Origin of the sequence: Mycetohabitans endofungorum (genome assembly GCF_002927045.1) — a bacterium.
GTDB classification, from domain to species: Bacteria; Pseudomonadota; Gammaproteobacteria; order Burkholderiales; family Burkholderiaceae; genus Mycetohabitans; species Mycetohabitans endofungorum.
Genome location: NZ_PRDW01000010.1, coordinates 1 through 56,619, shown reverse-complemented (window position 1 = coordinate 56,619; position 56,619 = coordinate 1). Strand labels below are relative to the sequence as shown.

At 62.3% G+C, this 56,619-nt stretch carries 56 protein-coding genes, 2 tRNA genes and 3 pseudogenes (1 of these 61 only partly in view); 23 read left to right on the top strand and 38 right to left on the bottom strand.

The window, feature by feature from the left end:
- Positions 1-7 carry the 5' portion of a Pvc16 family protein gene (locus tag B0O95_RS10830; RefSeq protein ID WP_269845329.1) on the bottom strand. It extends 218 nt beyond the left edge of the window, so 7 of the gene's 225 nt are visible here — the first part of the coding sequence; it begins with the start codon at positions 5-7; the stop codon falls past the left edge of the window.
- A 239-nt stretch (positions 8-246) separates the two neighbouring features.
- On the opposite strand from B0O95_RS10830, the pseudogene B0O95_RS10825 reads away from it, so the two are divergent.
- Positions 247-444: pseudogene (locus B0O95_RS10825) on the top strand (IS3 family transposase); the annotation flags it as partial.
- Between the two features lie 236 nt (positions 445-680).
- Here the strand turns inward: B0O95_RS10825 and B0O95_RS10820 are convergent.
- The 23 genes from B0O95_RS10820 to B0O95_RS10710 all read right to left on the bottom strand — a co-directional run bounded on the left by B0O95_RS10820 (position 681) and on the right by B0O95_RS10710 (position 23,521).
- A complete protein-coding gene (locus B0O95_RS10820; protein WP_104077904.1) occupies positions 681-1,271 on the bottom strand; it encodes an NUDIX domain-containing protein in 591 nt (196 codons plus the stop codon).
- 27 nt (positions 1,272-1,298) lie between these two features.
- The gene (locus B0O95_RS10815) at positions 1,299-1,613 is read right to left on the bottom strand and encodes a DUF2818 family protein (RefSeq protein ID WP_104077903.1); all 315 of its coding nucleotides are present in this window, start codon (positions 1,611-1,613) and stop codon (positions 1,299-1,301) included.
- 14 nt (positions 1,614-1,627) lie between these two features.
- Positions 1,628-3,100: an NADH-quinone oxidoreductase subunit NuoN gene (gene nuoN, locus B0O95_RS10810; RefSeq protein ID WP_076786446.1), complete on the bottom strand. Its 1,473-nt coding sequence runs from the start codon at positions 3,098-3,100 to the stop codon at positions 1,628-1,630.
- Between the two features lie 18 nt (positions 3,101-3,118).
- Positions 3,119-4,615 carry an NADH-quinone oxidoreductase subunit M gene (locus B0O95_RS10805; RefSeq protein ID WP_104077902.1) on the bottom strand — a complete coding sequence of 499 codons (1,497 nt, stop codon included), beginning with the start codon at positions 4,613-4,615 and terminating at the stop codon, positions 3,119-3,121.
- A 13-nt stretch (positions 4,616-4,628) separates the two neighbouring features.
- Positions 4,629-6,671: an NADH-quinone oxidoreductase subunit L gene (nuoL, locus tag B0O95_RS10800; RefSeq protein ID WP_104077901.1), complete on the bottom strand. Its 2,043-nt coding sequence runs from the start codon at positions 6,669-6,671 to the stop codon at positions 4,629-4,631.
- A gap of 20 nt (positions 6,672-6,691) precedes the next feature.
- Positions 6,692-6,997 carry an NADH-quinone oxidoreductase subunit NuoK gene (nuoK, locus tag B0O95_RS10795; protein WP_041753724.1) on the bottom strand — a complete coding sequence of 102 codons (306 nt, stop codon included), beginning with the start codon at positions 6,995-6,997 and terminating at the stop codon, positions 6,692-6,694.
- 22 nt (positions 6,998-7,019) lie between these two features.
- Positions 7,020-7,712 carry an NADH-quinone oxidoreductase subunit J gene (locus B0O95_RS10790; RefSeq protein ID WP_104077900.1) on the bottom strand — a complete coding sequence of 231 codons (693 nt, stop codon included), beginning with the start codon at positions 7,710-7,712 and terminating at the stop codon, positions 7,020-7,022.
- A gap of 67 nt (positions 7,713-7,779) precedes the next feature.
- Positions 7,780-8,268 (bottom strand): NADH-quinone oxidoreductase subunit NuoI, encoded by a 489-nt coding sequence (nuoI, locus tag B0O95_RS10785; protein WP_104077899.1) that lies wholly within the window; start codon positions 8,266-8,268, stop codon positions 7,780-7,782.
- 9 nt (positions 8,269-8,277) lie between these two features.
- Positions 8,278-9,342: an NADH-quinone oxidoreductase subunit NuoH gene (nuoH, locus tag B0O95_RS10780; RefSeq protein WP_104077898.1), complete on the bottom strand. Its 1,065-nt coding sequence runs from the start codon at positions 9,340-9,342 to the stop codon at positions 8,278-8,280.
- A complete protein-coding gene (nuoG, locus tag B0O95_RS10775) occupies positions 9,343-11,673 on the bottom strand; it encodes an NADH-quinone oxidoreductase subunit NuoG (protein WP_104077897.1) in 2,331 nt (776 codons plus the stop codon).
- Between the two features lie 71 nt (positions 11,674-11,744).
- Positions 11,745-13,070 (bottom strand): NADH-quinone oxidoreductase subunit NuoF, encoded by a 1,326-nt coding sequence (gene nuoF, locus B0O95_RS10770; RefSeq protein WP_104077896.1) that lies wholly within the window; start codon positions 13,068-13,070, stop codon positions 11,745-11,747.
- Positions 13,067-13,543, bottom strand: coding sequence for an NADH-quinone oxidoreductase subunit NuoE (nuoE, locus tag B0O95_RS10765; protein WP_104077895.1), 477 nt, complete (start codon positions 13,541-13,543; stop codon positions 13,067-13,069). The genes nuoF and nuoE overlap by 4 nt, the downstream gene beginning before the upstream one ends.
- A 121-nt stretch (positions 13,544-13,664) precedes the next feature.
- On the bottom strand, positions 13,665-14,918 hold the full coding sequence (locus tag B0O95_RS10760; protein ID WP_104077894.1) for an NADH-quinone oxidoreductase subunit D: 1,254 nt from the start codon (positions 14,916-14,918) through the stop codon (positions 13,665-13,667).
- An 83-nt stretch (positions 14,919-15,001) separates the two neighbouring features.
- Complete coding sequence (locus tag B0O95_RS10755) at positions 15,002-15,604, bottom strand: NADH-quinone oxidoreductase subunit C (RefSeq protein WP_104077893.1); 603 nt, start codon at positions 15,602-15,604, stop codon at positions 15,002-15,004.
- Between the two features lie 15 nt (positions 15,605-15,619).
- Positions 15,620-16,099, bottom strand: a complete 480-nt coding sequence (locus tag B0O95_RS10750) for a NuoB/complex I 20 kDa subunit family protein (protein ID WP_076786425.1) — start codon at positions 16,097-16,099, stop codon at positions 15,620-15,622.
- A 59-nt stretch (positions 16,100-16,158) separates the two neighbouring features.
- The gene (locus tag B0O95_RS10745) at positions 16,159-16,518 is read right to left on the bottom strand and encodes an NADH-quinone oxidoreductase subunit A (RefSeq protein ID WP_076786423.1); all 360 of its coding nucleotides are present in this window, start codon (positions 16,516-16,518) and stop codon (positions 16,159-16,161) included.
- A 165-nt stretch (positions 16,519-16,683) separates the two neighbouring features.
- Positions 16,684-16,768, bottom strand: a tRNA-Leu gene (locus B0O95_RS10740).
- Between the two features lie 164 nt (positions 16,769-16,932).
- Positions 16,933-17,325, bottom strand: coding sequence for a preprotein translocase subunit SecG (secG, locus tag B0O95_RS10735; RefSeq protein ID WP_104077965.1), 393 nt, complete (start codon positions 17,323-17,325; stop codon positions 16,933-16,935).
- Between the two features lie 5 nt (positions 17,326-17,330).
- Positions 17,331-18,122: a triose-phosphate isomerase gene (tpiA, locus tag B0O95_RS10730; RefSeq protein WP_104077892.1), complete on the bottom strand. Its 792-nt coding sequence runs from the start codon at positions 18,120-18,122 to the stop codon at positions 17,331-17,333.
- 105 nt (positions 18,123-18,227) lie between these two features.
- Positions 18,228-19,232, bottom strand: a complete 1,005-nt coding sequence (locus tag B0O95_RS10725) for an NAD(P)H-quinone oxidoreductase (protein WP_104077891.1) — start codon at positions 19,230-19,232, stop codon at positions 18,228-18,230.
- Between the two features lie 155 nt (positions 19,233-19,387).
- A complete protein-coding gene (gene pnp / locus B0O95_RS10720; protein ID WP_104077890.1) occupies positions 19,388-21,571 on the bottom strand; it encodes a polyribonucleotide nucleotidyltransferase in 2,184 nt (727 codons plus the stop codon).
- A gap of 275 nt (positions 21,572-21,846) precedes the next feature.
- Positions 21,847-22,116, bottom strand: a complete 270-nt coding sequence (gene rpsO, locus B0O95_RS10715) for a 30S ribosomal protein S15 (protein ID WP_076786415.1) — start codon at positions 22,114-22,116, stop codon at positions 21,847-21,849.
- A 97-nt stretch (positions 22,117-22,213) separates the two neighbouring features.
- Entirely contained in the window at positions 22,214-23,521 is a 1,308-nt protein-coding gene (locus tag B0O95_RS10710) for a branched-chain amino acid ABC transporter substrate-binding protein (protein ID WP_233203301.1), read from the bottom strand.
- Between the two features lie 284 nt (positions 23,522-23,805).
- Between B0O95_RS10710 and B0O95_RS10705 the strand changes: the two genes are divergently transcribed.
- A complete protein-coding gene (locus B0O95_RS10705) occupies positions 23,806-24,348 on the top strand; it encodes a hypothetical protein (RefSeq protein ID WP_104077964.1) in 543 nt (180 codons plus the stop codon).
- 232 nt (positions 24,349-24,580) lie between these two features.
- Here the strand turns inward: B0O95_RS10705 and B0O95_RS10700 are convergent, their stop codons facing one another.
- The 6 genes from B0O95_RS10700 to B0O95_RS10675 all read right to left on the bottom strand — a co-directional run bounded on the left by B0O95_RS10700 (position 24,581) and on the right by B0O95_RS10675 (position 31,637).
- Positions 24,581-26,125, bottom strand: a complete 1,545-nt coding sequence (locus B0O95_RS10700) for a 2-isopropylmalate synthase (protein ID WP_104077889.1) — start codon at positions 26,123-26,125, stop codon at positions 24,581-24,583.
- Positions 26,126-26,363: 238 nt separating this feature from the next.
- Complete coding sequence (gene pssA, locus B0O95_RS10695) at positions 26,364-27,350, bottom strand: CDP-diacylglycerol--serine O-phosphatidyltransferase (RefSeq protein ID WP_104077888.1); 987 nt, start codon at positions 27,348-27,350, stop codon at positions 26,364-26,366.
- A gap of 19 nt (positions 27,351-27,369) precedes the next feature.
- A complete protein-coding gene (locus tag B0O95_RS10690; RefSeq protein ID WP_104077887.1) occupies positions 27,370-28,008 on the bottom strand; it encodes a phosphatidylserine decarboxylase in 639 nt (212 codons plus the stop codon).
- A 153-nt stretch (positions 28,009-28,161) separates the two neighbouring features.
- Entirely contained in the window at positions 28,162-29,178 is a 1,017-nt protein-coding gene (gene ilvC, locus B0O95_RS10685; protein WP_104077886.1) for a ketol-acid reductoisomerase, read from the bottom strand.
- A gap of 82 nt (positions 29,179-29,260) precedes the next feature.
- Entirely contained in the window at positions 29,261-29,752 is a 492-nt protein-coding gene (ilvN, locus tag B0O95_RS10680; RefSeq protein WP_104077885.1) for an acetolactate synthase small subunit, read from the bottom strand.
- Positions 29,753-29,867: 115 nt separating this feature from the next.
- Positions 29,868-31,637 carry an acetolactate synthase 3 catalytic subunit gene (locus B0O95_RS10675; RefSeq protein ID WP_104077884.1) on the bottom strand — a complete coding sequence of 590 codons (1,770 nt, stop codon included), beginning with the start codon at positions 31,635-31,637 and terminating at the stop codon, positions 29,868-29,870.
- A gap of 331 nt (positions 31,638-31,968) precedes the next feature.
- On the opposite strand from B0O95_RS10675, the gene B0O95_RS10670 reads away from it, so the two are divergent.
- The 7 genes and pseudogenes from B0O95_RS10670 to B0O95_RS16555 all read left to right on the top strand — a co-directional run.
- A complete protein-coding gene (locus B0O95_RS10670) occupies positions 31,969-32,532 on the top strand; it encodes an RNA polymerase sigma factor (protein ID WP_104077883.1) in 564 nt (187 codons plus the stop codon).
- Positions 32,529-32,951 carry a DUF3619 family protein gene (locus tag B0O95_RS10665; protein WP_104077882.1) on the top strand — a complete coding sequence of 141 codons (423 nt, stop codon included), beginning with the start codon at positions 32,529-32,531 and terminating at the stop codon, positions 32,949-32,951. The genes B0O95_RS10670 and B0O95_RS10665 overlap by 4 nt, the downstream gene beginning before the upstream one ends.
- A gap of 24 nt (positions 32,952-32,975) precedes the next feature.
- A complete protein-coding gene (locus tag B0O95_RS10660) occupies positions 32,976-33,788 on the top strand; it encodes a DUF3106 domain-containing protein (RefSeq protein ID WP_104077881.1) in 813 nt (270 codons plus the stop codon).
- Positions 33,785-34,288 (top strand): RDD family protein, encoded by a 504-nt coding sequence (locus B0O95_RS10655; RefSeq protein WP_233203293.1) that lies wholly within the window; start codon positions 33,785-33,787, stop codon positions 34,286-34,288. The genes B0O95_RS10660 and B0O95_RS10655 overlap by 4 nt, the downstream gene beginning before the upstream one ends.
- Before the next feature lie 197 nt (positions 34,289-34,485).
- Complete coding sequence (locus tag B0O95_RS10650; protein ID WP_104077879.1) at positions 34,486-35,241, top strand: TetR/AcrR family transcriptional regulator; 756 nt, start codon at positions 34,486-34,488, stop codon at positions 35,239-35,241.
- Complete coding sequence (locus tag B0O95_RS10645; RefSeq protein WP_104077962.1) at positions 35,241-35,825, top strand: LOG family protein; 585 nt, start codon at positions 35,241-35,243, stop codon at positions 35,823-35,825. The genes B0O95_RS10650 and B0O95_RS10645 overlap by 1 nt, the downstream gene beginning before the upstream one ends.
- Positions 35,826-35,829: 4 nt before the next feature.
- Positions 35,830-36,206, top strand: a pseudogene (locus tag B0O95_RS16555) (SDR family oxidoreductase); the annotation flags it as partial.
- 21 nt (positions 36,207-36,227) lie between these two features.
- On the opposite strand, the gene B0O95_RS10635 reads toward B0O95_RS16555, so the two are convergent.
- From B0O95_RS10635 to B0O95_RS10610, 6 genes and pseudogenes are all read right to left on the bottom strand, one after another.
- Positions 36,228-36,701, bottom strand: a complete 474-nt coding sequence (locus B0O95_RS10635; protein WP_104077877.1) for a group II truncated hemoglobin — start codon at positions 36,699-36,701, stop codon at positions 36,228-36,230.
- Positions 36,702-36,723: 22 nt separating this feature from the next.
- Positions 36,724-36,963, bottom strand: a pseudogene (locus tag B0O95_RS10630) (hypothetical protein); the annotation flags it as partial.
- Positions 36,959-37,606, bottom strand: coding sequence for a DUF4126 domain-containing protein (locus tag B0O95_RS10625; protein WP_104077961.1), 648 nt, complete (start codon positions 37,604-37,606; stop codon positions 36,959-36,961). The gene B0O95_RS10625 and the pseudogene B0O95_RS10630, both read right to left, overlap by 5 nt.
- Before the next feature lie 123 nt (positions 37,607-37,729).
- Positions 37,730-38,050, bottom strand: a complete 321-nt coding sequence (locus B0O95_RS10620) for a DMT family transporter (protein ID WP_104077875.1) — start codon at positions 38,048-38,050, stop codon at positions 37,730-37,732.
- 152 nt (positions 38,051-38,202) lie between these two features.
- Positions 38,203-38,901, bottom strand: coding sequence for a two-component system response regulator KdpE (kdpE, locus tag B0O95_RS10615; RefSeq protein WP_104077874.1), 699 nt, complete (start codon positions 38,899-38,901; stop codon positions 38,203-38,205).
- Positions 38,898-41,702 carry a DUF4118 domain-containing protein gene (locus B0O95_RS10610; protein ID WP_104077873.1) on the bottom strand — a complete coding sequence of 935 codons (2,805 nt, stop codon included), beginning with the start codon at positions 41,700-41,702 and terminating at the stop codon, positions 38,898-38,900. The genes kdpE and B0O95_RS10610 overlap by 4 nt, the downstream gene beginning before the upstream one ends.
- A gap of 425 nt (positions 41,703-42,127) precedes the next feature.
- Between B0O95_RS10610 and B0O95_RS10605 the strand changes: the two genes are divergently transcribed.
- Positions 42,128-43,396, top strand: coding sequence for an F-box-like domain-containing protein (locus tag B0O95_RS10605; protein ID WP_146064054.1), 1,269 nt, complete (start codon positions 42,128-42,130; stop codon positions 43,394-43,396).
- On the opposite strand, the gene B0O95_RS10600 is transcribed toward B0O95_RS10605, so the two are convergent.
- Entirely contained in the window at positions 43,379-44,353 is a 975-nt protein-coding gene (locus B0O95_RS10600) for a quinone oxidoreductase family protein (RefSeq protein ID WP_104077960.1), read from the bottom strand. The genes B0O95_RS10605 and B0O95_RS10600 overlap by 18 nt on opposite strands.
- Before the next feature lie 24 nt (positions 44,354-44,377).
- On the bottom strand, positions 44,378-44,794 hold the full coding sequence (locus B0O95_RS10595) for a methylglyoxal synthase (RefSeq protein WP_104077959.1): 417 nt from the start codon (positions 44,792-44,794) through the stop codon (positions 44,378-44,380).
- Positions 44,795-45,054: 260 nt separating this feature from the next.
- Here B0O95_RS10595 and upp point away from each other — a divergent pair, with 260 nt between their 5' ends.
- The 13 genes from upp to B0O95_RS10520 all read left to right on the top strand — a co-directional run.
- Entirely contained in the window at positions 45,055-45,705 is a 651-nt protein-coding gene (upp, locus tag B0O95_RS10590; RefSeq protein WP_104077871.1) for a uracil phosphoribosyltransferase, read from the top strand.
- A 325-nt stretch (positions 45,706-46,030) separates the two neighbouring features.
- Positions 46,031-46,756, top strand: coding sequence for a YebC/PmpR family DNA-binding transcriptional regulator (locus B0O95_RS10580; protein WP_104077869.1), 726 nt, complete (start codon positions 46,031-46,033; stop codon positions 46,754-46,756).
- A gap of 44 nt (positions 46,757-46,800) precedes the next feature.
- The gene (gene purD, locus B0O95_RS10575; RefSeq protein WP_104077868.1) at positions 46,801-48,075 is read left to right on the top strand and encodes a phosphoribosylamine--glycine ligase; all 1,275 of its coding nucleotides are present in this window, start codon (positions 46,801-46,803) and stop codon (positions 48,073-48,075) included.
- A 6-nt stretch (positions 48,076-48,081) separates the two neighbouring features.
- Positions 48,082-49,074 carry an oxygen-dependent coproporphyrinogen oxidase gene (hemF, locus tag B0O95_RS10570; protein ID WP_233203291.1) on the top strand — a complete coding sequence of 331 codons (993 nt, stop codon included), beginning with the start codon at positions 48,082-48,084 and terminating at the stop codon, positions 49,072-49,074.
- Between the two features lie 83 nt (positions 49,075-49,157).
- Positions 49,158-49,838 carry a nicotinate-nucleotide adenylyltransferase gene (locus B0O95_RS10565; protein WP_199180495.1) on the top strand — a complete coding sequence of 227 codons (681 nt, stop codon included), beginning with the start codon at positions 49,158-49,160 and terminating at the stop codon, positions 49,836-49,838.
- 2 nt (positions 49,839-49,840) lie between these two features.
- On the top strand, positions 49,841-50,236 hold the full coding sequence (rsfS, locus tag B0O95_RS10560) for a ribosome silencing factor (RefSeq protein WP_104077866.1): 396 nt from the start codon (positions 49,841-49,843) through the stop codon (positions 50,234-50,236).
- Between the two features lie 37 nt (positions 50,237-50,273).
- Complete coding sequence (gene rlmH / locus B0O95_RS10555; RefSeq protein WP_104077957.1) at positions 50,274-50,744, top strand: 23S rRNA (pseudouridine(1915)-N(3))-methyltransferase RlmH; 471 nt, start codon at positions 50,274-50,276, stop codon at positions 50,742-50,744.
- 77 nt (positions 50,745-50,821) lie between these two features.
- On the top strand, positions 50,822-51,535 hold the full coding sequence (locus B0O95_RS10550; protein WP_104077865.1) for a Maf family protein: 714 nt from the start codon (positions 50,822-50,824) through the stop codon (positions 51,533-51,535).
- Between the two features lie 3 nt (positions 51,536-51,538).
- Positions 51,539-53,008: a ribonuclease G gene (gene rng / locus B0O95_RS10545; RefSeq protein WP_104077864.1), complete on the top strand. Its 1,470-nt coding sequence runs from the start codon at positions 51,539-51,541 to the stop codon at positions 53,006-53,008.
- A gap of 655 nt (positions 53,009-53,663) precedes the next feature.
- Entirely contained in the window at positions 53,664-55,079 is a 1,416-nt protein-coding gene (gene mdtD / locus B0O95_RS10540) for a multidrug transporter subunit MdtD (RefSeq protein ID WP_104077863.1), read from the top strand.
- 454 nt (positions 55,080-55,533) lie between these two features.
- Complete coding sequence (locus tag B0O95_RS10535; RefSeq protein WP_104077862.1) at positions 55,534-55,785, top strand: cysteine-rich CWC family protein; 252 nt, start codon at positions 55,534-55,536, stop codon at positions 55,783-55,785.
- Between the two features lie 122 nt (positions 55,786-55,907).
- A tRNA-Met gene (locus B0O95_RS10530) sits at positions 55,908-55,984 on the top strand.
- Positions 55,985-56,420: 436 nt separating this feature from the next.
- On the top strand, positions 56,421-56,619 hold a 199-nt coding region (locus tag B0O95_RS10520; protein WP_146064053.1), incomplete at its 3' end, for an Rpn family recombination-promoting nuclease/putative transposase.

Genomic DNA, 56,619 nt, shown 5'->3' with positions numbered 1-56,619 from the left:
CGGCAATCGCAAGATTGAGATTGATCAGGGCGGGATCGGATTAAATTGCGGGAGTTTTGGCCATCGTGATTGGCCAAGCAAGGCTAGCACTGCCTGGTAACCGCTTGTCGGCTCGCGCGATCGCAACTCGATACCCAGTTGTTCCAGCAGGCTGGGCAGCAACGACCAAAGTAAAACGATCCCGGCATTGGGAATCGGCCACGGCGCGGCCGAGCGAGCCACTGATAGAGCTGAAGACGCTGCATGCCAAGATCGGTCGATCAGTTGCTGATGCAACGGATCGACGAACTACACTCGGAGTTTCCGTTTGCCAGAGCACGCCTGCTGCGCCGCGAGGGATATGAGATAGGCCGTCAGCGCATGCGCACGCTAATGGAGCGCATGGGCGTCGAGGCGCTGTACTGCAAGCCGAACACGAGCCGACGCAATGCGAAGCACAAGGTCTGACCGTCTCTGCTGCGCGGCATGAAAATCGAGCCGGCCAATCAGGCGTGGGCATTGGCCATGGCGGATCATTCTAGCGCGATTGCACGTACCGCGACAATACACCGATCGAGCCGCATGCGCGATGTTTTCCACATTGTATCGGCATTCCCGCGCCGCTGGCGATGCTACCCCAAGCCCCCTGCGGCGGTGCGTTCGTGGCCAACTCAGCGGCGCTTTGATCGGCCACGCCGGCATCAGACTACCTGCGCGGTATTTTCCGGCCAAGCGCCAGACAAAATTTTTTCAAGCCAGAACGCGCCAATGATTGTCTTGACGTCGCTAACCTCCCCGCACCGAATCCACTCGTGCAATATGGCTGGTTCGACGACAATCGTCTCCAAAAACTCACCGTCGTCCAGCGCGCGCTCACCTTCATTCAGCCCACGCGCCAAGTACAGGTCGATAAACTCGGTCGAATACGAAATGACCGGGTGGATGCGGGTCAAGTAGACGAACTCGTTCGCGCGATAGCCGGTTTCCTCGCGCAGTTCGCGTTGAGCGCACACGAGCGCCCCTTCCTGTGGATCGAGCTTGCCGGCTGGGAATTCAACCATCACACGGCCAAGCGGGTAACGATACTGGCGCTCCATCAGCACGCGGCCGTCATCGAACAGCGGTAATACCATCACCGCACCGGGATGCTCGACAAACTCGCGCGTGGCCGTCTTGCCGTCCGGCAACCGTACGATGTCGCGCTTGAGCGTCAGGAAATTGCCGTCATATAGGGTCTGGCCGTCGAGGCGGGTCTCGACCAAATGAGCGTCGTCAGTCGGAATGCGTGTCATGTCGCGCCTTTTTGAGCAGCCGCCGGTTCACGCGGCGCGCCGCTTGACGAGATACTGGAAAACGAAGCCGGGAAACGCAAGCACGACAAACAAGCTGAACGTGATCGCATAAAATTGCCAGCCTTGCTCGAAACGGTTGCCGACCCGCGCCTCGAGCGCGAAGCCGAGCAGCCCCGTGACAAAGTAAAGCGCGATCAACTCGGCGATCCGCCACCAGGCGCTTTTGCGTGCGCCCGGCGCGGCGCCGGGTACCGGCAGTATCGCCAGCAACCGCTGGTTGACGAACGGCAGGTTAGCGCCGAGCAGCGCGACCAGGACGATAAACCAACCAGAGGGTGACATCGTGTCAGCCGCCGTTACAGCGACAGCGTCTGGCGCACCGCTTGCAGGCAACTCGACATCAGCGGTCCGGGAACGATGCCAAGCAACAGCACCGCGAGACCGTTGAGCGCGAGCAGTGCGCGATTGCCACCATATGCAGTGATCGGCGTCGCGTCAACTGGCTCGTCAAAGTACATCAGCTTGACGATGCGCAGGTAGTAGAACGCTCCGAAAAGCGACGTGACGACCGCGAGCACCGCCAGCCACGTCAGGTTCGCATTCACGGCAGCCTCGAGCACCGCGAATTTCGCATAAAAGCCAACCGTCGGCGGGATGCCCGCCAACGAGAACATCATCAACAACATCACGAACGCGAACACTGGACTGCGCTTGTTCAAGCCCTTGAAGTCGTCCAGCGTGTCGGCCTCGAAATCGCGGCGCGCAAGCAGCATCACGATACCGAACGAGCCTAACGTCGTCAGTAGATATGTGATGCTGTAAAACACCGCGGATCCGTACGCGTTCGCCGCACCGCTTGCCTTGCCATCGACGACGCCGGACAGCAGGCCAAGCAACACGAAGCCCATATTCGAGATCGCCGAGTAAGCGAGCATCCGTTTCACGTTGCGTTGCACGATACCGGTGATGTTGCCCACGATCAACGACAGCGCGGCCAGAATCACCAGCATCGTCTGCCAATCGACCGCCAGCGGCAGTAGCCCCATCACCAGGAAGCGCAGCCCCCACGCGAAGGCCGCGACCTTCGGGCCGCCGCCAGTGAGCAACGTCATCGCGGTCGGCGCGCCGTGATAGACGTCGGGTACCCACATGTGGAACGGCACGGCCCCCATCTTGAACGCGATGCCGGCAACGATGAAGATCACACCGAACAGCAGCACGGCATAGTTGATGCGGCCCGACGCGACCGCAGTGAACACGTCATGCAGGTCGAGCGAGCCGGTCGCACCGTACATCATCGAGATGCCGTACAGTAGGAAGCCAGACGCCAGCGCCCCGAGCACGTAGTACTTCATTGCCGCTTCGTTGGATTGCGGCACGTCACGACGCAGCGCGATGATCGCGTACAACGATAGCGACATCAGTTCCAGTCCCAGGTACAGCGTCAGGAAATTGTTGCCCGACACCATCACCAGCTGCCCAAGCAGCGAGAACAGCGCTAGCAGATAGAAGTCGCCGCGGAACAGGTCACGTTCTTCGAGGTACTTGCGCGAATAGATCAGCGACACCGCAAAGCCGAGCGAGATGAACGACTTCATCAGGCTCGCGAACGGGTCGACCACATACATGTTCGAGAAGTAGTAATGCGGATGCGGATCGGTCGCGATCACCGCATACCAGAGCGCGGCGATCAAGCCGGACGCGACCGCGATCACATAGGTCAGGCCGCGGCCCTTCTTGCCGGTGATGATGTCGTTCAGCCATGCGACGACGGTCACAATCATCAGGAATGCATCGGGCAACAGGGCGTTGAGAGGAGCGTTTTGCATAGTGTTTTCAATCCTCCCTTACTGCGGCGTCGCCGGCAGCTTCGACTGCGCGACATGGGAGAGCAGGTTAATCACCGATTCGTGCATCACATCCGTGAACGGCTTCGGGAAGATGCCCATGTACAGCACGAGCAGCGCCAGCACCATCAACATCCAGAACTCGCGGCAACTCAGGTCGACAAGCTTCGCGACATGGTCGTTCGCGACCGCGCCGAAATAGACGCGCTTGACCATCCACAGCGTGTACGCAGCGCCCAGGATCAGCGTAATCGCCGCGAGAAATCCGATCCAGAAATTGAATTTCACGGCCGACAGGATCACCATGAACTCGCCGACGAACCCGGACGTGCCCGGCAACCCGCAGTTGGCCATCGAGAACAGCACCGCGAACGCCGCGAACTTGGGCATCGTGTTCACAACACCGCCGTAGTCGGCGATCTGGCGTGAATGCATGCGGTCATACAGCACGCCGATGCACAGAAACATCGCACCCGACACGAAACCGTGCGAGATCATCTGCACGATGGCCCCTTCGACGCCGAGCTGACTGAACAGGAAGAAGCCGAGCGTGACAAAGCCCATATGTGCGATCGACGAATACGCGACTAGCTTCTTCATATCGGCCTGCACTAGGGCGACGAAGCCGATATAGATCACGGCGACGAGCGACAGCGTGATCACGACCGGAGCCAGCACGTGGCTCGCATCCGGCGCAATCGGTAACGAGAAGCGCAGGAAGCCGTACGCGCCCAGCTTCAGCATAATCGCCGCCAGCACGACCGAGCCGCCGGTCGGCGCCTCAACGTGCGCGTCGGGCAACCACGTGTGCACCGGCCACATCGGCACCTTCACCGCGAACGCGAGGAAGAACGCGACGAACAACAGCACCTGCGGCGTCATGCCGAGCGGCAGCGCATGCCAAGCTGACAACTCGAACGATTGCGACTGCGTGTACAGGTAGATCAATGCGACCAGCATCAGCAACGAGCCGGCCAGCGTGTACAGGAAAAACTTGAACGCCGCATACACGCGGTTTGGGCCGCCCCAGACGCCGATGATCAGGTACATCGGGATCAGCGTCGCCTCGAAGAACACATAGAACAGCATCCCGTCGGCCGCCGAGAACACGCCCACCATCAGACCTGACAGGATCAGGAAGGCGGCCATGTACTGCGCCACGCGGTCCGTGATCACCTCCCATCCGGCGATCACGACAATGACCGTGATGAATGCAGTCAGCACGACGAACCACATCGACAGCCCGTCGACGCCGAGGTGGTACGTGATGTTGAAACGTTCGATCCACGGCGCGACTTCAACGAACTGCAACGCTGACGTACTTGCGTCGAAGCCGCTGATCAACGGCAGTGTGACGATGAAGCTGATCACCGAGCCGATCAGCGCGGTCCAGCGCGCGACACCCGGTGTCTTGTCTGAGCCAACTGCAAGAACGGCGATACCGAACGCGATCGGCAGCCAGATCGCGAAAGTCAAAACGGGGAAATGAGCGTGCATACCTGTCCTCGCGTTATTTGCTCAGCGTAACGAACAGGGTCAGCAACCCCAACATGCCGATAATCATGGCGAACGCGTAGTGGTAGATGTAACCGGTTTGCAAGAAGCGGATCACGCCGGCAAACTTCGCGACCGCGCGCGCGCTGCCGTTGACCAGGCCGTCGATCACGACGACATCGCCCTCCTTCCAGAGTCCTTTGCCGAACGCCACCGCGCCCTTGGCGAACACGACGTCGTTGATCTTGTCCATGTAGTACTTATTGTCCAGCAGCGTATAAATGCCCGAGAAACGCTGACGAATCGCCGCCGGGATGTCCGGCCGCTTCAGGTACAGGAACCAGGCGACGATGACACCGGTCAACGCGAGCCAGGCCGGCAAGCCCGAGACCGAATGCAACGCCATCGGCATCCAGCCGTGGAACTCCTCGGCCATCTCACGCAGCGCCTCGTGATGCTCGCTGACGTAGACAACCTTGTCGAACACGACGCCGTGCGCAAAGAAGTCGCCGAAAATCATCGGGCCAACCGCGATCGCACCGATCACGACGGACGGGATCGCAAGCAGCACTAGCGGCAGCGTGACCACCCACGGCGTCTCGTGCGGCTCGTGCGCGCCATGCCCATGATGCGCACCGTGGCCATGCCCATCGCCGTCGTGATGCACGTTGCGAAAGCGCTCCGGACCGTGGAACACCATAAAAACCATCCGGAACGAGTACAACGCGGTCACGAACACACTGGCGGTCACCGCGAAATACGCGAATCCCGAACCTGGCAAGTGCGACAACTTGACCGCCTCGATGATCGAGTCCTTCGAATAGAAGCCGGAGAAGAACGGCGTACCGATCAGCGCAAGCGAGCCAACCAGCGACGTGATCCACGTGATCGGCATGTACTTGCGCAGCCCGCCCATGTTGCGCATGTCCTGGTCGTGATGCATGCCGATGATCACCGAACCGGCGCCCAAGAACAGCAGCGCCTTGAAGAACGCGTGCGTCATCAGATGGAATACCGCGACCGAGTAAGCGGAGGCGCCGAGCGCCACGGTCATATAGCCGAGCTGGGACAGCGTCGAGTACGCGACGACCCGCTTAATATCGTTCTGCACGATGCCGAGGAAGCCCATGAACAGCGCAGTGATCGCGCCAATCACCATCACGAACGACAGCGCGGCGTCAGACAACTCGAACAGCGGCGACATCCGCGTGACCATGAAGATGCCCGCGGTCACCATCGTGGCGGCGTGGATCAACGCGGAGATCGGCGTTGGGCCTTCCATCGAGTCAGGCAGCCACACGTGCAGCGGGAACTGTGCGGACTTACCCATCGCGCCGATGAACAGGCAGATGCAAGTCACCGTGATCAGCTGCCACTGCGTGCCCGGCAGCACACCTGCGCTGGTCAGCGCGTCGCGATGCGCGAATACGTCGCCATAGTTCAACGAGCCGACATACGCGAGCACCAGGCCGATGCCGAGCAGAAAGCCGAAGTCGCCGACGCGGTTTACGAGGAACGCCTTCAGGTTTGCGTAGATCGCAGTCGGACGCGTGTACCAGAAGCCGATCAGCAGGTAGGACACCAGCCCGACCGCTTCCCACCCGAAAAACAGTTGCAGGAAGTTGTTGCTCATCACGAGCATCAACATCGAGAACGTGAACAGCGAGATGTACGAGAAGAAGCGCTGGTAGCCCGGGTCCTCCGCCATGTAGCCGATCGTGTAGATATGCACCATCAGCGACACGAAGGTAACCACGCACATCATCATCGCGGTCAGCGAATCGACCAGGAAACCGATTTCGAGCTTCAAGCTGCCCTGTCCCGGCACGATACTTGGCAGCGTCGCCCATTCGTAAATCGTGCTATTGAAGCTGGCGCCATCGAGCACGTCGAGGAACACCAGCGCGGAGATCACGAATGCGATCGCCACGCCGAGGATCGTCACGCGATGCGCGTTGTGGCGGCCGATGGTCTTGCCGAACAGGCCGGCGATCAGCGAGCCGGCCAGGGGCGCCAGCGGGACCGCCAGCAGCAGGTTGGGATTGAGTGTCGTTGCCATAACAGTCAGGGCCTTTTTCCTTAACCCTTGAGCCGGTCGAGATCCTCGACGTTAATCGTGTCGAGGCTGCGGAACAATGTGACCAGGATCGCGAGGCCGATTGCCGCTTCAGCCGCGGCCACGGTCAGCACGAAGAACACAAAGATCTGGCCATGCGCGTCGCCGAGATAGTGCGAGAACGCAACGAAATTGGTGTTCACCGCGAGCAGCATCAACTCGATCGCCATCAGGATGATGATCACGTTGCGGCGGTTCAGGAAGATCCCAACAATCGAGATCGCAAACAGGATCGCGCCGAGCACGAGGTAATGGGCGAGGCTCAACATGGTTCTTTTCTCCTTGTCCCGGTCAGCGGGTGTTGCCGACCGCGCCAGCACCGGTGTTGCCCGGCGTCGCCGGTTGCGTCGATGCGTCCGGCGCCTGCTTTTCGGCGGCCATTCGTACCAGCCGCACGCGATCCTCGCGCCGCACCCGCACCTGCTCACTGACGCGCTGGCGCTTCACGTCTTTGCCGTCGCGGATCGTCAGCGCAATCGCCGCGACGATCGCGACCAGCAGCACAAGGCCCGCGACCTCGAACGCGAAGATGTAGTCGCTGTAGATGATCCGGCCAATCAGGCGGGTGTTTGACATCGCACCCCCGGCTCCGGCTGCTTGCATCGTCTGCGCGGCGTCATGCACCGGCGAGACGGTCGCGCCGTAACCGTGCCAGAGGATCAGCGCGGTCTCAACCACGATGATCGCGCCGACAATCGTCGCCATTGGCACGAAGCGGCGGAAGTCGCGCCGCAACACGTCGAGATTGATGTCCAGCATCATCACGACGAACAGGAACAGCACCATCACCGCGCCGACATAGACGAGCACCAACAGGATCGCGAGGAACTCGGCCTCGAGTAGCATCCAAATCGCCGCGGCGTTGAAGAACGCGAGCACCAGAAACAGCGCCGAGCTAACCGGGTTGCGCGCGGTGATCACCTTGAGCCCTGACACGGTCATGAGCAGCGCGAAGATGTAGAAAAGGACGGTCGTGAATTCCATGTTTACCGGATCATCGTTAGGCGTGTCGTTGTCTTATCGTGCGTCGGGGCAACGGGCCCCGCGACGCTCACCGGTACGGTGCGTCGGCCGCCTTTGCCGCCGCAATCTGAGCTTCGTAGCGATCGCCGACCGCGAGCAGCATGTCCTTCGTGAAATACAGGTCGCCGCGCTTCTCGCCGTGATACTCGAGGATCTGTGTCTCGACGATCGAATCGACCGGGCAGCTCTCTTCGCAGAAGCCGCAGAAGATGCACTTGGTTAGGTCGATGTCGTAACGCGTCGTGCGGCGCGTGTTGTCGGCGCGCACTTCCGATTCGATCGTGATCGCCAGCGCCGGACAGACCGCCTCACATAGCTTGCACGCGATGCAGCGCTCTTCGCCGTTCTCATAGCGGCGCAGCGCATGCAGCCCGCGAAAGCGCGGTGAAACCGGCGTCTTTTCCTCGGGGAACTGCACCGTGATCTTGCGCTGGAACGCATACCGTCCGGTCAGCGCGAGCCCCTTGAACAACTCGGTCAAGAAGAATGTTTTGAAAAAATTCTGAATTGCGTTCATGGCGACACCTTATTTCCAGATGTTCAGCGGCGACATGATCCAGAAACCGACCACGACCAGCCACACGACACATACCGGAATGAAGATTTTCCAGCCCAGGCGCATGATCTGGTCGTAGCGGTAACGCGGGAACGTCGCACGGGCCCAGATGAACACCGACAGCAGGAAAAACACTTTGAGCACCAGCCAGACGATGCCCGGGATGAACGACAGGAACTCGAACGGCGCGCTCCAGCCACCGAGGAACAGCGTCGCGGCGAGCGCCGAGATCACGATCATGTTGATGTACTCGGCGAGGAAAAACAGCGCGAACGCCATCCCCGAGTAGTCGATCATGTGCCCGGCGACGATTTCCGACTCGCCTTCGACGACGTCGAACGGGTGCCGGTTGGTTTCGGCGATGCCGGAGATGAAGTAGACGACGAACATCGGCAGCAGCGGCAGCCAGTTCCACGACAGGAAGTTCAGGCCGAGCCCGGCGAACAACCCGCGCTGTTGCGAGTGTACGATATCGGATAGGTTCAGGCTGCCCGACGTCATCAGCACGACGACCAGCGCAAAGCCCATCGCGATTTCATACGACACCATCTGCGCGGCCGCGCGCATCGCGCCGAGGAACGCGTACTTCGAATTCGATGCCCAGCCGGCGAGGATCACGCCGTACACGCCGAGCGACGAAATCGCCATCGCATACAGCAAGCCGGCGTTGATGTCGCCGAGCACCGCTTCGGCCTGGAACGGAATCACCGCCCAGACGGCGAATGCCGGCACCACCACCATGATCGGCGCAATGAGATAGATCCACTTCGTCGCCTGCGCCGGCTGGATCACTTCCTTCAGCAGCAGCTTGACCACGTCGGCGATCGGCTGCAACAGCCCCTTAGGCCCGACGCGGTTCGGCCCGAGCCGCACGTGCATCCAGCCGATCAGCTTGCGCTCCCACAGAATCAGATAGGCGACGCACAGCAGGATCACGACCGACACGACGAGAATGCGCACCAGCGCCCATACGGTCGGCCACGCGACGCCCAGCAGATGGCTGCCAGTTGCATTGATCGTTTCGAACACGCCCATTTAAGCCTTCTCCACCAGCAGATCACCAAACAGGCTGCCAAGCTCGGCGGCGACGGGCGTCGCCGCCGGCATGCGCACGACCGCGTCATGCAGCTTCGCATCGCGCAGCGCCGGCAGCGTCACCGACGCCTCGCCCTGTCGCACGCGTACCGCGTCCCCTTCCTTCAGTCCAAGTTGGTCAAACAGCGCGGCTGGCAACGACACGCGCAACGCAGCCTTCGCGGCGCTCGTCAAATGCAGTGACGGTGCACGGCGAACCAGCGGATCAGCGTCGTAGATCGGCACATCGGCAATCCGCTCGAATGCGCCAGCCGCACGCGTTGCTGCGCCACGCGCCAGCGGCGCGTGCGTCGCATTCGACAGACGGGCCTGCACGTCCACACCTTCCAATGCCGCAGTGGCGACTTCCTCGGCACTCGTGTAGTCGAAATTCGGCAGCCCAAGCAAGTTGCCCAACACGCGCAGCACCTTCCAGCCCGGCCGGGACTCACCCAGCGGGCGCACGACACCAGTGAACGGTTGCACCGTGCCCTGCGCGTTGACAAACGTGCCAGCCGTCTCGGTGAACGGCGCGATCGGTAGCAGCACGTCCGCGTAGTCGGCACCGGTCTTGAACGACGACAGCGCGACGACCATGTCGGCCTGCGCCAGCGCCGCGCGGGCCTGCCGCGGATTCGCGACGTCGAACTCCGGCTCGACGTTGAACAGCACATACGCGCGGCGCGGCGACGCGAATGCCTGCGCAGCGTCAGCACCGCCTTCGCCGGGCAGTGCGCCAACCAGATGCGCGCCGACGGTGTTGGCCGCCTCCGGCAGGAAGCCGAGCGTCGCGCCGCTCGTTTGCGCGATCCACTGCGCAATGGCGTGCAGCTTCGCGAATTCGGGATGGTTCACCGCGCTCGTGCCCAGCAGGATCACGCGCTGCTCGCCGTTCGACAGCGACGCGGCGATGTCCTTCGCAGCAGCGTCCGGCTGCACACCGCCAAGCTCGGCCGGCAACGCCGCGCCACGGATCTCGGCCACTGCGACGGCCACGCCAGCCAGTGCGTCGACCCAAGCCGACGGTGCCGCGACGATTTTGTGCGCGACATTGATTAGCGAATCATCGGCGCTCGCGTGCAACAAGCTCAGCTTGGCACCGCTGCTGGCGGCCTGGCGCAGCCGTGCCGCCAGCAGCGGATGATCGCGACGCAGGAACGAGCCGATCACGAAGGCGGAATCGACGCTGGACAGCGTCGCGAGCGGCATGCCGAGCCACGGCGCACCTTGCAGCGGCGTGGAAAAATCGCTTTGGCGCAGCCGGAAATCCAGATTCGCGCTACCCAGCGCACGCGTCAGCGTCTTGAGCAGAAACAATTCCTCGAGTGTGCTGTGCGGGCTAGCGAGCGTAGCGATTGCGTTCGCGCCATGCTCGGCCTTGATGTTCTTCAAGCCGTTCGCGACGTAGGTCAGCGCGGTTTCCCAATCGACCTCGCACCACTTGCCGTCCTGCTTCAGCATCGGCTGCGTTAGGCGCTCCGCGCTGCTCAGCGCCTCATACGAAAAGCGATCCTTGTCCGAAATCCAGCACTCGTTGATCGCCTCGTTTTCCAGCGGCAACACACGCATCACCCGATTGTTCTTCACCTGCACGATCAGGTTCGCGCCGACCGAGTCGTGCGGGCTGACCGAGCGGCGGCGTGACAATTCCCACGTCCGCGCGCTATAGCGGAATGGCTTGCTGGTCAGCGCACCCACCGGACACAGGTCGATCATGTTGCCCGACAATTCGGAGTCAACCGTGTTGCCGACGAACGTCGTGATCTCCGAGTGCTCGCCGCGGCCCAGCATGCCGAGTTCCATGATCCCGGCCACTTCCTGGCCAAAGCGCACGCAGCGCGTGCAGTGGATGCAGCGCGTCATCTCTTCCATCGAGATCAGCGGCCCGACGTTCTTGTGGAACACCACGCGCTTCTCTTCTGAATACCGCGACGCGGACTTGCCGTAGCCGACCGCCAGGTCTTGCAGCTGGCATTCGCCGCCCTGGTCGCAGATCGGACAATCCAGCGGGTGGTTAATCAGCAGGAACTCCATCACGGACTGCTGCGCCTTCACCGCCTTGTCCGACGTCGTGCGCACGACCATGCCGGCGGACACCGGCGTCGCGCATGCCGGCACGGCCTTCGGCATCTTCTCGACCTCGACCAGGCACATCCGGCAGTTCGCCGCGATCGACAGCTTCTTGTGATAACAGAAGTGAGGAATGTACGTATCGACCTTGTGCGCAGCCTGGATCACCATGCTGCCTTCCGGCACCTCGACCTTCTTGCCGTCTATTTCAAGTTCAACCATGATGGTGAAGGGTCCCTAACCTAATCCTGTGCACCCGCTCACGGCGGGCCGTGGCGACTTGCGGCGCCCGCTCACGCGGTCGCGGCGAGCGCTGTATCGCGTTGTATGCCGCCTTGCGTCGGAACGAGGCAATGCTTGTGCTCGACGTGATATTCGAATTCGTTCCAGAAATGCTTCAACATGCCGCGCACCGGCATCGCCGCTGCGTCGCCCAACGCGCAGATCGTGCGGCCCATGATGTTCTCCGCGACCGAGTTCAGCAGGTCCAGGTCTTCCTGGCGCCCCTGGCCATGCTCGATCCGATGCACGACCCGATACAGCCAGCCGGTGCCCTCACGGCACGGCGTGCACTGCCCACACGACTCCTCGTAGTAGAAGTACGACAGGCGCAGCAGCGAGCGCACCATGCAACGCGTATCGTTCATCACGATCACCGCGCCGGAGCCGAGCATCGAGCCGGCCTTCGCGATCGAGTCGTAGTCCAGGTCGGTTTGCATCATCTGTTCGCCTGGCACCACCGGCGCCGATGAGCCGCCCGGGATCACCGCCTTGATCTTGCCGCGCACGCCGCCGGCCAGCTCCATCAACTTCGCGAACGGCGTGCCGAGCGGCACTTCGTAATTGCCCGGCAGGTTCACGTCGCCGGACACTGAGAAAATCTTCGTGCCGCCGTTGTTCGGCTTGCCCAGCTCCAGGTACTGCTGCGGACCGATCGCCAGCAAGAACGGCACCGCCGCGAACGTCTCGGTGTTGTTGATCGTCGTCGGCTTGCCGAACGCGCCATAGCTGGCCGGGAACGGCGGCTTGAAGCGCGGCTGTCCCTTCTTGCCCTCGAGCGACTCGAGCAGCGCGGTTTCCTCGCCGCAAATATAGGCGCCATAGCCGTGGTGCGCATGCAATTCGAACGAGAACCCGCTTCCCAGGATGTTATGACCGAGATAGCCGGCGGCACGTGCCTCGTCCAGTGCCTGCTCGAAGCGCTCATAGACTTCCCAGATCTCGCCGTGAATGTAGTTGTAGCCGACGGTAATACCCATCGCATACGCGCCAATCGCCATGCCTTCGATCAATGCGTGCGGATTCCAGCGCAGGATGTCGCGGTCCTTGAACGTGCCGGGCTCGCCCTCGTCGGAGTTGCACACCAGGTACTTCTGCCCGGGGAACTGACGTGGCATGAAGCTCCACTTGAGTCCCGTCGGGAACCCTGCACCGCCACGGCCGCGCAGGCCAGACGCCTTTACGTCCGCGATCACCTGCTCCGGCGGGATCTTCTGTTCGAGGATGCGGCGCAGTTGCTGGTAGCCACCGCGTGCGACATAGTCCTGCAAATGCCAGTTCTCGCCGTTCAGGCCCGCGAGAATCAGCGGATTGATATGCCGATCGTGCAAAGACGTCATTTGGACAGCTCCTCGAGCAACTGGTCGATCTTCTCGCGGCTCATGAAGCTGCACATCCGATGGTTGTTCAGCAACGCCACCGGCGCATCGCCACAGGCGCCGAAGCACTCGCCTTCCTTCAGCGTGAACTTGCCGTCCGGCGTCGTTTCGCCAAAATCGATTCCCAGTTTCTGCTTCAGATATTCCGCGGTCTCTTCTGCACCGCCCAGTTGGCACGGCAGGTTCGTGCACAACGTGATCTTGTGCTGACCGATTGGCGCGGTCTCGTACATCGTGTAGAACGTCGCGACTTCCTGTACCGCAATCGCCGGCATCTTCAGATAGTCGGCGACGAATTGCATCAGCTCCGGCGACAGCCAGCCCTGCTCTCGCTGCGCAATCGCAAGCGCCGCCATCACGGCGGACTGCTGGTGACCGGCGGGGTACTTCGCCACCGCGCGATCGATTTCCTTGAGGCCTTCAGCTGAGATCATTTTCAGACACGACTCATTCAATGCTTACCGAACGAAAACCTGCCGGCGGACCATTACCGACAGACCTGACGCTCCTTGATACGACAGCATCGCGCCACGCGCGATGCTCCAAGCGGTTACGCTACCGGTCGACCTCGCCGAACACGATGTCCTGTGTCCCGATGATCGTGACCGCGTCGGCGATCATGTGACCGCGCGCCATTTCGTCAAGCGCAGACAGATGCGCATAGCCGGGCGCGCGGATTTTCAGCCGGTACGGTTTGTTCGCGCCGTCCGACACCAGATAGATACCGAACTCACCCTTCGGGTGCTCGACGGCGACGTACGCTTCGCCCTCGGGTACGTGCATGCCTTCTGTGAAGAGCTTGAAATGGTGAATCAGCTCCTCCATGTTCGACTTCATGTTCAGCCGCGACGGCGGCGTGACCTTGTGATTGTCGACCATCACCGGGCCCGGATTCTTGCGCAGCCATGCAGCACACTGTTTGATGATCCGGTTCGACTGGCGCATCTCCTCGACGCGCACGAGGTATCGGTCATAGCAGTCGCCGCTCGCGCCGACCGGAATGTCGAAATCGAGTTGGTCATAGACCTCGTACGGCTGCTTTTTGCGCAAGTCCCATTCAACGCCCGAACCGCGTAGCATCGGGCCGGTCATGCCCAGTTGCAGCGCGCGCTCCGGCGTGACGACGCCGATGCCAACCAGCCGCTGCTTCCAGATCCGGTTGTCGGTCAGCAGCGTCTCGTACTCATCGACGTAGCCCGGAAAGCGGTTCGTGAAGTCCTCGATGAAATCGAGCAGCGAACCCTGACGATTCTCGTTGAGCCGGGCGAGCGCCTTTTCGTTGCGGATCTTCGACGCCTTATACTGCGGCATCGCGTCCGGCAGATCGCGGTAGACGCCACCCGGCCGATAGTACGCCGCGTGCATGCGCGCGCCGGACACCGCCTCGTAGACGTCCATCAAGTCCTCGCGCTCGCGGAACGCGTACAAGAACACCGCCATCGCACCGACATCCAACGCGTGAGCGCCGATCCACATCAAGTGATTCAGAATTCGCGTGATCTCGTCGAACATCACGCGAATGTACTTGGCCCGGATCGGCACATCGATACCGACGAGCTTCTCGATCGCCATCACATACGCGTGCTCGTTGACCATCATCGACACGTAGTCGAGGCGATCCATGTACGGCACCGACTGGATGAACGTCTTGTGCTCGGCCAGCTTTTCGGTCGCGCGATGCAACAAACCGATGTGCGGATCGGCACGCTGGATCACCTCGCCGTCCAACTCGAGCACGAGGCGCAGCACGCCGTGCGCTGCCGGATGCTGGGGACCGAAGTTCAGCGTGTAGTTCTTGATGTCAGCCATGTTCACGGGCTTACTAGAAATTCAATGACTCGGACGGACGGCATGCGCTCGCGCAAACGGTCCGCAGCCGGCCTGGCAGGCGATCAGTGCTTGAGGCCGCCATAGCGTTCTTCGCGAATCACGCGCGGCGTGATCTCGCGCGGCTCGATCGTCACAGGTTGGTAGACAACGCGCTTTTCTTGCGCGTCGTAGCGCATCTCGACATAACCGGACAGCGGGAAATCCTTGCGGAACGGGTGGCCGATGAAACCGTAGTCGGTCAGGATCCGACGCAAATCGGGATGGCCTTCGAACACGATCCCGTACAGATCAAACGCCTCGCGCTCGTACCAGTTCACCGAATTCCACACGTCGATCAGCGACGGCAGAATCGGCACATCGTCGTCCGGCGCGAAGACCCGCAAGCGCAGTCGCCAGTTGTTGCGGATCGACAGCAGATGCGACACTGCGGCAAAGCGAGGGCCGTCGTATCCGCCATCGCCATACGTCGAATAATCGACGCCGCACAGGTCGCTCAATTGCTCGAAGCCAAGCGCCGGGTCATCGCGCAGCCGCGTCGCGACGTCGATCAGATCGCTAGCGGCGACGACGATCGTCAATTGCCCGAGTGACTCCGTCGCGCTTTTCAGCTTGTCGCCGAGCGACTGATCGAGGTTCGCCTTCAGGATCTCGAGTTTGCTTGCCATGTGGGGAACTCCGCGTTACGACCGGGCGATGGTGTTGGTGCGACGAATCTTCGCCTGCAACTGGATCACGCCGTAGACCAGCGCCTCGGCGGTCGGCGGGCAGCCGGGCACGTACACGTCGACCGGCACGATCCGGTCACATCCGCGCACGACTGAGTACGAGTAGTGATAGTAGCCACCGCCATTCGCGCAAGAGCCCATCGAGATCACCCAGCGCGGCTCGGCCATCTGGTCATAGACCTTGCGCAGCGCAGGCGCCATCTTGTTGCACAGCGTACCGGCCACGATCATGACATCGGACTGACGCGGACTCGGTCGGAACACGACACCGAAACGGTCCAGGTCATAGCGTGCAGCGCCGGCATGCATCATCTCAACCGCGCAGCAGGCGAGCCCGAACGTCATCGGCCACAGCGAACCGGTCCGCGTCCAGTTGATCAGCTTGTCAGCCGTCGTGGTGACAAAGCCTTCCTTCAAGACCCCTTCGATACTCATTGCTTTCAACTCCAGACGGGCGGCAAGCCTTGCACCCGACATTCAAGCGTGATTTGCGTTCATTCCCAGTTCAGGCCACCACGTTTCCAGATATAGGCGAAGCCCAGCAGGAACTCGAGCAGGAAGATCATCATCGCGATGAAGCCCGGCCAACCGATGTCGCGCAACGCAACGCCCCAAGGGAACAGAAAGGCCGTTTCCAAATCAAAAATGATGAAGAGAATAGCAACCAGGTAGTAGCGCACGTCGAACTTCATGCGCGCGTCTTCGAACGCCTCGAAACCACACTCGTACGGGGAATTCTTGTCGCTGTCCGGCTTGTTCGGACCCAGGAGCTTGCCGATACCGACCAAAGCAATCCCCAAACCGAGGCCCACGAGAAGAAACAGCAGGACGGGGAAATAGGCAGCGAGGTTCAAGACTATCCTCTATCGGTTGGTTCAAGGTGTCGGCCGGCCCGACCGCTCCGACCAGGATACTGCGCGGATGCGTCACTTCGAAGCCGCAACACCGTGACGGAAACAGCGCTTAAAAAATAAATGCCAGCCGAAGCGTAAATGCAAGCGGCTGGCATTGGATAACGTTGGTGCCGACGATGAGACTCGAACTCATACGGCTTGCGCCACTACCCCCTCAAGATAGCGTGTCTACCAATTTCACCACGTCGGCACTGTTTGCAATCCGGGAGGCCACTCGGAGCGTTAGCCCTTCGTTACCACTGTTACCGCGAATCGCTTCAAGATTTCAATTGTAACTTGGTTAGGTCGTTTGTTCAACGCACAAAACACGTTTTTCTGCACACCGCAGGAAACATAGTTTTGCCAACTTTCGCGTTATTTCGGCACATCCTGTCCCGGCGTGGACGCGGCCGCAGACGACGCTGCGCTGCCCGGCGCCGCGACACCGGAAGCCGGACCCGAACCCGCTGCCGGCGCGCTCGCCGCCAGTGGCGCCGCACCGCCTAACAAGCCGCCGCCGGTCTTCGGACGGTAGCTACCCAGCGCGGTCAGCGCGAGCGTGCTAACGAAGAACACGGTGGCGAGGACTGCCGTGGTACGCGACAGGAAGTTGGCCGAGCCGCTGGCGCCGAACAAGCTGCCCGATCCCCCGCTGCCGAATGCCGCGCCCATGTCGGCACCCTTGCCATGCTGCAGTAAAACGAGCCCGATCACGCCGAGCGCCGACAGCACCTGCACCACGATAATCAACGTCTTCAAGAACAACATTTGCATCACCTAGAATAAGCCGGATCCCCGGCGAGTGCCGCGGCTGCCGCCGCGCCGATCGCAAGGAAATCGGTCGCGGACAACGATGCGCCACCAATCAGGCCGCCGTCGATATCCGCTTGCGAAAACAATTCCTGTGCATTGCCCGGCTTCACGCTGCCGCCATACAGCAGCGGTACCTGCACGCCCCCTTTGGCCGTGAGCTGCGCCCGCAACGCGGCGTGGACCTGCTGCGCCTGCTGCGCCGTCGCGCTCTGTCCGGTACCAATGGCCCAAACCGGCTCATATGCCACAACCAGCCGCGCCACATCGGCCTCGTCCAGCACGTCGAGCACCGCTGCAAGCTGCGCACGCACAACGCTGTCGGTCTGCCCGGCCTGCCGCTCATCCAGCGTTTCGCCGACGCAAACGATCGGCGTGATACCGGCCTCGAGTGCGCGCTGCGCCTTAGCCGCCACCCACTCCGACGATTCCGCATGCAACGCGCGGCGCTCCGAGTGACCGACGATCGCCAGCGTCGCGCCAAACTCGGCGACCATTGGAGCGGCGACCTCACCCGTATACGCGCCCTGCGTGTGCGCGGATACATCCTGCGCGCCATACGCGATTGGCGTGCCGGCAAGACGCGCCTGGGCCTGCGCGAGATACGGATGCGGCACACACACGCCGAGCCGCACCTGCGGCCCGAGTGTCGCCACGCGTTGCACGAGCGCGTGCAGCAGCGCATCGTTGTCGGCGACGCGGCCGTGCATCTTCCAGTTTCCGACTACCAGCTTCGATCGTTGTTGCTTCGACATGGGTCTCGTGGATCTGTGACGCGCAGGCGTCAGTCAATAAGCAAAAGCCGTGCACAAACGTGCAATTCTACTGTGCAGCGCGAGTCGCGGTCAAACCGGCATGGCTCACCAGGTCAGCACGATTTTCCCGATGTGCTCCCCCCTCTCCATCATCGCGTGCGCCGCGGCCGCCTGCTCGGCCGGAAACACCTGGTGGATCACCGGCTTGATCGCGCCCTGCTCGATTAGCGGCCACACCCGCTCGTGCAATTGCGCGGCGATGGCGGCTTTGAACGCCACCGGCCGCGGCCGCAGCGTCGAGCCGGTTAACGTCAAGCGCCGGCGCAATACCTCGCCCAAGTTGATCTGCGCGTTGGCACCGCCGAGCAATGCGATCAGCACGATGCGGCCACCTTCGGCCAGCGCACTCAATTCGCGGCCTACATAGGAGCCGCCCACCATGTCCAAGATCACGTCGACACCGCGATCATGGGTCAACGACTTGACGACGGCGACAAAGTCCTCGGCCTTGTAGTTGATCGCCCGCTCGGCGCCCAGCGCTTCGCACGCGGCGCACTTCTGTGCGTTGCCGGCCGTGGCGAAAACCCGATGACCAAGCGCATGCGCGAGCTGGATCGCGGTCACGCCGATACCACTGGAGCCGCCCTGTACCAGCAGCGCCTCGTCGGGACCGCCCTCGCCTGCACCCAGCCGAGCGCGATCAAACACATTGCTCCAGACGGTAAAGAACGTCTCGGGCAACGACGCGGCCTGCACGTCCGACAAGCCCGCTGGCACGGGCAGGCACTGCGCGAGCGGCGCGCTTGCATACTCGGCGTATCCACCGCCTTGCACCAGCGCGCACACGCGTTGCCCGCGCGTCAGGCCAAACGGATTATTCGCACCGCCGAGGTCGCCATCGACGATTTCGCCAGCGATTTCCAGGCCGGGAATGTCCGACGCGCCCGGCGGCACGGGATAATTGCCGGTGCGCTGGAAAACGTCCGGGCGGTTCACCCCGGCTGCCGCAACCTTGATCAGCACTTCGCCGGGCTTGAGTTCTGGTATCGGGCGCTCACCGGGTTTCAATACGTCGGGGGCACCGTATTCGGTAATCTCGATCGCTTTCATGCGGAACTCTGCGTGGTCGTCAGGTTGACGACGATGATAAAGAAAAACGGCCGGCAGTGCGCGAAGCACTCCGGCCGTGCGAACCGAATGCGGCGCGGCGGCGCCACCGCGCGCGACCTTGTCAGACCCGCGTGGTGACCGCCGCCCTGGTCGCGTTATTCCTGCTCCGCCGGTGGCGTCGCAGGCGGTATCACTGGCGTTGCGGGCGGCGTTGCAGGCGGCGTAGCCGGCGCCTCGTTGAGCAGCGCCTTCGCAGACAACCGTACCCGGCCCTTCTCGTCGGTCTGGATCACCTTGACCTTCACCTGCTGGCCTTCCTTCAGGTAGTCGTTGATGTCCTTGATCCGCTCGTTCGCGATCTCGGAAATATGCAACAGGCCATCGCGCCCCGGCAGGATGTTCACGATCGCGCCGAAATCCAGCAGCTTCAGGATCGCGCCCTCATAGATCTGGCCGACCTCCACTTCCGCCGTGATGTTCTCGATGCGCTTCTTCGCCTCGGCCATGCCCTCGGAGCTTGTGCTCGCGATGGTCACGATACCGTCGTCGGAGATGTCGATCGTCGTGCTGGTTTCCTCCGTCAGCGCCCGGATCACCGAGCCGCCCTTGCCGATCACATCGCGAATCTTTTCCGGATTGATCTTCATCGTGATCATCCGCGGCGCGAACTGTGATAGCTGCGTGTTCGTCGACGGCACGGCCGAGGTCATCTTGTCCAGGATGTGCAAGCGGCCTTCCTTCGCTTGCGCGAGGGCGACCTGCATGATTTCCTTCGTGATGCCCTGGATCTTGATATCCATCTGCAGCGCGGTCACGCCCTGCGCAGTACCCGCCACCTTGAAGTCCATGTCGCCCAGGTGGTCCTCGTCGCCCAGGATGTCGGTCAGCACCGCGAACTTGTTGTCCTCCAGGATCAGCCCCATCGCGATGCCCGCCACGTGCGCCTTCATCGGCACACCCGCGTCCATCAGCGCCAGACAACCGCCGCACACCGACGCCATCGACGATGAGCCGTTCGACTCGGTAATCTCAGACACGACACGAATCGTGTAGCCGAACTCATCATCGCCCGGCAGGCACGCGACGAGCGAGCGCTTGGCGAGCCGGCCGTGACCGATCTCGCGGCGCTTCGGCGAGCCGACACGGCCCGTTTCGCCGGTCGCGAACGGCGGCATGTTGTAATGCAGCATGAAACGCTCGCGATATTCGCCTTCGATCGCGTCGATGATCTGCTCGTCGCCCTTCGTGCCAAGCGTGGCGACCACCAGCGCCTGCGTCTCGCCACGGGTGAACAGCGCCGAGCCGTGCGCGCGCGGCAGTACGCCGGTTCGGATTTCGATCGGACGCACGGTGCGCGTGTCGCGCCCGTCGATACGCGGCTCGCCGTTCAGGATCTGACTGCGCACGATCTTCGCCTCAAGATCGAACAGGATGTTGCCGACCGTCGCGGCATCGACGATGGCCGTCCCGGCTGCCACGGCTTGTTCAGCCAGCTTGGCCGTGACCGCCGCATACACTTCCTTCAGCTTGGCCGAGCGCTGCTGTTTCTGCCGGATCTGGTATGCCGCCTGCAACTCGGCAAACGCCAACTCCGTCACGCGCGCAATCAACGCTTCGTCCTTCGGCGCCGGCTGCCAATCCCATTCAGGCTTGCCGCCTTCCTTAACGAGGTCGTGGATCGCGTCGATCGCCACCTGCATCTGCTCATGACCGAACACGACCGCGCCAAGCATCACCTCCTCCGGCAACTGGTCCGCTTCGGACTCGACCATCAGCACCGCGCGCTCGGTACCGGCGACCACCAGGTCCAACTTCGATGCCTTGGACTGCGAGCGGGTCGGATTGAGCACGAACTGATTGTCGATATAGGCGACACGCGCCGCGCCGATCGGCCCATTGAACGGAATACCGGAGATCGCCAACGCCGCCGATGCACCGATCATCGACGGGATGTCCGCCGGAATGTCCGGGTTAATTGACAGCACATGGATCACGACCTGCACTTCGTTGTAGAAGCCTTCCGGGAACAGCGGACGCAGAGGGCGGTCGATCAGCCGCGAGATCAATGTCTCGCCCTCGGAAGGACGGCCTTCGCGACGGAAGAAGCCGCCCGGAATCTTACCGGCCGCATACGTCTTCTCGATGTAGTCGACGGTCAACGGGAAAAAGTCCTGGCCCGGCTTGGCCGCCTTGGCCGCCACCACTGTCGCAAGCACGACGGTGTCCTCGACATCGACGATCACCGCACCGCTTGCCTGACGGGCGATCTCGCCCGTTTCGAGCCGCACGTTGTGCTGACCCCATTTGAATTCTTTAACGATCTTATTGAACATTTTCACTCCTTCGAGACGCCGCGCCTACGCGCGGCCGGTCCATCGACCGTTCCTCAACCGTTGCCAGCCGCTCGAAACAGGGAAGTGTTATGCCATTCCAGCGCGACAGCGGCACCGCTGCCGCGCTGGAATGACACAAAACCCCGCTTCGCTTGCCGGACGGTCGCACGCGCACGTGCGGAACGCATCACACCGGAAACGCTAAAAATAAAATGCCTGCATCAGCATGCTGACGCAGGCATCTTTTGCATGTAGCAGGCAGAAGTCTGCCATCGAGCCACTTACTTGCGCAGACCCAGCTTCTGGATCAACGCACGATAGCGGTCAGCATCCTTGGCCTTCAGGTAGTCGAGCAGCTTGCGGCGGCGGCTCACCATGCGCAACAGACCACGACGGCTGTGGTGATCCTTCATGTGAGCCTTGAAGTGCACCGTCAACTCGTTGATACGGCTCGTGAGCAACGCAACCTGCACTTCCGGGGAACCGGTGTCATTCGTACCGCGCGCGAATTGCGCGACGACTTCCGATTTGTTGATATTCGCTACAGACATGATTTCCTTTATTGATCAACAGGCGGTCACGGAAGAAAGGCCGTGCCGTGGGTTTACAGCTAGATGCTAATTGTAGCATAGCTGGGGCAGTCTAGGATCAGCGCACACGGCGCATCCGGCACGTGCTGGCCGGCACCGTCTGCTCAGGCGTGAGCGTCAGCAGCGTGCGAAAACCATAGCCGGAACCTTCATTGTCAAAGCGCACGTGTGCGGTCCCCGCCTTCTCCATCTGCATAACGTAAAGGGGTTGGATTAGTTGGTGATCGTCGGCACGCATCCACGACGGATGGAAACCACTGCCGTAGCCGGCGCGCGCGCCTTCCAGCGCGGTCGCCACCGCCAATGCGTCGTCCGAACCAGCGTGCGTGAGCGCGCGAGCCAACATGTCAATCATCACGCTGATTCGCAGCAACGGATAATCGTCCAACGGCGCCGGATACCGCGCCCGGAATGCCGCGTAGAACGCGTCGGACGCCGCCCCGCCCACATTCGGATGCCAGTCCGCCACCGCGATCACGCGGCCTACGCCGGCATCGCCGAGCGCCGCCGGCGCGCCGAGACTGTTGCCGTAGAAGGTGTAGAACCGCAGCTTCAGGTTCTGCTCGCGCGCCGCGCGCACCAGCAGCGTCAGATCGTTGCCCCAATTGCCGGTCAGCACCGCGTCAGCGCCGCTCGCCCGGATCTTTGCCAGATACGGCGCAAAGTCTTTGACCCGACCCACCGGCACAAACTCGTCGCCCACGATCGCCACGTCGGGCCGCTGCGCGGCGAGCGCCGAGCGGGCCAGCGAACTCACCTGGCGGCCGAAGTTGTAATCCTGGTTAAGTAAATAAACCTTCTTCAGCGACGAGTCGCGGCGCATCACCTCGGTCAACGCGTTGATCCGCATGCCCGCGTGCGCGTCAAAGCGGAAATGCCAGAAGCTGCAGTCGTTCTCGGTCAGCGCCGGATCATCGGCCGAGTAGTTCAGCAATAGCATGCGACGGTTGGGTTCGCGCACATTGTGCTTGTTGATCGCGGCGATCAGCGCCGCGGCCACCGCGGAGCTATTGCCTTGCAGCACGAAAGCAATCCGCGCGTCGGCGGCGGCGCGCAACTGCACCAGCGCCTCGTCCGTGGCCCCTCGGCTGTCCAGCACAACCAACTGCAGCGGATGCGCGCCGTCTCGCAGCATCACCCCGCCGCGGGCGTTGACCCGCTCGATCGCAAAGCGCAGATTGCGCTCGACTGCCGCGCCCGCATTCGCAAACGCGCCGGACATCCCTTCGATCAGTGCGAGCCGCACCGGCGCGCCGGTCGGCCCGCCGGCAGGCAGCGCGCGCTGCGCCGAACCCGGGCCGGGCGCGGACGTCGCGCCCGCGGCGCTTGCCTGCGCGTATGCCGCGCAGGCAAGTGTCATCGACATCGGCAATGCTACGGCCACGCCGCGCAAGCGCCGCCATCCGGCACGCACGGACTGCGCGATGCGCCCCTGCGCACGGCGCGCCACAGCCAGGGGCCCGCCCGCCGGCAAATCCCCTACACGTCCGTTCATCCGATCCTGTCCGCGCCACTTGCTGCCCATCCGGTCCTCGCCGTTCACATCAAAGCGCGGATCATAGGCCAGCGCGCCCTCACGCGGCAAGACCAATGCGATCTTTTGCGTCAATGCATGGCAAAATTGCTGCAATGGAAGAAGGAGTTCGGACCATGTCATTATCGGATTCGCTCGCGTGGTCGGCCTGGGCCGCGCCCGCTCGAGCACGAGTCGCCGCCGGTCTTGCCGTGCTGGCGCTGTGCGGTTGCGTACAGCCCTGGCAACGCTTCAAGCCCGGTGACGATGCGTCGATGCTGATCGCGCGGCTCGGCGCACCTCGTGAAGTGTATGACCTGCCCAATGGGGGCAAACGGTTGATGTGGCCGACCCAGCCGATGGGCGAAACGACAACGGCGGCCGACGTCGACGGCACGGGCAAGGTCGTTGACGTGCGGCAGGTGTTGCAGAACAGCGAATTCTACCAAGCAAAGGTCGGCAAATGGACGAAGAACGATGTGCTGATCCGCTTCGGCAAGCCGGAGGAAACCGCCTATTTCCCGAGGATGAAGCGGGAAGTGTGGAGTTATCGCTATATGGATGACGGCGTCTGGTACCAGTTGTACCACTTCTACTTCGACGACGCCGGTGTGTTGCGGCTCACGCAGAAGACGCCTGACCCGCTGCACGATCCAGAGCGCCGGCGCTTCCTGTTTTAGCGGCGCCGCGCCAGCGCGGACGGCGACCACGCCGGTGTCGGCGGCAGGCAGCGACGTCACGTCCGAGCGCGGGCGAGCCGACGAGCAGCGCCGCGCGAGACGGACGGCGGCGCGCCGCAAGGCACGGCACGGCACGGCACGGCACGGCACGGCACGGCACGGCACGGCACGGCACGGATGGTGACATGCAACGTGCGGCACGAATGGCAGCGTGCGACGTGCGGCCGCACCGTTACGAGCGCTGCGGATTGAGCTTTTCGGCGCTCGGATCAAGCTTGTTCAACGCCGCAATATAGGCCTTTGCCGACGCGGCGACGATGTCTAGGTCGGTGCCGACGCCATTGACGATACGCCCCGCCTTCGCCAACCGCACGGTCACCTCGCCTTGCGCCTGCGTGCCGGCCGTGATCGCGTTGACCGAATACAGTATCAATTCCGCACCACTATTGACCCGTGACTCGATCGCATGCAACGTCGCATCGACCGGGCCGTTGCCGTGCGCCTGGCCGGTCGTCTCGCTACCGTCGACGGTGAATACCACCTTCGCGTGCGGCCGCTCACCGGTTTCCGAATGCTGCGACAACGACACGAACCGATAAGTCTCGTGATCGTGCGCGGCACTGGCCTCCTGGCTGACGATCGACAAGATATCCTCGTCGAAGATCTCCGCCTTGCGATCGGCCAGTTCCTTGAAGCGCGCGAACGCGGCGTTCAATTCCGCCTCGCTGTCCAGCGCTACCCCCAATTCCTGCAGCCGCTGCTTGAACGCGTTGCGGCCCGACAGTTTGCCGAGCACAATCTTGTTCGCGCTCCAGCCCACGTCTTCCGCACGCATGATCTCATACGTGTCCCGCGCTTTGAGCACCCCGTCCTGATGAATCCCCGACGCGTGCGCAAACGCATTGGCGCCCACCACCGCCTTGTTCGGCTGCACCACAAAGCCCGTCGTCTGCGACACCAGCTTCGAGGCCGGCACGATCTGCGTCGTGTCGATGCCCACTTCCAGCCCGAAGTAGTCACGGCGCGTCTTCACCGCCATCACCACTTCCTCAAGCGACGTGTTCCCGGCCCGCTCGCCAAGCCCGTTCACCGTGCACTCAATCTGCCGCGCGCCGCCCAGCTTCACCGCCGCCAACGAGTTCGCCACCGCCATGCCCAAATCATTGTGGCAGTGCACTGAGAATACCGCCTTGTCCGAGTTCGGCACCCGTTCGCGGATCTGCCGGATCAGCGCCGCATAGCCGTCCGGCACCGCATAGCCGACGGTATCCGGAATGTTGATCGTGGTGGCGCCCTCCGCGATCACCGCCTCCAGCACCCGGCACAGGAAATCCATGTCCGAGCGGCTGCCGTCCTCCGGCGAAAACTCAATGTCGTCCGTGAACTGCCGGGCAAAACGCACTGCCAGCCGCGCCTGCTCGTACACCTGCTCCGGCGTCATGCGCAGCTTCTTCTCCATATGCAGCGCCGAGGTCGCGATGAATGTATGGACCCTGAACCGCTCCGCCGGCTTAAGCGCCTCGGCCGCACGCGCAATATCCTTGTCATTGGCGCGCGCCAGCGAGCAGATCACGCTGTCCTTGACCTGCGAGGCGATCGCCTGGATCGCGCCAAAATCTCCGTTCGAACTGGCCGCGAAGCCCGCCTCGATCACATCCACCTTCATGCGCTCGAGCTGTCGTGCGATGCGGAGCTTCTCCTCCTTCGTCATCGACGCGCCCGGCGATTGCTCGCCATCACGCAACGTCGTGTCGAATATGATCAACTTGTCTGCCATGTCAGTCTCCGGACTCGAATCAGTGGGGGTAAGCGGCAACATCCTCTATCGGCGCACCGCAGGTGACGCCGGTACGAACAGGCGAGACGAAGCGGAGGCAGAATCGATTCAGCGCGATAGACACGCCGACCGGTAGAGAGGGTAGAAGCCGTGCAGCCATATTGATTCGGACGACTATAGCGTCAATTAGGTCAACGTGCAACGCGACCTAACCGCGCCATCGGCCAATAGTCGATGACTATGGCCGCTTGTCTGCGCGGCGCTCGTTGTCCACCGCCTTGTTTGTGATGTGCTCCGCAGATCTTTCCGCCGCGCGCGCCCTGCCCGACTCCTTATCCGTGATGGGCTCGTGGGCGGCCGGCTTGGCAGCACCCAACGCGACCGGATTGGGCTTGCGCGACATCGTGCGCCACATCCACAGCACATAGCCAGACAAACCGTACAATACAAACAGGCCGAACAGCATCAGCGGCGGATCAGACGACACGAGTACGAATGCGACCACGACCAGCAGGATCGCCGCAAACGGCACCCGATGCCGGACGTCGAGCGCCTTGCCGCTGTAAAACGGCGCATTGGAGACCATGGTAACGCCCGCGTAGATCGTCAGGCCAAATGCGACCCATGGCAGCCAGCCGAGCTTGAGCGGCACCCGGTTATCGGTCGCCAGCCACACGAAGCCGGCCACCAGCGCGGCAGCGGCCGGACTCGGCAGGCCCTGAAAATAGCGCTTGTCGACCACACCGATGTTCGTATTGAAGCGTGCCAGGCGCAGCGCGGCGCCGGCGCAATAGACGAACGCGGCAAGCCACCCCCAGCGGCCCAGATCCTTGAGCACCCACTCGTACATCACCAGGGCCGGCGCAACACCAAACGACACCATGTCCGACAGGCTGTCGAACTGCTCGCCGAACGCACTTTGTGTATGCGTCATGCGCGCCACGCGGCCGTCCATGCCATCCAGCACCATCGCGACGAAGATGGCGATCGCGGCGATCTCAAAGCGCACGTTCATCGCCTGTACCACGGCGAAGAAACCGCAGAACAATGCAGCGGTTGTGAACGCATTGGGCAGCAGGTAGACGCTGCGTTTGCGCAGCAATTGTTGGCGCGCGGCCCGCAGGCTGCGCCGCGCGATCTGCTCTTGCACCGTGCGGTTGCGCCGGAACGCACGCGCCAGGCGCGGCCCGCCCGCACGCGGGCGTCGCGGTTTGAAACCAGCCATTAAGCCCTCCTTGCGCCGCTTAAAGCTCGGCCAGGATCGTCGCCGACGCCTGCACCTTCTCGCCGATCGACACCCGCGGCTTGCTGCCCAACGGCAGATAGACGTCCACGCGCGAGCCAAAGCGGATGAAGCCATAGCGCTGGCCGCGGGCGAGCGGCTCGCCGGTGCGCACGTAGCACAGGATGCGTCGAGCGATCAATCCGGCCACCTGCACCGAGGTGACAATGTGATTGTCCGCGGTCTGCAGCACGATCGCGTTGCGCTCGTTCTCCAGCGACGCCTTGTCGATTGCTGCGTTCAGGTAGGCGCCGGGGAAATATTCGACCTGGGTTACCGCACCGTCAACCGGCGAGCGTTGCGAATGAACATTGAACACGTTCATGAACACGCTGATCTTCAGCGCGTCGCGGTTCACGTACGGATCGTGTGCAGTCTCGACCGCGACGATTCGTCCGTCGGCCGGGCACAACACGGCATTCGGCTGCTGCGGCACCGGCCGCTGCGGATCGCGAAAGAATTGCACGACGAACAGCGTCAGCAGCCAGAAGGGCCACGCCCAGCCGAAGCCCACGAATGCATGGATCAGCAACGTCACGACGAACGCGACAGCGATGAAGGGCCAGCCTTCGCGGGCAATGATCGGGTGAGGATAAGTCATATAGGCAACGCCAGTTCTAAGAAAATAGAAGGATAGCAAACCCCGGCCGCCTGTCGCGCCCGCGGCCTGTGGGCGAATAAAGAAAAGCCGCCCTGGCATGACGCCTCAGGCGGCTCGAACGCGCGGTGGCGCGCGTGTGGCGCAAGCGCGTGATCAGTTCTTCGACTGGTCGACCAGCTTGTTCTTCGCGATCCACGGCATCATCGCACGCAGCTTCGCGCCAACCGTCTCAATCTGGTGTTCGGCCGTCAGGCGCCGCCGCGATTGCAGCGTCGGCGCGCCGGCGCGGTTCTCGAGGATGAAGCTTTTCGCGTACTCGCCGGTCTGGATGTCACGCAACACGTCCTTCATTACCTTCTTCGTCTCGTCGGTGATCACGCGCGGGCCGGTCACGTATTCCCCGTACTCGGCGTTGTTCGAGATCGAGTAGTTCATGTTCGCAATGCCGCCTTCGTAGATCAGGTCGACGATCAGCTTCAACTCATGTAGGCATTCGAAGTACGCCATCTCAGGCGCGTAGCCTGCCTCGACCAGCGTCTCGAAGCCGGCCTTGATCAGCTCGACCGTGCCACCGCACAGCACGGCCTGCTCGCCGAACAAGTCGGTCTCGGTTTCCTCTCGGAAGTTCGTCTCGATGATGCCCGCACGGCCACCGCCGTTGGCCACCGCATACGACAGTGCGATGTCGCGCGCCGCGCCCGACTTGTCCTGCGCGACCGCGACCAAATGCGGCACGCCGCCACCCTGTGTGTAGGTGCCGCGCACCGTATGGCCCGGCGCCTTGGGTGCGATCATGATCACGTCCAGGTCGGCACGCGGTACCACTTGGCCATAGTGCACGTTGAAGCCATGCGCGAACGCGAGCGCCGCGCCTTGCTTGATATGCTCATGCACGTCGCGCTTGTAGACGTCGGCGATCTGCTCGTCCGGCAGCAGGATCATCACGATGTCGGCGCCCTTCACCGCTTCAGCCACTTCCTTCACGCTCAAGCCGGCGGTCTCGGCCTTCGCCCACGACGCGCCGCCGCGACGCAGCCCCACCGTCACATTCACACCGCTGTCGCGCAAGTTCAGCGCATGCGCGTGGCCTTGCGAGCCGTAGCCGATGATCGTGACTTGCTTATCCTTGATCAGCGAGAGATCGGCGTCCTTATCGTAATAAACTTTCATGTGATTTCCTTCGTGTATTGTCACTTCGATTCAGTGTTCATTGCCCCCGATGCCGCGCTGCCCGCCGCGGCACCAGAACAGGTCAAACCTTCAAAATCCGCTCGCCACGGCCGATGCCCGAGCCGCCGGTGCGTACCGTCTCCAGGATCGCCGTGGCGTCGATCCCGTCGATGAATGCGTCGAGCTTGCCGCTGGCCCCGGTCAACTCGATCGTGTAGGTCTTCTCGGTGACGTCGATGATGCGGCCGCGGAAAATATCCGACATCCTCTTCATCTCGTCCCTTTCCTTGCCGACCGCCCGCACCTTGATCAACATCAGTTCGCGCTCGATGTGGGCGCCCTCGGTCAGGTCGACCACCTTTACCACCTCGATCAGGCGGTTCAAATGCTTCGTGATCTGTTCAACCACGTCGTTCGAGCCAATCGTCACGATCGTCATGCGCGACAGCGAGCGGTCCTCGGTCGGCGCGACGGTCAAGGTTTCAATGTTGTAGCCACGCGCCGAGAACAGTCCGACCACGCGCGATAACGCACCGGGTTCATTCTCCAGCAGCACGGAAATAATGTGTCGCATCTCGTTTCTCTTTCCAGTTTCGATGTCCCTGCGCCCGGCGCTGCCCGCGACACACCGCGCGTCGCGTGTGGCAACGCGTGCAGCACCGCCTTCGCGCGCGCCGACGCGCGCTTCGTCACAGGTCCTCTGCGCCGAGCAGCATCTCGGTGATGCCCTTGCCGGCCTGAACCATCGGCCAGACGTTCTCGGTCGGGTCGGTCTGGAAATCGAGAAACACGGTACGATCCTTGAGCCGCAACGCCTCCTTCAACGCCGGCTCGACGTCCGCCCTGCGCTCGATACGCAGGCCAACATGGCCATATGCTTCGGCAAGCTTTACGAAGTCCGGCAGTGCGTCCATGTACGAATGCGAATAGCGCTTGTTGTACTCGAGTTGTTGCCACTGACGGACCATGCCCAGGTAGCGGTTGTTCAACGACACGATCTTGACCGGCGTCTCATACTGCTTGCATGTGGACAGCTCTTGGATGCACATTTGGATCGAGCCCTCACCGGTGATGCACACCACATCGGCGTCCGGATGCGCCATCTTCACGCCCATCGCAGCCGGCAGACCGAAGCCCATCGTCCCGAGCCCCCCGGAATTGATCCAGCGGCGCGGCTTGTCGAAGCGGTAGAATTGCGCAGCCCACATTTGATGTTGACCGACGTCCGAGCACACGAACGCGTTGCCGCCGGTCAGCTCGTGGAGCTTCTCGACGACGTACTGCGGCTTGATGATCTCGCTGTCGCGGTCGTACTTCAAGCAATCGCGGGCACGCCACTGCTCGATCTGCTGCCACCACACGTCCAACGCGGCACCGTCCGGGCCGTGCGGCGCGTTCTGCAACTGCTCGATCAAATCCTTGAGCACTTCCTTCACGTCGCCCACAATCGGGATGTCAACCTTCACTCGCTTGGAAATCGATGAGGGGTCGATATCGATATGGATGATCTTGCGCGGCGTACTCGCGAAATGCGCTGGGTCGCCGATGACGCGGTCGTCGAAGCGGGCGCCGATCGCGATCAGCACGTCGCAGTGCTGCATCGTCATGTTGGCCTCGTACGTGCCATGCATGCCGAGCATGCCGAGGAACTTGCGATCCGTCGCGCGATAACCACCCAGGCCCATCAGCGTGTTGGTGACCGGGTAGCCGAGCAGGTCCGCGAACTGGTTCAACTCGCGCGAGGCCTCGGCCAGGATGATCCCCCCGCCGGTATAGATGTAAGGGCGCTTCGCAGACAGCAGCAGTGCGACCGCCTTGCGGATCTGGCCTGAATGACCCTTCGTGACCGGGTTGTACGAGCGCAGCGCAATGTGTTTGACCGGCTCGTAGTGGCACGGCGCCTTCGACACATCCTTCGGGATGTCGATCAGCACCGGCCCGGGGCGGCCGCTCTGGGCAATGTGAAACGCCTTCTTGACCGTCGCGGCGAGTTCGTGCACGTCCTTCACGAGGAAGTTGTGCTTCACGCACGGCCGCGTAATCCCGACCGTGTCACATTCCTGGAACGCGTCCTGGCCGATCGCCGCCGTCGGCACCTGGCCGCTGATGACTACCAGCGGAATCGAGTCCATGTATGCGGTGGCGATGCCGGTCACCGCGTTCGTCACACCGGGCCCGGAGGTCACCAGGCACACACCGACGTTGCCGGTAGAACGCGCGTAGGCGTCCGCGGCGTGCACCGCGGCTTGCTCGTGGCGCACCAGCACGTGCTGGACCTTGTCCTGCTTGTATAGTTCGTCGTAGATGTAGAGTACCGAGCCGCCCGGATATCCCCAGATGAATTCGACATTTTCGTCAGCGAGCGCGCGCATCAGCACGGTCGCGCCGATCGAGCCGGTTTCGGTTCCAGCAGGAGGGGAGATATCCGACGTAGAGCATTCCGCGCTTGGCATATTCATCGTTCACCTTTCGAATTTTCGGCAAAAAATTGATCGGGGGCTCTCTACCGGGCTTGTGGCTCGGGTTCAAGCGGCGCGTCTTAGAGAGAATGCGAGCTTTGTGAGCATCGCCTCAATGAGACAATCACAGCGTCTTGCGAATCTATCACCATATCGAGTCGCGCAACAAGGGTCAAGCAAAAAATGCCGGCTTCCCACAAGGCCTTTTTTTTTGCTAGCATCCGCGGGTTTTTACGTTTTTGTTGTGTTGGCACGCCCCCGATGGCGCGGGCTAGCCGGCAATTCACTTCCCGCGCGTCACGCGTCACCTGTCGCGCCGAATTCCACAAGGATGGCATCAGACAAGGAACTCGCCGATTTCCTGGCGGGCGTCGAAAGGCGCGCATTCAAGCATGTCGCGTATGCGGTGCGCGATGACGACGCCGCGCTGGACGTCGTCCAGGACGCGATGATCAAGCTCGCCGAGAAATACGGCGAGCGGCCTGCGGCCGAGCTACCGCTGCTGTTCCAGCGCATTCTGCAGAACGCGACCCACGATTTCTTTCGCCGCCAGAAGGTGCGCAACACGTGGGTCAGCCTGTTTTCGTCGCTGGGCAACGGCGATGACGACGAGTTCGACGTGCTGGAAACCTACGAAGCCTCGGACAATTCGACCGCGGTCGAGAACAGCGCCGACCGGCTTGAGCGGGAGCAGGTGCTCGCGCTGATCGACGAGGAGATCCAAAAACTGCCCGCGCGTCAACGCGAAGCGTTTCTGATGCGTTATTGGGAAGATATGGATGTCGCCGAAACCGCCGCCGCGATGGGCTGCTCGCAGGGCAGCGTCAAGACCCATTGCTCACGGGCCACGCACGCGCTGGCTGTCGCGCTGAAGGCGAAAGGAATCACACTATGAGCTGCGCATCTGAAACAAAAGAAATCGAATTCGCACTGAAAGTGCGCCGAGCGCTCGACGAGGGCGCGGCGCGCCTGCCGCGCGCGACGACGGACCGGCTAGCAGCCGCGCGACAGGTAGCGCTTGCGAGAAAGAAACCCGATACCCACAGGCGGCCGGTATACGTGCCGGCGCTGGCCGGCGCCGGCAACGTGCCAACGAACGCCGTCGGCGCGCGCAAGCGCGCCCGCTGGAGCCGCCTAGCCCTGGTCTGGCCGCTACTAGCGCTGGTGTGCGGTCTCGCCGCGATCCGCTACTGGGAAAACCAGCAGCACCTAGCCGACATCGCCGCCATCGACGCAGCCATGCTCAGCGACGAGCTGCCGCTGTCCGCCTACTTGGACCACGGCTTTCACGCATACCTGTCGCACGGGCACTGACACGCCAACCAGGAGCAATGTCGGATGAGTAACAAGCGCGGTTTGGCTATGGTCTATGCGGGTGTGATTGCTGCACTTGCCGCGTTCATGGCAACCTATCCGCGCTTTCACCCGGCATCGTCGTCTCGAGCGTTGCCGTCTGACGCCGCGCCAGCGCCGGTCGGCAGCGGGGTGGCAGCGGTGGCGAGCCACGCTGCCGTTGCCGACATGGCAGCCGATGCGGCCAACCCGCTGTCCTGGGCCCGCCTTACCGCGGCGCAGCGCGACGCGCTGGCGCCGCTGGCACCCCAATGGGATCATTTCAGCGCCGAGCGCAAGCGGAAATGGCTGAAAATCGCAGCCAGATATCCAAAAATGCGCACAGAAGAGCAGCAGCGACTGCATCAACGAATGGCCGAATGGCTCCGCATGACGCCACAGCAGCGGCGCGTCGCGCGTGAGAACTACCAGTTGTCCAAGGAACTCTCCGTACAGGCACGCGAAAAGGCGTGGAGCGCCTATCAGCAATTGCCCGACGAATTGAAGCGCAAGCTGGCGGCCGCCGAGAAAGCACGACGCCCGACCGTGGTCAGCGCGCCGCCGAGCGGTAAGCGTGAAATCAAAGACCTAGGCAAGCTCGAGCGCTCGCGCGAGCGCACCGATGCCGCCGCGGCTGCGCCACGCGCCGGCGCCTCGGCCAGTACGGCGCCGGGCGGTCCAGGCACGTCGCCTGACGCCAACCCGGCACCATCGGCGTCGGCCGCTGCGTTGACATCTCCCCCGGCCGCCGGCTCACAAACCGAGCCGGAAAAGCCGGCGCAGTCGGTGCCGTGGTTCTTCAACGATCACGCGCAGTGAAACTGCCGCGTGAACACGTGCCTCATGGCCGCGCCCCATCCCTGTGGCGCCGCCTGCTGTGCGCGGTCTACGAAGGCGTCATTCTGTTCGGCGTCGTCTTTATTGCCGGCTACCTATTCAGCACGCTGACCCAGCAACGCAATGGATTAACGCATCACAATCTGTTGGCTGGCTGGATCACCCTCGTCGTCGGCGCGTATTTCGTCTGGTTTTGGACCCATGGCGGTCAGACATTGCCGATGAAAACTTGGCGACTGCGGCTCGTCAACCATGCGCTCGCACCGGTCGGTGTGGGGCGAGCAATGCTGCGGTACGTGCTTGCCTGGCTATGGTTCCTGCCGCCGCTGGCGCTCCATTCGGTGCTCGGAGGGTCGGTGCCGCACACGCTGCTCGCGCTGTCCGTGTGGATAACGCTATGGGCCAGCACGCAATGGCTGGATCCGGACCGGCAATGGTTGCATGACCGGCTGGCCGGCACGCGCCTTGTCGCTGCCCCGTAATAAGAACGTCATGTTCCCGTTCGCGACGAACGCGCCGTCTGTTGCCGGCGCTCGTCTCTGTAAGAGGTCCGCTGAGTCTATCAATCTGTCTGATACAAGAAAGCTCACGCCTCAGTGCGAAAACAGCAGTTTATAATCCGGCGATCTCGCCCGTGCGAGCCCACCAGCCGGACTTTCCGGCGCACAGAGCCGACGCCATGGAATCGAAACCGCCCCGTCGCACCCGCGACCGAATCCTCGAACTGTCGTTGCGACTCTTCAATGAGATCGGCGAACCGAACGTCACGACGACGACGATCGCCGAGGAAATGGAAATCAGCCCGGGAAACCTGTACTACCATTTCCGCAACAAGGACGACATCATCAACAGCATCTTCGCCCAGTTCGAGCAGGAGATCAGCAAGCGCCTGCGCTTTCCCGATGATCATCGTCCGACCATCGACGAGATGTGGGCCTATCTGGCCTACATGGCGGATTTTCTGTGGACGTACCGGTTCCTCTATCGGGACCTGAACGATCTGCTGGCGCGCAACCGCACATTGGAGACGCACTTCAAGCAGATCATCACGCACAAGGTCAATTTCGCGCGCCAGTTGTGCGAGCAATTGATCGCCGACGGCGAGATGGAAGCGACGCCCCAGGAGATTGGCGTGATCTCGACCAACATCGGCGTGATCTCGACCTATTGGCTGTCGTACCAGTTCGTGATGAACCCACGCAAGTACAACGAGCAGGAGGCGATCCGGACCGAATTGCATCAGGCGAGCCTACACATCGTATCGCTGATGGCCCCTTATCTGCGCGGACGTTCGCGCCAATTATTCGACGACCTGGTTTCCGGCCGGTTGCCGATGCGCGAATTCGCCGACTACCTGCCACCGCGCGACGGCAGGGGCGAGACACGGCCCGATGCAGGCAAGGCCGAGACGCAACGCCCGAAGGGGGCGCGATGATTAGTTCGGTGTGCGTATATTGTGGTTCCGCTATCGGCCGTCGGGACGAATACCGGCAGGCGGCACAAGCGTTTGGTCGCGCGCTCGCGCACGCGGGTCTCACACTGGTCTATGGCGGAGGCCACGTCGGCTTGATGGGCGAGATCGCGGATGCCGTACTGCAAGCGCAAGGCCATGCGATCGGCGTGATCCCGCAGCTGTTGATCGACAAGGAAGTCGGTCATCGCGGCTTGACCGAGTTGCACGTCGTCGCGAACATGCACGAGCGCAAGAAAATGATGGCTGACCTGAGCGACGCGTTCGTCGCGCTGCCCGGCGGCGCCGGCACGTTTGAAGAGTTGTTCGAAGTCTACACGTGGGCGCAACTCGGCTATCACCAAAAGCCAGTCGGTCTGCTCAACGTCGCCGGCTATTACGATCCGTTGCTGGCAATGCTGCGCCACACCGCCAATGAGGGCTTCATGCGGCACGACTACGTCGGACTGCTCCAAGTGGAGTCAGACGCCGACGCGCTGCTCGACGGGCTGCAACGCTACGTGCCGCCGGTTGGCGACAAGTGGTCGGAGAAGCGCGAAGCGGTCTAGTCGCATCGTGGCGCCGTCGTTGCCGCTGGCCGACATGGATGTCGAGCGGCTGCGGCGGATGTTCAAAACCAACGCGCTCGGCACTTATCTCTGCGCGCGTGAAGCGGCCCACCGTATGAGGACGGATCGCAGCAAGTGCGGCGGCGCGATCATCAACTTGTCTCCGGCTGCCGCTTCGAATCGCCAAACGAGTATGTCGACTATGCCGGTTCCAAAGAAGGAATCGATACGATAACGATCAGCCTGGCCATGAAGTTGGGCCCGCACGAGATCCGCGTGAACGTGATACGCGTGGCCGACATCGCCGAATACAATCCGTCGCTCGACCAGGACCAGCACACTGCCCAGGTCGCGGCACGATTGGCGCACAGGCTGCTGTAGCTGCCCCCGTTGCAGCTGGGCTCAAGCCGGATCAGGCCGGTTGCGCATCCAGTCCGCCGTCTGGAAAAACGAGGTCAGCAGCCGCTCACGCAGCGGCAGCGACAGCCCCACGTCCTCCATCGCCCATGCCATGCAACGCAGCCATTGATCGCGCTCGCTGGATGCGATCGCGAACGGCAAATGGCGGGCGCGCAGTCGCGGATGGCCAAACCGGCTCACGTAATGGTCCGGTCCCCCGAGCCAACCGCACAGAAACCAGAACAACTTGTCGCAAGAGCCCTCCAGCGTGGCCGGATGCAACGCGCGGATCCCGGCAAACTGCGCTTCGAGGTCCATCAAGTCGTAGAAGCGATCAACCAGCTCACGCACGGCGCGCTCGCCGCCGACCCAGTCGAACAAGCTCGGCTGCGCAGCAGCCTCGTCTTGCACGCCGCCGTTGTCTTGTTGCTGCGCCACGGCGGCGACACGATCGTTACGCTGCCCGTCTTCGGTCATGGCTTGTGTCCCCATCATTGAATGGATATCCGGACGACACCGCCTTGAGCGCCGCCAGTCGGGAAACCGGCGCGTCGGTGTCAACGTGGCGTGCCGCGCTGACAGAAGCCATCACCGCGCGGCTGACCATACTGGGAAAGATCGCGGTATCGGCCGTGGCAAGGCCAAGCGAGCGGGCATGCAACGCGAATAGCGGCTCAACGGGATGATCTGCCCACGCGACGAAATCGGCGCCAATCATTTGGCGCGCGCGTCGATTAACCACGCGGGCCACGGCCGCGCGACACGCGCGCCGCCAACGGCGACAGCTGACGGCGCACCGGCACCATGTCCGTCGCCATGCCGCGAAAACCGAGCTGCACGCCGTGCCACAACGGCGGCAACGCATACGCGGCAAACGCCAGGAACACCAGCATGCCCAGCAGGAACAGCCCCGGCATGAACAACGCGAGCAACAACCCGAGTACGGCGATCGTGTCCTCCACAAACGACACGACCCAGGTCGACGCCGGCTGCTGCGCGAGATTAATTAACGCGCGGGCGCCAGCCTTGACCAGGTGCGCGGTGCCGGCGATCGCCGCGCCGGCCAACGCCGCCGCCGCCAATACACGCGGATCGGCATGGCCGGCCGCGCCATAGGCGAGCATCGCGCCGGCCGGGATGCGAATCAGCGTGTGCAGCGCATCCCACAGCGAGTCGACGGCGGGCACCTTGTCGGCCAGAAATTCGGCAATCGCCAACAGCGCTGCGGCGCCGATGATCCACGGCGAACCCAGTAGCGACAACGCATCGGGAAGACGCACGGCGTCGAACGACGCGAGCAGGCCGGTCAACAGAACCGTCAGGTACAAGCGCAGCCCGCTTGCCCACGCAAGCCCGGTTGCCAGAGAAAGGGCGTAAAGCATTAACGCCTCCTTGCGCGCCCCCGCGCGCACCGGCAAGGGCCAGTGCAGCGCGCGCCGCAAGCGTCAGTGTTGGATAAACCCGAAACCATTATAGCGACAGCCGCCGCGCGGGCGCCGCCTCGCTCAATGGCCGGACGTGAGCTTCAAGCCAATCAGCCCGGCCAGGATCAGGACTGCACTGCCCGCCCGGGCCGGCGTCAGCGCCTCGCCCATCATCACGATGCCGAACACGAATGCGCCCAGCGCGCCGATACCGGTCCACACCGCATACGCGGTGCCCAGCGGTAACTGTTTCATCGCCAGTGCCAGCAAACCGAAGCTGACCAGCGCCGTCCCCAGTGTGAAGATCGACCAGCCAGGCCGGGAAAAGCCTTCTGAGCTTTTCAGGCCGGCAGCCCATGCCACTTCGAGCAGGCCCGCTATCACCAGAAAGATCCACGCCATCGGCTACAACCTTGACGAAATGGGGTCGTCCCCGATACGAACCGTAGCGCGCGGGCCGTCACGCACAACGGGTTGCGTCGATTCTATCAAAGTGCCGGGCGCGCTGCCGAGCGTGGCTGTGCCGCGACACAGCGCCGCATCAGGCGAGGCTGCTACTGCACGCCGGCGAGCCGGTATCCGACACCCGTTTCGGTCACGATGTGCTCGGGCTGCGCAGGATCGCGCTCCAGCTTCTGTCGCAAATGCCCCATGTAGATGCGCAAATAATGATGACTCTCCACATGGGATGGCCCCCAGACGTCGCGCAGCAATTGGCGGTGCGTCAACACGCGGCCGGCATGGCGCACCAGCGTAACCAGTAGCCGGTATTCGATCGGCGTCAGATGCACCACCTCGCCATCCCGGGTCACGCGGCGTGCGGTCAGGTCCACGACGATGCCGCCGAACTGTACTTGCGGCGTGTCGTCCTGGCCACCGCGATTGCGCCGGCGCAACTGCGCGCGGATCCGCGCCAGCAGCTCCGACACGCCGAACGGCTTGGTCAGGTAGTCGTCCGCCCCCGCATCCAGCGCGGCCACTTTCTGCTCCTCCTGGCTGCGAGCGGATAACACGATGATCGGCAGATCAGTCCATCCGCGCAATTCGCGGATCACGTCCAGGCCGTCGGTATCGGGCAGACCCAGGTCCACGATCACCAGATCCGCCCGGCGCGTAGCGGCCTCGACCAGCCCCTGCCGACCCGTGTCCGCGTCGAATACCGTCATGCCCTGCGCTTGCAGCGAGGCGCCTACGAAACGGCGGATTTGCTTTTCGTCCTCGATCAGGACAATCGTCGCGTTCGGTTCGCTCATGATTTTGGTGTGATCTCGTCAACCGCATGCCCGCTGCGCGCTGCGTCGGCATCCTGTTCCAGCGCTTCGCCGCCGCCCGGAGGTACCTCATCGGCCGGCAACATGAACCAGAAGCGCGCCCCCAGCACGCGGCCTTGCGCATCAACGCGGTTTTCCGCACCGATTCGACCGCCGTGAGCGTCGACGATGGCCCGGCAGATCGCCAACCCGAGGCCGATGCCGGGCTTGGCCGATTCCTTTTCGCCGCGCGTAAACTTGTCGAACACGCGCGCTTCCATGCCCGGCGGCAGACCGGGGCCGCTGTCCTCGACCGCCACTTTGACATAGCGGCGCGCGCCGTCCTCGACCACACCCGCATCAATCGACAATGGCGCGCCGGCCGGCGTGTACTTCGCGGCATTCTCGAACAGGTTGGCGAACAAATGCTCCATCAGCACCGGATCGAGCCGTAGCAGCGGCAGCTCGGCCGGCACGCGCGTGTGCACCGGATGGGCGGCCAGGCTCCGGCGACATGCAGCGAGTGCGGCGCCCACCATTTCCTCGAGCATCAACCACTGGCGATTGAGCCGGACCGCGCCGGCCTGCAGCCGGGCCATGTCCAACAAGTTGGTCACCAAGCGCGTCATGCGCAGCGCTTCCTCGTGGATTGCCTCGATCAGGTCGTGCTCGGCCTGCGGCCGAGGCGGCGCACCACCGTCCTGCGGCTCGGCGAGCATCGACGCAAAGCCGACGATGGCCGTCAGCGGCGTGCGCAGGTCGTGCGAAATGGCCGACAACAGCGAGTTGCGCAACCGCTCGGACTCCATGCTGACCAGCGCGTCCTGCGCGATCTCGACGTAGTGCACGCGCTCCAGCGCTAGTGCGATTTGCGCGGCGAACGTATCGATCATACGACGCTGCTCGGGCACCGCCAGGTCCTCGAAGCGCGCCGCCACCAGTGCCAGCACGCCGCGCGTGCGCATCGGCGCCTTTAGCGGCAGATAGAGTGCGTCGGCAGCCGGCAACGTGTCGGTGCCGTGCCCAGCCGGCTTTTGCTGGTCGTAAACCCATTGCGCGATATCGGTATCGAGTGCCGGCGGCTGCAGCATGATCGCCGGATCCGGCTCCTCGACCTTCTGCCTGACTTTGTCGTTGCTGTCCGGCAACAAGATCGACACGTGCGCCTGGAACACTTCCGCGACATGCCGCATGCCGATTTCGATGATCTGGCCGGTGGCAAGCGCCGCACCCAACTCTCGCGTCATCGCGTACATCGCGCTGGTGCGCCGCTCGCGCAGCGTCGCGATACGCGCTTGCCGACGCAGGCTCGACGTCAGATGGCTGATCGTCAGTGACGTGAGCAGCATCACGGCGAATGTCAACAGGTATTGCGTGTCGGACACCGACAGCGATATACGCGGTGGCACGAAGAAAAAGTCGAACGACGCGACGCTGAGAAACGACATCAGCACACCCGGACCGCGCCCCAGCCTTGCGGCAGCGAAGATCACACCGAGCAGATACAGCATGGCCAGGTTCGCCAGATCGATCCGGTGCAGCAATTCGGTCGCCACTACCGTGATGCCGGCACTGATCGCCGCCGCATACGCGTAGTGACGCAGCTTTGAGCGGTGCTCGTCACCCAGCGACGACGCGAAGCTGCGCACGTCGCCGCGTGCACCACGCTGCTCATGCGCGCGGCCGGCGCCCACCAGCGTCACGTCGATGTCGGACGCCAATTGCAACAACCGCTCACCGACTGACGGGGCAAGCCAGCGTCGCGTGCGCGGCACGCCGGCGACGAGCCTAGACACGTTGCGCATCCTCGCATAAGCAAGCAGCGTGCGGGCCGCGTCGGGCCCATCCAGTGTCACCGTTTCGGCGCCGAGTTCGGCGGCCAATTTCAATGCATCGAGTGTGCGCTTTCGGACGGTGTCCGGCAGCCGTTGCAGCTTCGGCGTCTCGACATAGACTGCCAGCCAATCCGCCTTTAAGCTCGCCGCAAGCCGCGCAGCCGCGCGCACCAGCGTCGCGCTCTCCGAGCCCGGGCCGACACACGCGATGATCCGCTCGCGCGCGTGCCAGACGCGCTCGATCGACTGATCTGCGCGATACTCGCGCATCTGCGCATCCACCCGATCCGCGGTGCGTCGCAACGCTAGTTCCCGCAACGCGATCAGGTTGCCCTTGCGAAAGAAATGGCGTACCGCGTGCTCTGCCTGCTGTGGCAGATAGACCTTGCCGTCGCGCAGGCGCGCGAGCAGTTCGTCCGCGGGCAGATCCACCAGCGTGACCTCGTCCGCCAGATCGAATATTCGATCCGGGACCGTTTCCCATACACGAATGCCAGTGATCTGGCCAACCACATCGTTCAGGCTTTCGAGATGCTGGACGTTGAGCGTCGTGTAGACGTCGATCCCGGCATCCAGCAGTTCCTGCACATCCTGCCAACGCTTCAGGTGGCGTGCGCCGGGCACGTTCGAATGCGCAAGCTCGTCGACCAGGATCAACTGCGGCCTGCGTGCCAGCGCCGCGTTCAGATCGAATTCCGGCAACACCTTGCCGCGATAAGGATAACGGGCAGCGGGAATCGACGGCATTCCATCGAGCAGCGCCACGGTTTCCCTGCGCCCGTGGGTTTCCGCCACGCCGACCACGACGTCGACGCCTTCGTCGCGGCATCGCCGTGCCGCCTGCAGCATCGCGAACGTCTTGCCCACGCCCGCTGACGCGCCGAAAAAAATTTTCAGCTTGCCGCGCTGTTTTTTTTCCTCCTCGCGTTGCAGCTTGTCGAGCAATTCATCAGGGTCGGGGCGTTCCATTCACGTATTAAAAAGTCCGAAGCAGGCACGCGCCTGCGTGCGGGCTCCAGTATGCCCGAGCCCGAGAACCGGAGACGATCTTTCTCGCGAAGCCGACCCGGCACAAGCGTGGCTGCATAACGCGCGCGCGTGCCCAAAAACGCATCAGAGGTGAAACAGGCGGCGCAAAATCATGTCAGTGTACGCTGACAATATGGCTGGTATGCTCGTCTCATCCGCCAAGTCCCGTCTGCTTATCAACGGCCACAGACACGCGCGGCGGCCATTGCGGTTGAATCAAGGCTCACCGTTTTAGACGGCCCCCCCGCGAGCCCATCGCGAATGCCCGGTACTAGGAGAGATAAATGGACACCGATGCAAACGTTTCGGTCGCAGCCCTCGAAGCCGCTTTATCCGTGACACGAGAGGAACGACAGCATCAACCGATGCACGAACCCGAGCCGGCGTCGCTGATTCATGCAAGCCTGCAGCCCCGCGCGGGTGCAGCGGGCACGCGAGCGACCACCTATTGCGACTTGCCCGACGAGTTGATCGCCCAAATCGGTCGCTATCTGGACACCCGCGACCTTTGCCGTCTGTCAATGGTCGAGCGACGCACCCATGCCGTACTGCACGAGCAGATCCTATCCAAGCGCCATGCCCATCACGCCAAAACCGTAGTCAACGCCGCCGACGTACAGGCGCTACTGACACAGATCGAGCAGGACATCGTCGAGCAGCCTGGGCTGCGCATCGTCCCGATCTTGACGCTGTTGGCACAACTGCTGCGCAACAGCTTTCCCAAGCGCGAGCAAGCGGCAGCCTTCGAATCGATATTCACCGCTGCCGCAGGACTGCCTGCCGCGGGTTATGCGGTCAGTAGGGCCGTGGTTAACACGTTGAAATACCTTGACCCAAGTGTCCGCGCCAACGCGTACGAATTCTGTTACGCGCATGTGTGGCAGCGCCATCCGATACCGTCGCGCTATGGGTCCGCCCTCGCATCGCAATTGCACGTGCTGCCACGCGAACGGTTCATCCAGCGATACGATGAATTCTTTGCATGGATCCCGCAGCTTGACACGGCCGAACGGGCGGCGCTGATCAGTACGCTCGCGGCCCAGTTGCCGGCATTCGTGTACGGATTCAATGTACGCGATGCAGCGACGCTACATCAAGCCACGCAATGGTACCGCATGCTGCGGCAAGCGCTGTTGAGCCTTCCATCGTCCGACCAGGGCAAGGCGATGGCGGCACTGTGTGTCGCCCTGCCTGCGTTGGGCCGTCAGACAAGTATCGCGGAATATGGGCAGATTCGACAGATCGCGATGTCGCTACCGCAACCGGCGATGGCCGAAGCGTGGCTCGGGCTGCTCCGAGCATTGCCAATGTTCCCGGCGGAACTGCAGCCGGCACAATTGTACTCCCTGTACGCGATGATCGAGCGCTGGCCGTCACAGTACTCTACTTTCGCCGCGCAGACGCTGCTGGAAACCGTCCCGGCGTTGCACGTCGACACGCGAGCGGCGGCCTGGCACAAGGCAGTCATGCTGCTACCGCCCAACGCGAGCGAACTAGCCGAGAATATCATCCAGTATGCGCTCGACCAGATCGTGTTCCTGCGCGCCGATGAACGCAGTGCGGCACGCGCCGCGATCGCACGCATCATCGACGCCGGTAACAATGCCGATATGGCGCTAGGGCAGCAAGATTGATGAGCCGGTCGTGCGCCGGCCCTCCAGATCCCGATGTGCATCGGCCGCGTCGCGCAACGCGTAACGCTGGTGGATACCGATCCGCACCCACCCGCGTTGCACGACGTCGAACAGCTCGCCCGAGATCTGGAGCAGGTCTTCGCGTTTCATGATGTGCGTAAACAGCGTCGGCCGCGTGAAGTACAACGAGCCGTGGTTCGCCAGATCGGCCGCATTGATCGGCGGCAGCGGGCCGGTCGCATTGCCGAAGCTGACGAACAGGCCGAACGGCGCAAGGCAGTCAAGTGAGCCGGCATAGGTGTCCTTGCCGATCGAGTCATAAACTACCGGCACGCCGCGGCCCGCCGTGATCTCCTTAACCCGCTGCACGAAATCCTCGCGCGTGTAGACGATAGGATGGTCACAGCCATTGGCTTTCGCCAGCGCAGCTTTCTCATCCGAGCCGACGGTACCGATCACCGTCGCGCCAAGCGCCTTCGCCCACTGGCACATGATTAACCCGACGCCGCCCGCGGCCGCGTGTACGAGGATCGTATCGCCGGCCTTCACGCGGTACGTGCGCCGAAGCAGATACTGCGCTGTCATGCCTTGCAGCATCATGGCGGCCCCCTGCTCGTACGAGATCGACTGCGGCAGCTTGACCACGCTGGAGGCGGTGATCACACGCTCCTGCGCATAGGCGCCAGGCGGGCGCGCCGCATAGGCGATACGTTCACCCAGCGCGAAATCGGTGACGCCGGGGCCGACGTCGACCACTTCGCCAGCGGCCTCCATGCCCAGGCCCGCGGGCAGCGGCTGCGGGTACAAGCCGGTGCGAAAATACACATCGATGAAGTTCAGGCCGACCGCATGGTGGCGCACGCGGATTTCGCCCACGCCGGGCGCCGGCACGTCGACGTCAACCCACTGCAGCACCTGCGGTCCGCCGATGCGCTCAAAACGAATGGCTTTGGTCATCATGGCTCCTGGTGGCAAATCGATTCAGGCCGGCGCATCCAGCCGCTGCGCGAGCCGCTCAAGGATCATCCGCGCCGTGGACATGTTCGTCGCGCACGGCACGTTGTGCACGTCGCATGCGCGCACGAGCGCGTTGATATCCGGCTCGTGCGGCTGCGGCGTCATCGGGTCGCGCAGGAAAATCACCATGTCGATGCGACCTTCGGCCAGCTCCGCGCCGATCTGCAGGTCGCCCCCATGCGGGCCCGACAGCTTGCACTGTACCGGCAAGCCATGCCGGTGCGCGATGCGTGAGCCGGTCGTGCCCGTTGCCACGAGTTCGCAGCGACTGAGCACGTGCACATATTCGCAGCGACTGAGCACGTGCACATATTCGCCGCACAGCGTGACAATGTCGTCTTTCTTGTGATCGTGCGCGATCAACGCGATACGGGTGGTCATGGGCGCTGTCCTCCGGTGGATGCTTCGAACGGGATCGGCAATGCGTACGCGTGAGAACGTGCTCCGGAATGCGGCCGGGTCAATGCCCTGCGCGGCGGCCTGCGCGTCGAGCGTATGCCAAGCGCCGATTGTATTGGAATCGGCCGCATCGCGTTGACACGCACCGCCGCGTTGACGATCACCGTGGGATTGGCGCCAATATTTGGGTAAACTGGGTTGGTATGACGCTTCGCCGTCGTCCACGCCACCCTCCCGCCGCCATGAAACAAGACAGCCGATTCCCGAACCTCTTCATCCTCAATCACCCGCTGATCCAGCACAAGCTCTCGCACATGCGCGACCGAGATACCTCCACGCGTACCTTCCGCGAGTTGCTGCGGGAAATCACGCTGCTGATGGGCTATGAGATCACCCGCGATCTGCCGCTGACCACGCGCCGCATCGCTACGCCGCTGGTCGAAATCGACGCACCGGTGATCGCCGGACGCAAGCTGGCGATCGTGCCGGTGCTGCGCGCCGGCGTGGGCATGTCCGATGGGCTGTTGGAGTTGATTCCGTCGGCACGCGTTGGCCATATCGGCGTATACCGGGCAGACGATCATCGTCCGGTCGAATACCTGGTGCGGCTGCCCGACCTGGAGGAGCGCACGTTCATCCTGTGCGACCCGATGGTGGCGACCGGCTATTCGGCGGTGTACGCAGTCGACGTGCTGAAGCGCCGCGGCGTACGGGGCGCCAATATCCTGTTCCTCTCCCTTGTCGCGGCTCCTGAAGGGGTGCAGGTGTTCACGCACGCGCACCCGGACGTGAAATTGTATGTCGCGGCGCTGGACTCACACTTGGACGAGCACGCGTACATCGTGCCGGGCCTAGGCGACGCGGGCGACCGGCTGTTCGGCACCAAGAATTAGGGACAGACCGCACGGCCCGGGCCGGAGAAGCGAGCGGGGAGCGGAGCCTGAGGACAGGCGAGGAAGCGGATCACTGAATGGGGTCGGAAACCACATTGCGGCCGCACGGCTTGTACGCGTAGCCGGCATGCTAAAATTGCGCCTTCCCGTCGAACGCCCTTGCCGCGTCGCCCCTCGCGCGCGAACGCGACGCGCGCACGGCGGACAGCAGGGCGCGCGACGTACGCCGTCGTCCCGATGGCGCCACGCGCCAGGGACTTCGCCACGACACATCGATATTTGAATGAATGATGCGCGCGTTGCGTGCGCGGTCGGAGAAACCATCATGGCTGGTCACTCGAAATGGGCCAACATCAAGCATAAGAAAGCCGCGGCAGATGCCAAGCGCGGCAAAGTCTGGACGCGGTTGATCAAGGAAATCACCGTGGCGGCGCGGCTGGGCGGCGGCGATGCCGGATCGAACCCGCGCCTGCGACTGGCGATCGACAAGGCAACGGACGCCAACATGCCAAAGGACAATGTTAATCGCGCGATCCAGCGCGGCGTAGGTGGCGTCGATGGCGCGAATTACGAGGAAATCCGCTACGAGGGGTACGGCATCGGCGGTGCGGCGATCATCGTCGACACGATGACCGACAACCGCACGCGCACCGTTGCCGAAGTGCGCCACGCGTTCTCCAAGCACGGCGGCAATCTAGGCACCGACGGCTCGGTCGCATTCCTGTTCGACCATGTCGGCCAGTTCCTATTCGCGCCCGGCACGCCAGAGGACAAACTGATGGAGGCGGCGCTCGAGGCCGGCGCCGACGACGTGACGACCAATGACGACGGCAGCATCGAGGTAGTGTGCCCGCCGAACGATTTCGCGCAGGTCAAAGCCGCGCTCGAGGCCGCAGGCTTCAAGGCGGAACTCGCCGAGGTCACGATGAAACCACAAACCGAGGTGGAGTTCACGGGCGACGACGCAGTCAAGATGCAAAAGCTGCTCGATGCGCTGGAAAACCTTGACGATGTGCAGGACGTTTACACGAACGCGGTCATCGCCGACTAGTAACGGCTCGCGTAGAAGATTTTTTGGCTTTTTCGGGGATTTCCATGAAGGTATTGGTCGTCGGCTCCGGCGGTCGCGAACACGCACTCGGGTGGAAGCTCGCCCAATCGCCGCGCGTCACCGCGGTCTACGTGGCGCCGGGCAATGGTGGCACGGCGCTGCAGGAGCGCCTGCACAACGTCGATATCACTGACTTGCATGCACTGGCCGACTTCGCCGAGCGCGAGCAGGTCGCATTCACCGTGGTCGGGCCCGAGGCACCACTCGCGGCAGGCATCGTCAACCTGTTCCGCTCGCGCGGCCTGAAGATCTTCGGGCCGACCCGCGAGGCGGCGCAGCTTGAAAGCTCGAAGGACTTCGCCAAGGCGTTCATGAAGCGCCACGGCATTCCGACCGCCGAATACGAGACGTTCTCCGACGTGACGGCGGCGCACGCGTACGCCGAGGCAAAGGGCGCACCGATCGTGATCAAGGCGGATGGACTCGCGGCCGGTAAAGGTGTGGTGGTAGCGCAAACGCTGGATGAAGCGCACCGCGCGATCGAGGTGATGCTCGCCGACAACAAGCTCGGCGACGCGGGCGCGCGCGTGGTCATCGAGGAATGCCTGCAAGGCGAGGAAGCCAGCTTCATCGTGATGGTCGACGGCAAGCACGTGCTCGCGCTGGCGTCGAGCCAGGACCACAAGCGGTTGCTCGACGGTGACCAAGGTCCGAACACCGGCGGCATGGGAGCCTACTCGCCGGCGCCGATCGTCACGCCGCAATTGCATGCGCGCGTGATGCGCGAGATCATCCTGCCGACCGTGCGCGGCATGGAGCACGAGGGCCTGCGCTATACCGGCTTCCTGTATGCTGGGTTAATGATCGACGCACAGGGTAACCCGAAGACGCTCGAGTTCAATTGCCGGATGGGCGACCCGGAGACGCAGCCGATCATGGCGCGGCTCAAAGGCGACTTCGCCCGTGTCGTCGAGCATGCGCTCGCCGGCACACTGGACACCGTTGAACTCGAATGGGACCGGCGCACGGCGCTGGGCGTCGTGCTCGCAGCGCACCAGTATCCGGACGCGCCGCGCAAGGGGGACCGCGTCGATGGCATTCCGGCGCAGACCGAAACTGCCGTCACATTCCACGCGGGCACCGCGCTGGTCAACGGCAAGCTGGTCACCTCGGGCGGACGCGTGCTGTGCGTGGTTGGGTTGGCCGACTCGGTGCGCGAGGCACAGTCGATCGCCTATGAGACAATCCATCATATTCAATTCGATGGCATGCAGTATCGCCGCGACATTGGTCACCGCGCCCTGAACCGCAAGCACTGATCCGCAATGAGCCGTCCGTTCGACCCAGCCACCCCGTCCACCGTTCCGGCTTCGGCTAGCGCGCCAGCGCGCGGCACAGCCGCCGGGCTCGGCGATCTGGCACCGGTGCGCGACTATCTGCTCACGCTGCAGCGCCATATCGCCGATACGTTGGGCCAACTCGACGGCAAGCCATTCGACACGCATACGTGGCGCCGTGAACCGAGTGACAAGCTCCAAGGAGACGGCTGCTCGCGCGTGATCGAGGACGGCGAATGCTTCGAGCGCGGCGTGGTCGGTTTCTCGCACGTGAGCGGCGCCGCATTGCCGCCGTCGGCCAGTGCCGCCCGCCCGCAACTGGCCGGGCGCAGCTTCGAGGCGATGGGGGTATCGCTGGTGCTCCATCCGCGCAATCCCTATTGCCCGACCGTGCACATGAATGTGCGGCTGTTCGTCGCGACCCACCCGAACGAAGCGCCGGTGTTCTGGTACGGTGGCGGCATGGACCTGACGCCGTACTACGGGTTCGAGGAGGACGCGCGGCATTTCCATTTGACGTGCCGCGACGCCCTGGCTCCGTTCGGCGACGAGTTGTATCCGCGCTTCAAGCGGTGGTGCGACGAGTACTTCTACTTGAAGCACCGTGGAGAGCCACGCGGCATTGGCGGCATTTTTTACGATGACATAGCGGAGTTGGGCTTCGCGCGCGGCTTCGAGATGACACGCAACGTCGGAGACGGCCTGCTCGCCGCCTATCTACCGATCATCGAGCGGCGGCGCGCGATGCCTTATGGTGAGCGCGAACGGGATTTCCAAGCCTACCGGCGCGGCCGCTACGTCGAGTTCAATCTCGTCTTCGACCGCGGCACGCTGTTCGGCCTGCAAAGTGGCGGGCGGACCGAGTCCATTATGATGTCGATGCCCCCGGTAGCGAAATGGCGCTACGATTGGCATCCGGACGCCGGCTCGCCCGAGGCCCAGCTGTATCGCGATTTCCTGATCGTGCGCGACTGGATCTGAACCGCGACGGCCGCCACCCGATCGCCTTGCTTAAGGACGCAGACCTGAGTTCGCCGAACCCATCATCGCCGGACGCCATCGACATGCCCGCCGCGCCCCTTCTGCCTACACGGATCGGCATCCTGGGCGGCACGTTCGACCCGATCCACGTCGGCCACTTGGCGCTCGCGCGCCGGTTTGCCGAATGGCTTAGGTTGACCGAACTCGTGCTGCTGCCAGCGGGGCAACCGTGGCAAAAGAGCGACGTATCGTGCGCGCGGCACCGGCTCGCGATGACTCGCCTGGCGGCGGCGTCGCTGATGCTACCCGCCACGCGGGTGAGCGTCGCGACCGATGAAATCGATCATCCTGGCCCGACGTACACGACTGAGACGCTGGCCGCATGGCGCGCGCGCCACGGCGCGGCGGCGTCGTTGACGCTATTGATCGGGGCCGACCAACTGGTCCGCCTGCATACGTGGAAAAACTGGCGCCGATTATTCGAATTCGCCCATGTCGGTGTCGCGACGCGTCCCGGATTCGACCTATCGCAGGCGGATGCCACGGTGCTTGACGAAATCGGGCGACGCAGCGCGTCGGCCGACACGCTGCGTGCGACGACCCACGGCCATGTCCTGCTCGATACCACGCTGTCGCTGGACGTCTCGGCCACGCACGTACGGCGGTTGCTACGTGAACGGGCGTGTGGCCGCCTCGAGGCAGTCGCCAGCGTGCCGGACGCGGTCTGGCAGTACATCCGTCAACATCATCTGTATCAGACATAAACATGGATATCCGCAAATTGCAACGCGTTATCATCGACGCACTCGAGGACGTCAAGGCGCAGGACATCCGCGTCTTTAACACCAGTCATCTGACCGAGCTATTCGACCGCGTGGTCGTTGCAAGCGGCACCTCGAACCGGCAAACCAAGGCGTTGGCCAACAGTGTGCGCGAAAAGGTCAAAGCGAGCGGCGGTGACATCGTCAGCACCGAAGGCGAGGACACCGGCGAATGGGTGCTGGTCGACTGCGGCGACGCGGTCGTGCACATTATGCAGCCCGCGCTGCGTCAATACTATCGACTCGAGGAAATCTGGGGAGACAAGCCGGTGCACGTGAAGCTCGGCGGCCAGGCCGGCACGCAAGACAGCGGCCCAGTCGCGCCGGGCCTGGCGACGTGACATGTATGGCGGCGGCAGCCGCGCCCGAGCCATCGGCATGAAGTTCCATATTGTCGCAGTCGGACACCGAATGCCGGACTGGGTTGCGCGCGGCTTTGACGAATACGCGAAGCGCATGCCGCCCGAACTGCGCATTGAATTGCGCGAGATCAAGCCGGAACAACGGGCATCAACACGCGCCGCAACAAGCGTGATGGCAGCCGAGCGTACGCGCATCGAGGCGGCGCTGCCCAAGGGCGCGCGACTCATTGCGTTGGACGAACATGGCCTTGACTGGACCACGATGCAGCTGGCACAGCAACTGCCGCGTTGGCAGCAGGACGGCCGCGATGTGGCCTTCGTCATCGGCGGCGCGGACGGGTTGGATCCGGCCATCAAGGCACAGGCCGATCTGCTGCTGCGACTCTCCAGCCTGACACTGCCCCACGCCATGGTCCGCGTGCTGCTGGCGGAGCAGCTTTACCGCGCGTGGAGCATCACGCAAAATCATCCTTATCATCGGGCGTAGCGGTAACGCCCGACGTGTCCGCTTGCCAGCCACTCGCGACGCCGGCGAGCGGCACGGCCCTTCTCGTCCAGGTAATCATGTCCACTCCATCATCGCTCGATCCGGCGGCATTCAGCCCGTCGACACACGAGGCATCTGGCGCAAACAGCGCCTGCTCTGCCACGCCGCGCCATTCGTTTATTTATCTTGCGTCGCAAAGCCCCCGTCGTCGGGCACTGCTGGAGCAGATCGGCGTGCGCTTCGAATTGCTGCTCGCACAAGAGCACGAAGATGCCGAGGCACTAGAAGCCGAACGGCCGGGCGAATCCCCCCAGGACTACGTTGTACGCGTGACGCTAGCCAAGGCAACGGCCGCTGGTGCACGCCGGAACCGACTGCTGGCCCGACAACGCGATGCAGCGCCGGCACCGATTCTTGTGGCCGACACCACTGTGGCGCTCGATGACGAAATCCTCGGCAAGCCGAGCGACGTCGATCACGCGTTGCAGATGCTCAAGCGCTTAGCCGGCCGCGAACATCGGGTATTGACCGCCGTCGCACTGGTCGGCGCTGATGCCACTGTCACCAGCGCACTGTCCGTGTCACGCGTGTGGTTTGCCGCGGTGGGCGACGCATCGCTGGCGCGCTACGCGCGTAGCGGCGAGCCCTTCGGCAAGGCAGGCGCCTACGGCATCCAAGGCCGCGCGGCCGAGTTCGTTGAGCGGATCGACGGGTCCTATTCAGGTATCATGGGCCTGCCCCTTTTCGAGACCGCCGCGCTACTACGCGCGGCCCGTGTGGCGTTCCAATAAATCATGAACGAAGAAATTCTGATCAACGTCACCCCGCAGGAAACCCGCGTCGCCATCGTCCAGCAAGGTGCCGTGCAGGAGCTTCATGTCGAGAGAACGCTGTCACGCGGCCGCGTCGGCAATATCTATCTCGGCAAGGTCGTGCGCGTACTGCCCGGCATGCAATCGGCATTCATCGACATCGGGCTGGAGCGCGCCGCGTTCTTGCATGTGGCCGACATCTGGCACCCCCGGCTCGCGCCGGATGCGGCGGTCAGTGCACCGCAGCAACCGATCGAGAAAATCGTCTTCGAAGGGCAAACGTTGATGGTCCAGGTGGTCAAGGACCCGATCGGCACCAAGGGCGCACGCCTGTCCACGCAGATCAGCATTGCCGGGCGAACGCTCGTCTATTTGCCACAGGAGCCGCACATTGGCATCTCGCAGAAGATCGAGAGCGAGGCGGAACGCGAAGCGGTCCGTGCCCGGCTAACGTCGGTGCTTCCGGTCGACGAAAAAGGCGGCTATATCGTGCGTACGATCGCCGAAGATGCGTCCAGTGAGGCGCTGTCCAACGACGTCGCTTACCTGCGCAAGACATGGACCACGATCCAAGCGCAGGCGACGCGGATGCCGCCGACGACATTACTGTACCAGGACCTGAACCTAGCGCAGCGCGTATTGCGCGACTTCGTCAACGACGATACGACACGAATCCAGGTCGACTCCCGCGAGACATCGCAGATGCTCGTCGAGTTCGCCAATGAATTCACGCCGGCTGTCGCCGCCAAGCTGCATCACTATACTGGTGAGCGCCCGCTATTCGATCTGTACAACATCGAAACCGAGATCCTGCGCGCACTGTCCCGCCGTGTCGACTTGAAGTCCGGCGGCTACCTAATGATCGACCAAACCGAGGCGATGACGACAATCGACGTCAACACGGGGGGCTACGTCGGCGCACGTAACTTCGACGACACGATCTTCAAGACCAATCTCGAGGCCGCCCATACAATTGCACGGCAATTGCGGCTGCGCAATCTCGGCGGCATCATTATCATCGACTTCATCGACATGGAGAATGGCGAGCATCGCGATGCGGTGCTTGGCGAGTTGAAAAAGGCACTGAGCCGAGACCGCACACGCGTCACCGTCAACGGCTTCTCGCAGCTCGGTCTGGTCGAGATGACCCGCAAGCGCACGCGCGAATCGCTTGCGCATCTGCTGTGCGAACCCTGCCCGGTATGCGAAGGCAAGGGACAGGTCAAGACGGCACGCACGGTGTGCTACGACATCCTTCGGGAAATCCTGCGCGAGTCCAGGCAGTTCAATCCCCGCGAGTTTCGCGTCGTTGCCGCGCAGCAGGTGATCGACCTGTTCCTCGAAGAAGAATCGCAGCATCTGGCGATGCTGTGCGACTTCATCGGCAAGCCCGTGTCGCTGCAGGTCGAGTCCAATTTGAGCCAGGAACAGTACGACATCGTGTTGATGTAGGGTGACCCTTCAGCGCAAATGCGCCCTCTACTCCGGCGTGACGGTCTTGGCGCCGGAACCATTCAATTCATCGGCCTGATCGCCCTTACCCAGTTGCCCAGCGTTCGCTCCGAGACGGCCAGTCTGCGGGCCATCACACTTAAGCTTTGCCGCCTCGAATCGCCGCACGGGCCGTCGCCAGGAATTCTTCTGCGCACATCTGCCTAGGTCTGAACATTGCTCCTTTCCTTTAGGGCGGCTTCATACGCGAACTGCTGCAAGCCAAATTTCGGCAGCAACGCATAACAACAACATAGCTCGCACGGCTGCCATGCCATGCCATTCGTTATGGAAATAAGTCATCCTGCTTATATGCCATTGATGAGGTATATTTTTACTGTCGAAAACAACCATTAATCAACATCCGCGCACATCCTCCATTTGATGAGCTATGTATATTTTACATAGCGTGTTATAGAGGTCGTCCGCATGGCAAGAACATTACTATGTACCGAAAAAAGCAAATCATGTAGACTATTTGTCTACCCTGAGAGTACGCTTGATAAACAACCGGTTTTGCATACCTTCTCCTACCATGCAGCGTAAACCACAGGATAGAGACAATAGGGATAGAGCGGCCTCGTATTTTTAAAATCTTGTTGCACCATAAAATCGCATGCAAAGTGAAAAAGCATTGACTGTACTACTGTGGATTGTGGGAACCGGGTTCTTTATGCAGACCCTTGATTCTACTGTGCTGAATACTGCTCTTCCGGAGATAGCGAACAATCTCGGTAGACATCCATTGCATATGCAACCGGTCGTACTCGCCTACTCGTTGGCGATGGTTATGGTCATCCCAGCTTCCGGCTGGCTGGCGGACCGTGTAGGTATACGGTGTATATTTCTAATAGCTGTTGCACTTTTTACAGTAGGCTCAATCGGTTGTGCCATCTCGCGCACTTTGGACGAATTAGTGATGGCACGGGTCGTTCAAGGCTTGGGCGGCGGAATATTGCTGCCCGCTGGACGACTGACCATTCTAAGAACGCATCCTCCAAGCCAGTACTTGCATGCATTGGGCTTTGTGGCGATACCCGGGCTTCTTGGTTCAGCTCTGGGACCAGCGTTCGGTGGCTGGATCGTATCACTTGCTTCCTGGCGATGGATTTTCTGGGTTAATGTGCCGATTGGCATGACAGTCTTCATAGCCGCTCAGATAGCCATCCCAAATATCAAGCTACCGGCACAGCGCTTTGACCTAAATGGATATATGCTGTTTGCAGCGTGCGTGCTAACGCTTTTATTAGCGCTCAATGGCTTAGCGAACCACCATCTGTCCTTTGCCGTCGTTTTGGTATTGCTGGGAATCAGCTCGGTGACATTGATTGCCTATGGTCGGCATGCGGCGCATACGGATCATCCGCTTTTTCCTTTTAGCCTGTTCGCGGTACGCACCTACCGCATAGGTCTGCTCGGCAACGGGCTGACACGTATGGGCGGGGATGCGCTACCTTATATGATTCCGTTGCTGTTACAGCTAGGCCTTGGTTACGCCCCTTATGAGGCCGGCTTGATGATGCTGTCTATGGCCCTGGCTGCCATGGGAGCCAAGCGGTTTGTTAACCCGCTCATCACAAACTATGGTTATCGTCGTATCCTGGTTGGTAATAGCTTGTTGATAGCCAGCATAATCGCGAGTTTTTCATTGGTTTCGCCAGAGCAACCGATTTGGCTTCGTGTAGTCCAGTTGGCTGCTTTTGGTGGGTTTTATTCAATACAGGCGACCGCAATGAGTGCGGCCACACTTAAGGACTTAGTTGGCAGAGGCGCCAGCAGTGGAAATGGTCTATTTGCGACCGTTCAAATGCTCGCCATGAGCCTGGGTGTAACTGTCGCGAGTATTTTATTGGACCTTTTTCAGTCACTGTTCACCATACAGGCAAACGATAGCTTATTACCCGTCTTTAAAGCTAATTTTATTTGCGTCGGACTTATCATCGCAGGTTCAGCCTGCATATTTTGGCAGCTTAAACCCAATAGAACAGTAAATGCGGCGCCGCGTTGCTCAACGAATAAAGGGGCGTCTTAGAAAACGGATACCAAGCGCCACAAACTTTTCTCCGTAAGTCCTTCAGGAAAGGCATGGTCCAACGTCACGACGCGTCATTCTTCGAACGGCTCATCGCCCCGATGCTCCGACACCCCTGCCCAGCCGCCAGGCTGCCGCAGGGCAAGCATACCGTCGGCGCTCTGAAGAGCGAAGCTTGGATCATTGCTGAGGAGATCAAGAGGCAACACGGCGGCACGTTGAAGCCTGAGAATGCTGAACTGCAGGGATCAATTTTTAGGAGATGCCCGTCCAGCGAGGCATTTACTAGGGGGCACATTATCCGTGAATCACTAGAGATTACCCTACAATACAACAATACGATATTGTGTTGGTGTAGCCGCACCTGGCTTCACCGGAAGTGCAACTGTCGCGTGAAGCCCGCGAACTGCTTGAACGGCTCCAGGCCAAGTGTCGATGAACTAAATGGTGGGAAATGGGACAACGGTGCTCGTACTGCGGCGAAGCATTTGATTGCGGGGCGGACAATCCCAGCCGCCCCTGCTGGTGCGCAAACTTGCCACCGTTGCCTGCCCGCGCGCTGGATTCCGAGCAAGGCTGCTTGTGCCCTAGCTGTTTGGTGAACAAGCTTGCACGCATGTCGGTCGACGCCACCGCGCCGGACGGAGTGGACCATGTGAACCCGGTCTGCCACAGCCGAGACTGCACCGGCTCAGAGGCTTCCTGAGGCGGCCACGCGCCCGTTCTGATACGGTCACTAGCGCAAGCGTCGTCACGATGAAATGCGCATTGATCATCTAACTATTTGACCTACTCGTTAGACCCCGCTATAATCCTTTTCTTCCCAGACGCGGGGTGGAGCAGTCTGGCAGCTCGTCGGGCTCATAACCCGAAGGTCGTAGGTTCAAATCCTACCCCCGCAACCAAAATTCGCAAAAGGCACGATTCCGCAGCGGATCTACGCCTTAAATGACCTTTTTCCCTTGTCTGATGGATCCCATAGCTAAGGGAATGACGCGGCTACAACTTGTTAAGCCGCGGACCTGTTCTTCCCAAACATCATGGGGCTGACGTAACCGCGCGTTGAGTGTAGTCGAGGCGCGCGTTGTTGAAGTGGGCCACATGACCACTTTGCCATATCGAGCCGAGTTTGCACCGCGCCGTTTTCGCTCAGCGGACAAGCGGCGAACCAAATCAGTCGCACCGACATCGACGCCGAAAAACGATGAGCGTGAGACAATGCGCGCCGAAGATCGATTCGAGAGGTCAGTTTCGCTCATTGTCGTCGCGATGCAGAACCGCCGTAAGGGCGCCGCGCGCGGGCGATGGTAAGATAAGCGGCCCCTATCATTCACGTTCGGCATGAAACGCTCATCGACGATGACGCCGCACGACGCGCTCTTCAAGCAGTTCCTCACGCATCCGGAAACCGCGCGGGATTTTTTAAGCCTGCATTTGCCCACGCGGTGGTTGGCGCAGTGCGACCTGGACACATTGCGTCTGGAGTCGGGCAGCTTTGTGGAAGAAGATCTGCGCGCTTACTATTCGGACGTACTGTGGT

What these genes read in the sequence shown, in the direction of transcription:
- B0O95_RS10750 (WP_076786425.1), bottom strand. Translation starts at nt 16,099, where the DNA reads ATGAGTATCGAAGGGGTCTTGAAGGAAGGCTTTGTCACCACGACGGCT.
- B0O95_RS10550 (WP_104077865.1), top strand. Translation starts at nt 50,822, where the DNA reads ATGTCCACTCCATCATCGCTCGATCCGGCGGCATTCAGCCCGTCGACA.
- B0O95_RS10675 (WP_104077884.1), bottom strand. Translation starts at nt 31,637, where the DNA reads ATGAATATGCCAAGCGCGGAATGCTCTACGTCGGATATCTCCCCTCCT.
- rng (WP_104077864.1), top strand. Translation starts at nt 51,539, where the DNA reads ATGAACGAAGAAATTCTGATCAACGTCACCCCGCAGGAAACCCGCGTC.
- B0O95_RS10700 (WP_104077889.1), bottom strand. Translation starts at nt 26,125, where the DNA reads ATGGCAGACAAGTTGATCATATTCGACACGACGTTGCGTGATGGCGAG.
- B0O95_RS10535 (WP_104077862.1), top strand. Translation starts at nt 55,534, where the DNA reads ATGGGACAACGGTGCTCGTACTGCGGCGAAGCATTTGATTGCGGGGCG.
- B0O95_RS10815 (WP_104077903.1), bottom strand. Translation starts at nt 1,613, where the DNA reads ATGTCACCCTCTGGTTGGTTTATCGTCCTGGTCGCGCTGCTCGGCGCT.
- B0O95_RS10705 (WP_104077964.1), top strand. Translation starts at nt 23,806, where the DNA reads ATGTCATTATCGGATTCGCTCGCGTGGTCGGCCTGGGCCGCGCCCGCT.
- B0O95_RS10670 (WP_104077883.1), top strand. Translation starts at nt 31,969, where the DNA reads ATGGCATCAGACAAGGAACTCGCCGATTTCCTGGCGGGCGTCGAAAGG.
- nuoE (WP_104077895.1), bottom strand. Translation starts at nt 13,543, where the DNA reads ATGATCTCAGCTGAAGGCCTCAAGGAAATCGATCGCGCGGTGGCGAAG.
- secG (WP_104077965.1), bottom strand. Translation starts at nt 17,325, where the DNA reads ATGTTGTTCTTGAAGACGTTGATTATCGTGGTGCAGGTGCTGTCGGCG.
- purD (WP_104077868.1), top strand. Translation starts at nt 46,801, where the DNA reads ATGAAGGTATTGGTCGTCGGCTCCGGCGGTCGCGAACACGCACTCGGG.
- nuoH (WP_104077898.1), bottom strand. Translation starts at nt 9,342, where the DNA reads ATGGGCGTGTTCGAAACGATCAATGCAACTGGCAGCCATCTGCTGGGC.
- B0O95_RS10725 (WP_104077891.1), bottom strand. Translation starts at nt 19,232, where the DNA reads ATGAAAGCGATCGAGATTACCGAATACGGTGCCCCCGACGTATTGAAA.
- B0O95_RS10665 (WP_104077882.1), top strand. Translation starts at nt 32,529, where the DNA reads ATGAGCTGCGCATCTGAAACAAAAGAAATCGAATTCGCACTGAAAGTG.
- B0O95_RS10805 (WP_104077902.1), bottom strand. Translation starts at nt 4,615, where the DNA reads ATGCACGCTCATTTCCCCGTTTTGACTTTCGCGATCTGGCTGCCGATC.
- nuoL (WP_104077901.1), bottom strand. Translation starts at nt 6,671, where the DNA reads ATGGCAACGACACTCAATCCCAACCTGCTGCTGGCGGTCCCGCTGGCG.
- B0O95_RS10580 (WP_104077869.1), top strand. Translation starts at nt 46,031, where the DNA reads ATGGCTGGTCACTCGAAATGGGCCAACATCAAGCATAAGAAAGCCGCG.
- ilvN (WP_104077885.1), bottom strand. Translation starts at nt 29,752, where the DNA reads ATGCGACACATTATTTCCGTGCTGCTGGAGAATGAACCCGGTGCGTTA.
- B0O95_RS10650 (WP_104077879.1), top strand. Translation starts at nt 34,486, where the DNA reads ATGGAATCGAAACCGCCCCGTCGCACCCGCGACCGAATCCTCGAACTG.
- nuoI (WP_104077899.1), bottom strand. Translation starts at nt 8,268, where the DNA reads ATGAACGCAATTCAGAATTTTTTCAAAACATTCTTCTTGACCGAGTTG.
- B0O95_RS10620 (WP_104077875.1), bottom strand. Translation starts at nt 38,050, where the DNA reads ATGGCGTGGATCTTTCTGGTGATAGCGGGCCTGCTCGAAGTGGCATGG.
- hemF (WP_233203291.1), top strand. Translation starts at nt 48,082, where the DNA reads ATGAGCCGTCCGTTCGACCCAGCCACCCCGTCCACCGTTCCGGCTTCG.
- pssA (WP_104077888.1), bottom strand. Translation starts at nt 27,350, where the DNA reads ATGGCTGGTTTCAAACCGCGACGCCCGCGTGCGGGCGGGCCGCGCCTG.
- mdtD (WP_104077863.1), top strand. Translation starts at nt 53,664, where the DNA reads ATGCAAAGTGAAAAAGCATTGACTGTACTACTGTGGATTGTGGGAACC.
- rsfS (WP_104077866.1), top strand. Translation starts at nt 49,841, where the DNA reads ATGGATATCCGCAAATTGCAACGCGTTATCATCGACGCACTCGAGGAC.
- B0O95_RS10710 (WP_233203301.1), bottom strand. Translation starts at nt 23,521, where the DNA reads ATGTCGATGACACTTGCCTGCGCGGCATACGCGCAGGCAAGCGCCGCG.
- rpsO (WP_076786415.1), bottom strand. Translation starts at nt 22,116, where the DNA reads ATGTCTGTAGCGAATATCAACAAATCGGAAGTCGTCGCGCAATTCGCG.
- tpiA (WP_104077892.1), bottom strand. Translation starts at nt 18,122, where the DNA reads ATGTCGAAGCAACAACGATCGAAGCTGGTAGTCGGAAACTGGAAGATG.
- upp (WP_104077871.1), top strand. Translation starts at nt 45,055, where the DNA reads ATGAAACAAGACAGCCGATTCCCGAACCTCTTCATCCTCAATCACCCG.
- B0O95_RS10635 (WP_104077877.1), bottom strand. Translation starts at nt 36,701, where the DNA reads ATGACCGAAGACGGGCAGCGTAACGATCGTGTCGCCGCCGTGGCGCAG.
- B0O95_RS10790 (WP_104077900.1), bottom strand. Translation starts at nt 7,712, where the DNA reads ATGGAATTCACGACCGTCCTTTTCTACATCTTCGCGCTGCTCATGACC.
- B0O95_RS10755 (WP_104077893.1), bottom strand. Translation starts at nt 15,604, where the DNA reads ATGGCAAGCAAACTCGAGATCCTGAAGGCGAACCTCGATCAGTCGCTC.
- B0O95_RS10600 (WP_104077960.1), bottom strand. Translation starts at nt 44,353, where the DNA reads ATGACCAAAGCCATTCGTTTTGAGCGCATCGGCGGACCGCAGGTGCTG.
- B0O95_RS10660 (WP_104077881.1), top strand. Translation starts at nt 32,976, where the DNA reads ATGAGTAACAAGCGCGGTTTGGCTATGGTCTATGCGGGTGTGATTGCT.
- nuoF (WP_104077896.1), bottom strand. Translation starts at nt 13,070, where the DNA reads ATGACGTCTTTGCACGATCGGCATATCAATCCGCTGATTCTCGCGGGC.
- nuoN (WP_076786446.1), bottom strand. Translation starts at nt 3,100, where the DNA reads ATGCAAAACGCTCCTCTCAACGCCCTGTTGCCCGATGCATTCCTGATG.
- rlmH (WP_104077957.1), top strand. Translation starts at nt 50,274, where the DNA reads ATGAAGTTCCATATTGTCGCAGTCGGACACCGAATGCCGGACTGGGTT.
- B0O95_RS10690 (WP_104077887.1), bottom strand. Translation starts at nt 28,008, where the DNA reads ATGACTTATCCTCACCCGATCATTGCCCGCGAAGGCTGGCCCTTCATC.
- B0O95_RS10820 (WP_104077904.1), bottom strand. Translation starts at nt 1,271, where the DNA reads ATGACACGCATTCCGACTGACGACGCTCATTTGGTCGAGACCCGCCTC.
- B0O95_RS10595 (WP_104077959.1), bottom strand. Translation starts at nt 44,794, where the DNA reads ATGACCACCCGTATCGCGTTGATCGCGCACGATCACAAGAAAGACGAC.
- B0O95_RS10760 (WP_104077894.1), bottom strand. Translation starts at nt 14,918, where the DNA reads ATGGCTGACATCAAGAACTACACGCTGAACTTCGGTCCCCAGCATCCG.
- B0O95_RS10605 (WP_146064054.1), top strand. Translation starts at nt 42,128, where the DNA reads ATGCACGAACCCGAGCCGGCGTCGCTGATTCATGCAAGCCTGCAGCCC.
- B0O95_RS10565 (WP_199180495.1), top strand. Translation starts at nt 49,158, where the DNA reads ATGCCCGCCGCGCCCCTTCTGCCTACACGGATCGGCATCCTGGGCGGC.
- B0O95_RS10625 (WP_104077961.1), bottom strand. Translation starts at nt 37,606, where the DNA reads ATGCTTTACGCCCTTTCTCTGGCAACCGGGCTTGCGTGGGCAAGCGGG.
- B0O95_RS10610 (WP_104077873.1), bottom strand. Translation starts at nt 41,702, where the DNA reads ATGGAACGCCCCGACCCTGATGAATTGCTCGACAAGCTGCAACGCGAG.
- nuoG (WP_104077897.1), bottom strand. Translation starts at nt 11,673, where the DNA reads ATGGTTGAACTTGAAATAGACGGCAAGAAGGTCGAGGTGCCGGAAGGC.
- kdpE (WP_104077874.1), bottom strand. Translation starts at nt 38,901, where the DNA reads ATGAGCGAACCGAACGCGACGATTGTCCTGATCGAGGACGAAAAGCAA.
- ilvC (WP_104077886.1), bottom strand. Translation starts at nt 29,178, where the DNA reads ATGAAAGTTTATTACGATAAGGACGCCGATCTCTCGCTGATCAAGGAT.
- nuoK (WP_041753724.1), bottom strand. Translation starts at nt 6,997, where the DNA reads ATGTTGAGCCTCGCCCATTACCTCGTGCTCGGCGCGATCCTGTTTGCG.